Origin of the sequence: Curtobacterium oceanosedimentum, assembly GCF_040545555.1 — a bacterium.
Classification (GTDB): domain Bacteria; phylum Actinomycetota; class Actinomycetes; order Actinomycetales; family Microbacteriaceae; genus Curtobacterium.
In genome coordinates this window covers 227,732-285,402 of the sequence record NZ_JBEPMD010000001.1, presented here as the reverse complement: position 1 = coordinate 285,402, position 57,671 = coordinate 227,732, and the positions used below count along the sequence as shown (strand labels likewise).

Genomic DNA, 57,671 nt, shown 5'->3' with positions numbered 1-57,671 from the left:
TCGACGAGCTTGCGGGTCTCGAAGCGCTCGACGAGGTCGGCCACCTCGGCCTCGAGCGTGATGATCTGCTGGTGCCGCGAGAGGGCGATCTCGATCGCGGGCAGCAGGTCGTTCGGGGTGAAGGGCTTCACGACGTAGGCCAGCGCACCGGCCTCCGTCGCGCGCTCGACGAGGTCCTTCTGGCTGAACGCCGTGAGGAGGACCACCGGAGCGATGTGGTTCTTGGAGAGCTTCTCGGCAGCGGAGATGCCGTCGAGCTGCGGCATCTTGACGTCCATGACGACGAGGTCCGGACGCAGATCGGTCGCGAGCTGGACGGCGGTCTCACCGTCGCCGGCCTCGCCGACCACGTCGAACCCGTTGTCGCGGAGGATCTCGACGATGTCGAGACGGATGAGCGACTCGTCCTCGGCGACGACGACGCGACGCGGTGCTGCTGGGGTTGCTTCTGTGTCACTCACGACGGAGAGCCTACTAGACGGAGTGCGCGGCTTCCGTCAGCTGTGGAGTCCCCGTTCAAGGAGGCCGTTCTGTACGAGTGGCGGGACCCTCGGTGCGCGCAGCCCCGCGCGCCGTGAGCGACCTTGTACGAGTGGCGGGACTCGAACCCGCACGCCGTGAGGCAGAGCATTTTGAGTGCCCCGTGTCTACCGTTCCACCACACTCGCGAGGGCTCCAGGCTAGCAGGGCCCGGGTCCGCCTCCGGTCGTCACACCGGCACGAGCGGCTGCGGCTCCCCCGCCGGCAGCTCGACACGGACGGTGTCACCGGCGCGGACCACGCCGCCCGCGACGACCACCCCCATCACGCCGCCCTTGCGCTCCACCGTCCCGTCCTCGGCCCGACCGAGGACCGCGCGGAGCAGGCCGGGGTCGAAGTCGTTGATCTGCTGGCAGGGGTTCCGGAGCCCCGTCACGCGGACGCACGCGTCGTCGCCGAGGTGGAGCAGCGCACCCGTCGGCAGTCCGAGCAGGTCGACGCCGCGCGTGGTGACGTTCTCCCCCATGTCGCCGGGGACGACCGTGTGCCCGGCCGCCGCGACCTCGTCGAAGACCTCGGCGTGCAGCAGGTGCACCTGGCGCAGGTTCGGCTGCGAGGGGTCGCGGGCGACGCGCGACCGGTGCTGCACGGTCGTGCCGGCGTGGGCGTCGCCCTCGACACCCCACCCGGCGACGAGGCTGATCTCCTCGACGACGGGCTTGCTGAAGCGGTGCTCGGCGTCGCGGCTCACCGCGACGACCCGGCCGGTCTCCTGAAGAGCGCTCACGTGCCCATCGTGGCAGACGCAGGGGCCTGACCGACAGCCCGGGGTGCTCCCGGCGCAGCATCGACGGACCGTCCGGTGCGGGGCAGGCGGAGCACGAACCGGGCGCCGCCGAGCGTGGCGTCGTCCCCGTGGACCAGGGTGCCGCCGTGGGCGACCGCGATGCCTCGGGCGATCGGCAGGCCGAGTCCTGCGCCGCCCGAGCGGACGTCGCGGGAGTCCTCGAGCCGGACGAGCCGGTCGAACACCCGCTCCCGGTCCTCGACGGGGATGCCGGGTCCGTCGTCCTCGACGACGAGCACCACCTCGCCCCCGTCCGTGCCGAGGACCACCCGGACCGTCCCCGTCCCGCCGGTGGACCGTGCGGCGTTGTCGAGGAGGTTGCCGAGCACCTGGGCGAGCCGGTCGGGGTCGACGTCTGCTCGCACGGGCCCAGACGGTACGTCGGGCTGCAGGGCGATGCCCGGCAGCCGGAGTCCGAGCCGGTCGACCTCGGCACGGAGCCACGGCACGAGGTCGGTCGGCCGTCGGTCGAGGGCGATCCCGCGGTCGAGGCGCGCCATCGTGAGCATGTCTTCGACGAGGCGTGCCGCGCGGTCCGCCTGGCGGACGACGTGCACGGCGAGCACCTCGGTCGTCGCGGGGTCGTCACCGCCGCTGCGCACGAGGGTGTCGGCCGCTGCGCGGACACCGGCGACCGGCGTGCGGAGTTCGTGTGCCGCGTCGGACAGGAACCCGCGCACGCGCTCCTCGGCGGCGACGGCCTGGGCCTCGGCGCCCTCGACGGCGTCGAGCATCTCGTCGAACGCGGCGGCCACGCGGCCGATCTCGGTGTCGGTCCTGGCAGGTCGGAGGCGCCGACCGCGATCACCGTCGGCGATCGAGCGCGCCGTCGCGGTGACCTCGTCGAGCGGGCGCAGCGCCCGACGGACGACCACGACGACGCCCGCGACGGCGACACCGAGGAAGGCCGCGGACGCGCCGCCCATGACCCACCCGAGCTGCGCGAGGGTCTCCTGGACGTCACGTGTCCCGGCGGTGAGCGTGATGCGGGTGCCGTCGTCGAGGACGGACCGGAGCGTGAGGACGCCGTCGTCGTCGCGCAGGCTGGACGACACGACGGACGCACCGGACGTCGCCGAGGCGGCTCCGGGCCCGGTCGACCCGGCCGACGACGACCCGGCAGACGTCGACCCGGCAGACGTCGATCCGGGGGCCGACGACCCTGCGGACGACCGGTTGCGCACGGCCGGCCCCGGGAGCCCTCCTGGGTCGGGGGGACCGGAGCGCAGCTGGTCCGGAGTGGGACCGGCTTCGACAGCGGCACCGTCGGGCTGCACGATCCGCACCGAGAGTCCCTGAGCCGAGAGCCGGTCGGCCAGGTCGTCCGCGTCGAGCACCCCGACGAGCGCGGCCGCGGCGGCCGCCCGGTCCCGCAGTCGGTCCTCGACCTGGGCGTGGAGCCGGGCGCCGAGCACCGCCTCGACCGCGACGACGAGTCCGGCGAGCAGCACCGCGAGCAGCACGAGCACCGCCACGACGGTCCGCAACCGCAGCGACGTGGTGCGGAGCCGACCGCCGACCGGCATCACGCTGCGCCCCGGTCCACGGCGAGCCGGTACCCGAGCCCTCGGACGGTGTGCACGAGCCGGGGTCCGTGCGCCTCCATCTTGCGGCGGAGTGCGCTGAGGTGGACCTCGACCAGGTTCGGCGCGATGTCCTCGTAGCCCCACACCTGTGTCGTGATCTGTCCCTTCGACACCGTCCGGCCCCGGCTCTCGGCGAGGAAGCGCAGCAGCCGGAACTCCGTGGCGGTCAGGTCGAGCAGGACACCACCGCGTCGGACGGTCGCGCCCTCGGGGTCGAGCACCAGGTCGCCGACCTCGATCACCGACGGGACCCGACCGCGGCGACGCAGCACCGCGGTCACCCTGGCCACGAGCTCGGCCATCGCGAACGGCTTCACCACGTAGTCGTCGGCCCCCTCGGCGAAGCCGCGGAGTCGGTCGTCGAGCTCGTCCCGCGCGGTCATCATCACGACGGCGGCGTCCGACCGTGTGCGGATCCGGGCCGCGAGCAGGATGCCGCTCGGGCCGGGCAGCATCCAGTCGAGCAGGACGAGGTCGGGGGCGGCCCGGTCGAGGTCCTCGGCGATCGAGCGGCCGTCGGACACGTCGGTCACGACGAAGCCCTCGGCGCGCAGGGTCGCGGCGACGGCGGTGCGGAGGGAGTCGTCGTCCTCGACCACCAGGACACGAGCGGGTGCGTTCACGGCGGACACGGTAGGTGGGCACTGCCTGCAAGGAGCATGGAGGACGCTGGAGGACCGCTGTGCTTCAGTCCTGCTTCAGATTCGAGCTCGACCGTCGTCCTCGTCGCCGGACCACCCCGGTCCGGTCACACCGACACGGAAGGCACACCATGCAGGACGAACGACACGACCAGCCCGTCACCGCTCCGGACCGTCGCCGCCGCACGCTGCGTCGCGTGGGGATCGGATCCGCGGCCGCTGCAGCGCTGCTCCTCGGCGGGCTCGGCGTGACCGCCGCCGTCGCCGACGGATCCGGCACCCCGCGCGCCACGAGTGCACCGACGGATGCGCCCAGCGGCGCACCGACCGGCGCTCCCGCTCCGGGCGCGAAGGATGCCCCCGGCCACGGCGCGGAGAAGGCACCGGGCGCCGAGGGCACCGGTCCGGGCGCTGCTCCGGCTCCCGGCTGCGTGGCCGACCCGCCGGCCGGCGACGCACCGAAGCCGAAGCACGGCGACGCGCCGAAGCCGCCGACCGGGACGGACGCACCGAAGCCGCCGACGGGCACGGACGCACCGGAGCCGCCGGAGGACGGCGACGTCCCCACCCCGCCGACCGGCACGGACGCCCCGAAGCCGCCGCAGCCGGGCCAGGGCGACCGCGTGGACGGATCCGCCACCCCCGCGCCGACGTCCGGGTCCTGAGCGGGTCGCCCCGGTGCGGGAGGGGTCCGTCGTCGGCCGACCGGTCGACGCACGGCGCGCCTCCCGGCCGGACCGGCGCGCCCGCTCCTGACCGCGGACGCCGACGTGTTCCCACGGGTACCGTCGGGGTCCTCGCGGACCGAGCGGAAGGGGCACCCGTGGACTCTCGAGCCGTGCGGTCGTTCCGCGCGTTCGTCGTCGTCACGGCCGTCGTCGCGATCGCGCTCGGCATCGTCGCCGTCGTCTGGCCCGAACCGTCCCTCGTCCTCGTCGCACTCGTCTTCGGCGTCTACCTGGTGGCGGCGGGCGCGATGCGCGTCGTCGCGGCGGTGCGCGGACACGGCACGTCCGCCGTCTGGCGGTGGACGTCGGGAGTCGTCGGCGGACTGGTCGGGCTCGCCGGCCTGGTGACCCTCGTCGACCCGGCGATCCCCCTGTTGGCCTACGCCGTGCTGGCGGGCGTGGCGTTCCTCCTCGAAGGTGTCGCAGCCATCGTCGGCGCGTTCGTGGGGCACCCGGGTTCCTCGAGACTGCCGAGCGTGGTGAGCGGCCTGCTCTCGCTCATCGGCGGTGTGGTCGTGCTCGTCGCGCCGGGGCTCGCGCTGACGGTGTTCACGGTGTTCTCCGGCATCGCGCTGGTCGTCGTCGGTGCCGCGGCGCTCCTGCTGCTGCCGCCGCGCGCGGCCGCCCGCCGCTGAGGCGTCCGGCAGGAGCGTCCGCCGGCTGCTGCGGCATCCAGCGGGAACCGCTCGCGAACCCCGTCACGCGCTCCCGGTCCCGAACAGCAGGCCGAGCCCGTACGTCACGACCGCTGCGCCGAAGCCGATCGCGAGCTGGCGCAGCGCACGCTTCAGCGGTGAGGCCCCGCTGAGCACACCGACGACCGCACCGGTCCCGAGGAGTGCGATGCCGACCAGCACGGCCGCGAGCACGATCGCCGCCCAGCCCTCGAGGCCGAACAGGTAGGGCAGCACCGGGATGATCGCCCCTGACGCGAAGAAGCAGAAGCTCGACACGGCGGCGCTCGTCCCGCTGCCCACCGCCTCGTGCTCGTCCGTCGCGGTGGCTGCCGTGACCGTCCGACCGCCGAGGACCTCGGCCGCGTGCGCCTGCGCCGCAGCCTCGTCCATGCCCCGCGCGCGGTAGACCAGGGCGAGCTCGTTGGCGTCGACGTCCAGGTCGGCGACCGCCTGCCCGGCCTCGGGGTGCGGCGCGGAGGCGTCGAGGAGCTCGCGCTGCGACCGCACCGACACGTACTCCCCCGCCCCCATCGACAGTGCACCGGCGAGCAACCCGGCGATCCCGCTGAGCAGCACGAAGTGCCGGTCGGCGCCCGAGGCACTGATGCCGATGATCAGCGCGAGGTTCGACACGAGTCCGTCGTTGGCCCCGAAGACGGCCGCGCGGAAGGTGCCGGACAACCGCATCCGTCCGCGGTTCGCGAGGCCCCGGACGACCTCGCCGTGGATCCGCTCGTCGGCCGCCATCCTTGCGGTCGCGTCGTCGTCGTCGGCGTAGGGCGACCGGTCCTCGGCGCGCTGCATGAGCGCGAGGACGAACACCGAGCCGAACCGCTTCGCGAGTGCGGCGAGGACCCTGGTGCGCAGGCTGCCGCGGAGCGGTCGGCCGACGTCGTCACCGAGCAGGTCGAGCCAGTGCTGCTCGTGCCGCCCCTCGGCGTCGGCCAGTGCCGCCAGGATCTCGCGCTCCTCGCCGGCGCGGCGCGTCGACAGGTTCCGGTAGACCGCGGCCTCGGCGCGCTCGTCCGCCAGGTACCGACGCCAGCGGCGCACGTCGGCTGCGGTGGGTGCGGTGGGGCGTTCGTCCTGGAGGCTCACGGCACCGATCCTGCCCGCTCGCTCCGACGCGCGGTCGCGCCGCACCGCGGGTGGCCGGTTCCGGCGCATGGGGACGCCTCGGTCACGGCGCGACGAGACGCCTCGGTCACGGCGAGACGCCGTCGTCGCGACGAGACGCCGCCGGATCCGGGGGCGTCTCGCGCGCTCCGGGCCGTCTCGCGGCGACGCCGGCGTGTCGACGCCGTCGCTGACCCGACGCGGCGGGGGCACACACGCGACAGGGCGCGGACCGGAGGCCGTGCGCGGTGTCGCGCCGTGCCTCCAGTCCGCGCCCTGTCGGCGTGGTGACCGGGTGGTGTGACCGGGGTCAGTCCCGCACGTAGGCGGGAGCCGCCTCGGCGTGCGCGTCGCCGACGCGGTGCACGCGCAGGTCGTTCGTCGAGCCCTCGAGTCCGGGAGGCGAGCCGGCCGTCACGATGACCCGGTCGCCGGGGGCGGCGAGACCGTTCGCGAGCAGCACGTCGTCGACCTGCGAGAACAGCTCGTCGGTGTGGGTCTTGCGCTCCACGAGGAACGAGCGGACACCCCAGGTGAGCGCCATGCGGCGACGCGTGGCCTCGTTCGGGGTGAACGCGATGATCGGCAGACCGTGGCGGAGCCGCGACATGCGACGGGCCGAGTCGCCGGACTCGGTGAAGACGCAGAGGTACGACGCCTCGGTGAACTCGGCGATCTCGACCGCGGCGAGCGTGATCGCACCGCCGAGCGTGCGCGGCTTCGTGCCGAGCGGGGCGATGCGCTCCAGGCCGTGGTCCTCGGTCGACTCGACGATGCGGGCCATCGTGCGGACCGTCTGCACCGGGTACTCGCCGACGCTGGTCTCACCGGAGAGCATGACCGCGTCCGCGCCGTCGAGGACGGCGTTCGCGACGTCGGAGGTCTCGGCCCGGGTCGGGATCGGCGACGAGATCATCGACTCGAGCATCTGCGTCGCGACGATGACCGGCTTCGCCATGCGGCGGGACAGCTCGACGGCGCGCTTCTGCACGATCGGGACGGCCTCGAGCGGGAGCTCCACACCGAGGTCACCGCGGGCGACCATGATGCTGTCGAAGGCGTCGATGATCTCCTCGAGGGCGTCGACGGCCTGCGGCTTCTCGACCTTGGCGATGATCGGGAGGCGCTTGCCCTCCTCGTCCATGATCTCGTGGGCGCGGACGACGTCCGAGGCATTGCGGACGAACGAGAGCGCGATGAGGTCGGCGCCCTGACGGATCGCCCAGCGGAGGTCCGCCTCGTCCTTCTCGCTCAGCGCCGGGACGTTGACCGCGACGCCGGGCAGGTTGATGCCCTTGTTGTTCGAGACGGTGCCGGCGACGACGACCTCGGTGCGCACGCGCACGCCGTCGGTGTCGAGCACGCGCAGGCGGACGCGGCCGTCGTCGATGAGCAGCGGGTCGCCGGGCTTGACGTCCTGGGGCAGGCCCTTGAACGTCGTGCCGCAGATCTCCTTCGAGCCGGGGACGTCCTCGGTCGTGATCGTGAAGACGTCACCGACGGCGAGCTCGTGCGGGCCGTCGGCGAACTTCGCGAGACGGATCTTCGGACCCTGCAGGTCGACGAGGATCGCGACCGGCTTGCCGAGGTCCTCGGCGGCGCGACGGACGTTCTCGTAGTTGGCCTCGTGGACGCTGTAGTCACCGTGGCTGAGGTTGAGGCGGGCGACGTCGACGCCCGCTTCGATGATCTCCTTGACGGTCTCGTAGTCCGACGTAGCCGGACCGAGCGTCGAAACGATCTTTGCGCGTCTCAATGGATTCCTTCGTGTGGTGGGTGGTGCCGGTTTCCGCGCTGTGGGGCCGCGCGGAACGAGAGCAGGCCACCAGCACCCTATCGAGTGCCGGTGGCCTGCTGCTCATCGGTGGACCGGTGTTCCGTGCGCGTTCACGACGTCAGACCGTGAGCGCACGGTCGGTCGCCTTGACGGGCGCCGGCAGGATCGTCGAGCCCTCGAGGTACGCGTCGACCTTCGAGGCGGCGGCGCGCCCCTCGGCGATCGCCCAGACGATGAGCGACTGACCGCGGCCGGCGTCGCCGGCCACGAACACGCCGGGCTCGTTCGTCGAGTAGTCGGCCTGACGGGCGACCGCTCCCGACACCGTCGCGGGGAGCCCGAGCTGCGGCTCGATGGTGTCGGTCTCGGGACCGGTGAAGCCCATCGCGATGAGCACCAGGTCGGCCGGGATCTCGCGCTCGGTGCCCGTCTTCGGCACGCGACGACCGTCGAGGTACTCGGTCTCGGCGACCCGGAGCGCGCGGACCTCGCCCGCGGCGTTGCCGAGGAACTCGACCGTCGACGCCAGGAAGTGCCGCTCGCCGCCCTCCTCGTGGGCGCTCGTGACCTCGAACACCGTCGGGAACATCGGCCACGGCTGCTCGGACGGACGCTCGAGCGGCGGCCGCTTGCCGATCGCCAGGTTCGTCACGCTCAGGGCGCCCTGGCGGTGGGCGGTGCCGATGCAGTCCGCACCGGTGTCGCCGCCGCCGATGACGACGACGTGCTTGCCCTCGGCCGTGACCTGGTTGTCGACGGTGGTGCCGGCGTTCGCCTTGTTCTGCTGGACGAGGTACTCCATGGCGTAGTGCACGCCCGCGAGGTCGCGTCCGGGGATCGGCAGGTCGCGCGGCACCGTGGCGCCGGTGGCGACGACGACCGCGTCGTAGCGGGACTTCAGGTCGTCCCACGTGATGTCCACGCCGATCTCGACGCCGGCGCGGAAGCGGGTGCCCTCGGCCTGCATCTGGGCGAGCCGCGCGTCGATCTGGCGCTTCTCCATCTTGAAGTCCGGGATGCCGTAGCGCAGCAGGCCACCGATGCGGTCGTCCCGCTCGTACACGGCGACGGTGTGACCGGCGCGCGTGAGCTGCTGCGCGGCGGCGAGGCCGGCGGGGCCCGAACCCACGACCGCGACGGTCTTGCCGGTCAGGCGCTCCGGCGGGTGCGGGGTGACCCAGCCGTTCTTGTACGCCTCGTCGATGATCGAGACCTCGACCTGCTTGATGGTGACCGGCGGCTGGTTGATGCCGAGCACGCAGGACGCCTCGCACGGGGCGGGGCAGAGCTTGCCGGTGAACTCCGGGAAGTTGTTCGTCGCGTGCAGGCGCTCGATCGCCTGGCGGCCCTCGCCGCGCCAGGTCAGGTCGTTCCACTCCGGGATGAGGTTCCCGAGCGGGCAGCCCTGGTGGCAGAAGGGCACGCCGCAGTCCATGCATCGACCGGCCTGCCGCTTCAGGGCACCGGACTCCTGCTGCTCGTAGACCTCCTTCCAGTCCATGAGCCGCACGGGCACGGGGCGGCGGGGCGGGAGCTCGCGCTCCTGCACCTTGAGGAAGCCCTTCGGGTCAGCCATGGTCCGCCTCCTGCTCGGTCTCGTTCGGGGTGGGGTGGTCGCTGCGGGAGCGTGCCGGGGTCGTGTCAGCCACCGGTCACCTCCAGGATGCGGTTCCAGACGACGGTGCCGTCCGGGTCGAGGCCCTCGTCGACCGCCTGCTGGCGGGTCGCGAGGACGGCGGCGTAGTCCCGCGGGAGCACCTTGACGAAGTCGCCCAGGTCACCGGACTCGAGCAGGTCGCCCGCGACGGTCGACCCGGTCTCGGCGAGGTGCTGCCGGAGCAGGTCGGTGACGATCTCGACGTCGGCGCTGTCGAGCTCCTCGAGCCGCAGCTCACCGGTCGCCAGCGCGTCGGCGTTCACGTGCCCCCGACGGAGCCCGCGGACGTACGCGGTGCCGCCGGACATGCCGGCGCCGAGGTTCCGTCCGGTCTCGCCCAGGATCAGCGCGAGCCCACCGGTCATGTACTCGAGCGCGTGGTCGCCCACGCCCTCGACCACCGCGGTGGCGCCGGAGTTCCGGACGAGGAACCGCTCGCCCACGATGCCGCGGATGAACATGCTGCCCTGGGTCGCGCCGTAGCCGATGACGTTGCCCGCGATGACGTTCTCGGACGGTTCGAACGCCGACTCGGTGTCCGGTCGGACGACGATGGCGCCGCCTGACAGGCCCTTGCCGACGTAGTCGTTGCTGTCGCCGACCAGGCGGAGCGTGATGCCCGCCGGCAGGAACGCCCCGAGCGACTGCCCGGCCGAGCCGCGCAGCGTGATGTCGATCGACCCGGCGGGCAGGCCGTGCTCGCCGTGCCGCAGCGTGACCTCGTGGCCCAGCATGGTGCCGACCGCCCGCTCGGTGTTGCGGATCGGCAGGTCGAGCGCGACGGAGCCGCCGTGCTCGAGGACGTCGGCGGTCTGCCGGACGAGCTGCACGTCGAAGTGCTCGTCGAGCTCGTGGTCCTGCTCGCGCAGGTGACGGCGGGGCTCGTCGCGGCCGAACTCCGGTCCGTGCAGGACCGGTGCGAGGTCGAGGCCCGACGCCTTCCAGTGCTCCACGGCACGGTCGGTGTCGAGCGCGTCGACCTGTCCGATGGCCTCGTCGAGCGACCGGAAGCCGAGCTCGGCGAGGAGCTCACGGACCTCCTGCGCGATGAACTCGAAGAAGTTCACGACGAACTCGGGCTTGCCGGTGAAGCGCTTGCGGAGCTCCGGGTTCTGCGTCGCGACGCCCACCGGGCACGTGTCCAGGTGGCAGACACGCATCAGGATGCAGCCCTCGACGACGAGCGGTGCGGTCGCGAAGCCGTACTCCTCGGCGCCGAGCAGCGCCGCCACGACCACGTCGCGGCCGGTCTTCATCTGACCGTCGACCTGCACGACCACGCGGTCGCGCATGCCGTTCAGCATGAGGGTCTGCTGGGTCTCGGCCAGGCCGATCTCCCACGGGGTGCCCGCGTGCTTGAGCGAGTTGAGCGGGGACGCCCCGGTGCCGCCGTCGTGGCCGGACACGAGCACGACGTCGGCCAGCGCCTTCGTCACACCCGCGGCGACCGCGCCGATGCCGGACTGGCTCACGAGCTTCACGTGGACGCGCGCGGACGGGTTCGCCCGCTTCACGTCGAAGATGAGCTGCTTGAGGTCCTCGATCGAGTAGATGTCGTGGTGCGGCGGCGGCGAGATGAGCCCGACGCCGGCGGTCGCGTGCCGGGTGCGCGCGACCCACGGGTACACCTTGGTCGGGGGCAGCTGCCCGCCCTCGCCCGGCTTCGCGCCCTGCGCCATCTTCAGCTGGATGTCGGTGGCGTGCGTCAGGTACATGCTCGTGACGCCGAAGCGGCCGGAGGCGACCTGCTTGATCGCACTGCGACGCTCGGGGTCGAGCAGACGCTCGACGTCCTCGCCGCCCTCGCCCGTGTTCGAGCGCGCACCGAGGCGGTTCATCGCGATCGCGAGGGTCTCGTGGGCCTCTTGGGAGATGGACCCGTAGGACATCGCGCCGGTGTTGAACCGCTTCACGATCGACTCGATCGGCTCGACCTCGTCCAGCGCGATCGGATCCCGGACGCCGTGACGGAACCGGAACAGACCGCGGAGCGTCATGAGCTCCTCGGACTGGTCGTCGACCGCCTGCGAGTACTCGCGGAAGATGTCGTACCGGCGGGCGCGGGTGGCGTGCTGGAGCCGGAAGACCGTGTCCGGGTTGAACAGGTGCGGCGGACCCTCACGACGCCACTGGTACTCGCCGCCGGTCTGCAGCCGCTCGTGCGACAGCACCGCGCCGTCCTGCGGGTACGCCTGGGCGTGGCGCTCGGCGTTCTCCTTCGCGATGACCTCGATGCCGACCCCGCCGAGGATCGACGACGTGCCCGTGAAGTACTTGTCCACGAGCTCCTGGCTGAGCCCGACGGCCTCGAACGCCTGCGCGCCGGCGTAGCTGGACACCGTCGAGATGCCCATCTTCGACATGATCTTCAGCACGCCCTTGCCGAGCGCCTTGATCACGTTCTTCACGGCCTGCTCCGGCGTGATGCCCGTGATCATGCCCGAGCGCACGAGGTTCTCGCACGTCTCCATCGCCAGGTACGGGTTGATCGCCGAGGCGCCGTAGCCGATCAGGGTCGCGACGTGGTGGACCTCGCGGACGTCGCCGGCCTCGACGATGAGCCCGACCTTCATGCGCTGCTCGGTGCGGATGAGGTGGTGGTGCACGGCCGCGAGCAGCAGGAGGCTCGGGACGGGTGCCTGCTCGGCGTTGCCGTCACGGTCGGACAGCACGATGAACTGCTTGCCCGACTCGATCGCCTGGTCGACCTCGTCGCAGACCGCCGCGATGCGCTTCTGCATCGCCTTCTTGCCCGCGTCGACGCGGTACAGGCCCTTGATCGTGACGGTCAGGTGGCGTCCGGACTCCGTCTCGAAGTGCTGGATCTTCGCGAGCTCGTCGTTGTCGATCACCGGGAAGTCGAGCACGATCTGCTTCGCGTGCTCGGGCCCGGCGCTCAGCAGGTTGCGCTCCGGTCCGAGGCCCATGCCCATGGAGGTGATGACCTGCTCGCGGATCGAGTCGAGCGGCGGGTTCGTCACCTGCGCGAACTGCTGCGTGAAGTAGTCGAACAGCAGGCGCGGACGCTCGGAGAGCACGGCGATCGGCGTGTCCGAGCCCATCGCGCCGAGGGGTTCCGCGCCGGTCTGCGCCATCGGACGGAGCAGGATGCGGACCTCTTCTTCCGTGTACCCGAACGCGCGCTGGCGCCGGGTCACCGACGCCGGGGTGTGCACGATGTGCTCGCGCTCCGGCAGGTCGCTCAGGTTGATGCGGCCCTCGTCGAGCCACTGCGCCCACGGGCCGGAGGTCGCCAGCTCGCGCTTGACCTCGTCGTCCTCGATGATCCGCCCGGCCTCGGTGTCCACGACGAACATCCGGCCCGGACGCAGGCGGCCCTTGCGGACGACCTTGCCCGGCGGGACGTCGATGACGCCCGTCTCGGACCCCATCACGATCAGGCCGTCGTCCGTCACCAGGAAGCGCCCGGGGCGCAGGCCGTTGCGGTCGAGCGTCGCGCCGACGACCGCACCGTCGGTGAACGTGATCGCCGCCGGGCCGTCCCACGGCTCCATGAGCATCGAGTGGTACTCGTAGAACGCCCGGAGGTCCGGGTCCATGCCGACCTGGTTCTCCCAGGCCTCCGGCACCATCATCGACACCGCGTGCGGCAGGCTGCGGCCGGTCAGCGTGAGCAGCTCGAGGGTCTCGTCGAACGACGCCGAGTCGCTCGCGCCCGGGCTGACGATCGGCAGCAGCGGCGCGAGGTCGCCGAGGAGCTCGCTCTCGAGCTGGGACTGGCGCGCGCGCATCCAGTTGCGGTTGCCACGGACGGTGTTGATCTCACCGTTGTGCGCGAGCGTGCGGAACGGCTGCGCCAGCGGCCACGACGGGAAGGTGTTCGTCGAGTAGCGCGAGTGCACGATCGCGAGCTTCGACGCGAAGCGCTCGTCGCTGAGGTCCGGGTAGAACGGCTCGAGCTGGAGCGTCGTGACCATGCCCTTGTAGACCATCGTCCGGCTCGACAGCGACATGAAGTAGACCTCGACGCCGTGCTCCGCGCGCTTGCGCAGCCGGAATGACTGACGGTCGAGGGCGATGCCGCTCCAGGCGGCACCGTGGACGTCGTGCCGGGTCGAGGCGACGAAGAGCTGCTCGAACGCCGGCATGGCGGCACGCGCGAGCGTCCCGAGGACCTCCGGACGCACCGGCACCTCGCGCCAGCCGAGGACCTTCAGGCCCTCTTCACGGGCGATGCGCTCGACGGCGCCCTTCACCGCGTGGCGCTCGTCCTCGTCGACGGGCAGGTAGGCCGTTCCCACCGCGTACTCCCCCGCGGCGGGCAGCTCGAAGGGCACCTCGTCGCGCAGGAACGCATCCGGCACCTGGCACAGGATGCCCGCGCCGTCACCGGTACCGGCGTCGGAGCCGACGGCACCGCGGTGCTCGAGGTTCCGGAGCGCGCCGAGCGCGGCGTCCACGATGTCGTGCCCGGCGGTGCCGCGGAGCGTCGCGACCATGGCGAGCCCGCAGGCGTCCTTCTCGTTCGCCGGGTCGTAGGCACCGACGGCCTCGGGCACGGCCGAGAAACGTCGGTGCGCCGGCCGCAGGGAGCGCGTCGAACGGGGGGCAGGGTCTGGCTGGAGCGCCATGGGGAACCGTCCTCACGAGGAAGTGGAACAGGGACGTCGGTGGCCCGGTGGTGCGTTCCGCCCGAGCGGGCGGGACTGGTGCCCGTGCGCGTCGCCGTGGAGGGTGCGCAGACGACGCGCGAGGTGGCGGGGTCGCTCGTGGTGACCCGACCGTGCGGAGGGTGCTCCGTGGCCGGCGGGTGCCGTCCGTGGAGCGGGTGCTGCCGGTCGCGGAGTTACCGCGCGCGGCCTGCTGCAGGGACCGGATCGGCGTCGACGTCGGTCGCCGGAGCGTCGTCGTCGTGTTCCGACCAGGTGTCGTCCGAGTCTACATCGGAGGTCCGACGCGGCTCGCGACCCGGCAGGTACGGGCTCGGCTCCTGACCGGTGTGCCGACGCGTCTGCACGAGGAAGATCACGATGCCGAGCAGGATCGCGGCGAAGGACATCCAGACGTTCGTGCGGATCCCGAAGAAGGTCTCGCTCGTGTCGACGCGGATGGACTCGAGGACCGATCGGCCGGTGCCGTACCAGATCAGGTAGAGCGCCATGACCTTGCCCCACTGCAGCCGGAAGCGCTTGTCGAGCAGCAGGATGACGACGACGCCGACGACGTTCCAGATGATTTCGTAGAGGAAGGTCGGGTGGAACAGCGTGCCCTCGGGCAGGCCCTTCGGGAACGCGGCGTTCGTCGACTCGATCTCGAGCCCCCACGGCAGGCTCGTCGGCATGCCGAACAGCTCGTGGTTGAAGTAGTTGCCGAGGCGGCCGAAGGCCTGGGCGAGCAGGACACCCGGCGCGATGGCGTCGATCAGGCTCGAGAAGCGCAGACCCACCTGGCGGCAGCCGATGTACGCACCGAGCGATCCGAGGATGAGCGCGCCGAAGATGGCCAGCCCGCCCTCCCAGACGTAGAGGAACGAGAGCGGGTCACGCCCCGGCCCGAAGTAGTCGCTGACGTGGCTGAACACGTGGAACAGGCGACCACCGATGATCCCGGCCGGCACCGCCCAGATCGCGATGTCGATGATGATCCAGCGCTCGACCCCGCGGGCGTTGAGCCGCCGGTTCGCCAGCACGACGGCCGCGACGATGCCCAGCAGGATGCAGATCGCGTACGCGTGGATCCGGAAGTCGAGCGGCAGCGACCAGCCGAACGCGTCACGGAGCCAGGCGGTCAGGTCGAAGTACTGCCACGCGGTGCTCGGGCTCGGGATGCTCAGGAGGGGCATGGAGGTGCTGTCGCCTTTCGGTGCTGGACGGCCGCGGTGCCGCTGGAGGGTCGGCCCCGCTCACTGTAGCGCGGGAACCGCGCCGACCAGGAACCAGGGCGCGGTCCTGTGGGAACTGTGACCGACACGGACGGGAGGCGCGGTGCGGGCGAGCCGATCGGCCCACCTGCACCGCGCCTCCCGTCCGGTCTGCTGGCTGTCTGCTGGCGGAGCGTCCTCGTCAGCCGCGCACGGCGCCGCTGGTCAGGTCGGCCGCGCGGTCCGCGACCCCCTGGACGCCGAGGTCGGCGAGGGCGCGCACGAAGGCGGACCCGATGATCGCGCCGTCCGCGTACTCGAGGACCTCGCGCACCTGGTCGGCGGTCGAGATGCCGAGGCCGACGCACGTGCGCTCCACCCCGGCGTCGCGGAGTCGCGACACGACGGTTCGCGCGGCGGTGTCGACACCGACCCGCGCACCGGTGACGCCCATCGTCGAGACGGCGTAGACGAACCCGCGACTCGATCGGACCGCCTGCTCCATGCGGGCGTCGGTCGAGGACGGCGCCGCGAGGAACACCCGGTCGAGCCCGGTGCGCTCGGACGCGTCGATCCAGGCGCGGCCCTCGTCCGGGATGAGGTCCGGCGTGATCAGCCCGGATGCGCCGGCCGCGACGAGGTCGTCGGCGAAGCGCTCGACGCCGTAGCGGAGCACCGGGTTCCAGTAGGTCATCACGAGCACGGGCACGTCGACCCGGTCGGTGATCTGGTCGACCGCGTCGAACACCTGCGCGACGCGGAACCCGTTCGCCAGGCTCTCCTCGGCGGCGCGCTGGATCACCGGACCGTCCATCACCGGGTCGGAGTACGGCAGGCCGAGTTCGATGACGTCGACCCCGTTCTCGGCGAGGGCGACGGCTGCGTCGACGCTGGTCCGCAGGTCGGGGAAGCCGGCCGGCAGGTACCCGACGACGGCGCCGGCGCGCTCGGCGTTCGCGGTGTCGATCGTCGTCGCGACCGACGTGGAGGTACCGGGGTTCGTCACAGCTGCACCGCGTTCTCGTCGAGGATGCCGAAGTAGCGACTGGCGGACGCGACGTCCTTGTCACCACGTCCGGACAGGGACACCAGCACGACGCCGTCGGGACCGAGCTCCTTGCCCAGCTTGATGGCCCCAGCGAGCGCGTGCGCCGACTCGATGGCCGGCAGGATGCCCTCGGTCCGGCCGAGCAGACGGAAGGCCTCCATCGCCTCGGCGTCGGTGATCGGCGAGTACTGCGCGCGGCCGATCGAGGCGAGGTAGGCGTGCTCGGGACCGACGCTCGGGTAGTCGAGGCCCGCCGAGATGCTGTGGCTCTCGATGGTCTGGCCGTCCTCGTCCTGCATGAGGTACGACATCGTGCCCTGGAGGACACCGGTGCGCCCGAGCGAGATGCTCGCGGCGTGCCGACCGGTCTCGATGCCGTCGCCACCGGCCTCGAAGCCGTGCAACCGGACCGACTCGTCGTCGAGGAAGGCCTCGAAGATGCCCATCGCGTTCGACCCGCCGCCGACGCACGCGGCGACGGCGTCCGGCAGACGACCGATGCGGTCGAGGACCTGCTGCCGGGCCTCCTCGCCGATCACCTTGTGGAACTCGCGGACCATCTCCGGGAACGGGTGCGGACCGGCGACGGTGCCGAGCAGGTAGTGGGTCGAGTCGACGTTCGCCACCCAGTCGCGCAGCGCGTCGTTGATGGCGTCCTTCAGGGTGCGCGAGCCGGTCTCGACGGGGATCACCTCGGCGCCGAGCAGCCGCATGCGCGCGACGTTCAACGCCTGGCGCTCGGTGTCCACCGCACCCATGTACACGACGCAGTCCATGCCGAACAGCGCCGCGGCGGTGGCCGTCGCGACGCCGTGCTGCCCCGCGCCGGTCTCGGCGATCAACCGGGTCTTGCCGAGGCGCTTCGCGACGAGCGCCTGACCGAGCACGTTGTTGATCTTGTGCGAGCCGGTGTGGTTCAGGTCCTCGCGCTTGAGGATGATGCGCGCACCACCGGCGTGCTTCGCGAACCGCGGCGCCTCGGTGATGATCGACGGACGGCCGGTGTACTCGCGCTGGAGCGTGTCGAGCTCCTCGCGGAACGCCGGGTCCGCCCAGGCCTCGCGGAAGGCGGTCTCGAGCTCGTCGAGCGCGAGCACGAGCGACTCGGGGACGAAGCGTCCGCCGAAGTCGCCGAAGTACGGGCCCTGCAGGTCACGGAGTGAGGTCACGGTGGGTCTCCCGGGGTGTTCGGCGGCCCCGGTGTGCGGGGCGACCGGTGGGACGGTGGTCGGATCAGCCGCGCGGACGGCCGGAGCCGTCCGCTGCGGCGATGAACGACGCGAGGGTGGTGGCGGGGTCCGCGCCCGTGACGAGCGCCTCACCCACCAGGACGACGTCGGCACCCGCAGCGCGGTAGTGGGCGACGTCGGCGGGGCCGGCGACGGCGGACTCGGCCACGCGCACGACCCCGTCGGGGATGCGGTCGGCGAGGGAGCCGAACAGGTCGCGGTCCAGCGAGAAGTCGGTCAGGTCGCGCGCGTTCACGCCGAGGATGCGTGCGCCGGCGTCCAGGCCGCGGGAGACCTCGTCACCGGAGTGCGCCTCGACCAGCACGCGCATGCCGACCTGCTCGGCGAGCTCGTGCAGCTCGACGAGCTGTCGCTGCTCCAGTGCTGCCACGATCAGCAGCACCAGGTCGGCCCCGGCCGCACGGGCCTCGAGCACCTGGTACGGGTCGGCGATGAAGTCCTTGCGGAGCACCGGCAGCGACACGCGCGCCTTCACGGCCTCGAGGTCGGCGAGGCTGCCGAGGAACTTCCGCCCCTCGGTGAGGACGCTGATCGTCGACGCTCCGCCACGCTCGTAGTCGGCAGCGAGGGCGGCCGGGTCCTCGATGGGCGCCATGGAACCGCGCGACGGGCTCGCGCGCTTGACCTCGGCGAGGATCTTCACACGGTCGCCGGGCGACAGGAAGTCGAGGGCGTCGAGCGGCGACGCCACCCGGTCCAGGTCGCGCTCGACGTCCGAGAGCGGACGGTCGGCACGACGGGCGGCGGCGTCCTCGAGCGCGCCCGCGACGAGGGTCTCGAGCACGTTCGGCACGGGACTACTCCGCGTGGTGCTTGGCGACGTACTTCGGACCGTTGACGCCGTAGCCGGCCTTCGCCATCACGGCACCGACGACCAGGCCGATCACCACGACGACGGCGGACGCCCAGACGCCCCACGCCAGGTCGAACCAGAAGAACAGCGTGCCTGCCGCGAAGCCGATCAGCATGATCACGACGGCGGTCCAGGCGGCGGGCGAGTGGCCTTCGCCGAGTTCTGCGGGCTCAGTGTTGCTCACGGTGCTCCTCGTTCTGCTCCGGCGCCGTCGTCCGATCGGCGCCGGTCCGATCCTACCGTGTCGCTCGTGGACGGCTCCCCCACCGCGCCCGTGCCGGGGGTCTCGGAGGCGGGGTCGGCGGCCGGGGCGCCGGTCCGCTCGGCGGTCGGGTCGGCGGTCGGGTCGTCACCGGCGCTCAGGTCGTCCCAGTCGGTGATCGCGTCGCGCGGTACCGCGGCCTGGGCACGGGCGTCGGCGGCGGCACCGGCGGTCGCGGCCGCGTACTTCCGGGTCGGGCCGGGCCACTGCCGCTGCACCACGAACACGACGATTCCGAGGACCACGGCGAGGACGCCGCCGGCGATGCCCACGGCGGGCCAGGCGGTGACGTCCACACGGTCGACGACCTGCCGCACGGCCTCGGTGTCGCTGACGCCGGCGACCTCGCCGACCGCGCCCTTCGATGCGGCGACCGGGTCCGCCAGTGCACCGATGCCGGTCGCGACGACCGCGACGCCGAGCAGCACCTCGACTGCCGCGAGCACGACACGGAGCACCCGGCCGGCGATCGTCAGTGCGAGGAACAGCGCCAGGCTCGCGATGGCCAGCGCCGTGTACTGCGGCACGACGGCGGCGCCGTCGGCCACGACCCGCGGCACGACCGCGGTTCCGGCGTGCAGGTGCACCGTGAACCAGGTCTGGGTCCAGGAGAGCATCACGATGCCCGCGACCGCGAGGCCGGCGACGACGACGAGCGGGCGGGAGCGTTTCACGAGCGGACCTCGCGCATGCGGTTCGCGGTCGCGACGGCACGCAGGGGGGCGGCGGCCTTGTTGACGGCCTCGACGTGCTCGGTGTGCGGATCCGAGTCGGCGACGAGTCCGGCGCCGGCCTGCACACGGGCGACGCCGTCCTTGATGAGCGCCGTGCGGATCGCGATCGCCAGGTCGGCGTCGCCGGCGAAGTCGAAGTAGCCGACGACTCCCGCGTACGCCCCGCGCTTCGCCGGCTCGAGCTCGTCGATGATCTCGAGCGCGCGCGGCTTCGGTGCTCCCGACAGCGTGCCGGCGGGGAAGGTCGCTCGGAAGACGTCGATCGCCGAGGCCTCCGGACGCACCGAGCCCTCGACGCTCGACACCAGGTGCATGATGTGGCTGAAGCGCTCGACGGTCATGAACTCGGTCACCGCGACGGTCCCCGGCTCGCACACCTTCTGGAGGTCGTTGCGGGCGAGGTCGACGAGCATCAGGTGCTCGGCGCGCTCCTTCGGGTCGGCGAGCAGCTCGTCGCCCAGGCGGACGTCCTCGACCGGGCTCGCCCCGCGCGGGCGGGACCCGGCGATCGGGTGCGTGATCGCCCGCCCGTCCTGCACCTTCACGAGGGCCTCCGGCGAGGCGCCCACGATCCAGAAGCGCTCGTCCGCGGTGTCCGCCAGGGCGAGGAAGTACATGTATGGGCTCGGGTTGAGCGTCCGCAGCACCCGGTACACGTCGAGCGGATCGGCCGTGACGTCGTGGTCGAACCGCTGCGAGATCACGACCTGGAACACGTCGCCGTCGCGGATGAAGTCCTTCGACCGCTCGACCGCGGCCATGTAGTCCTCGGGCGTCGTCCGGTGGCGCGGGGTCGGCTCGGCGATCTCGAACGCCTCGGCCACCGTCGCCGGGCTCGGCTGCACCAGGTCGGCCTGCATCCGGTCGAGCCGGGCCTGCGCGTCCGACCACATCGTGTCGGCGTCGTCGGTGCCGTCGTTGAGGACGCTCGCGACGAGGAGCACGAGACCCGTGCGGTGGTCGAGCGCCGCGAGCTCGGACACGAACGCCAGGGCCTGCCCCGGCACCTCGAAGTCGGCTGGCGGGACGTCCGGCAGGTGCTCGAGCTGTCGCACGGCCTCCCACCCGATGAACCCGACCGTGCCGCCGACGAGCGGCGGGGTGCCCGGCACGCGCGGGGTCGCCCACCGGTCGTGCAGTCGCGCCAGGACGTCCAGGGGCGCGCCCTCGAGCGAGTCCACGACGCGGGACGCCGGGATGCCGGTGTCGATCCACGAGGCACGGTCGCCGTCCTGGGTCAGGACGCCGAAGCTCCGGACCCCGACGAACGACCAGCGCGACCACAGGCCGCCCTGGCCGGCGGACTCGAGCAGGAACGACCCGGGGCGGCCGTCCGCGAGCTTGCGGTAGACGCCGACGGGCGTCTCGCTGTCGGCGTACAGCGCGCGGACGACCGGGACGACGCGGTGGCCGTCGAGCAGGTCGTCGAAGGCCTGCCGGGAGGTCGTGCGCGGTTCCTCCGCGCCGGTGGCGGTGCTCATCGGGTCTCCTCCACGGCCGTGGTCGCTCCGTGCGCGTCGGTCACGACTCCGGCCGGCGCGGACGCCGTCACCGGGTCGAGCGGGTCGACCTCGAAGCAGCTGTGCGCACCGGTGTGGCACGCCGCCCCGACCTGCTGCACGGTGACGAGCAGGGTGTCGTCGTCGCAGTCGAGTGCCGCGGCCCGGACGTACTGCGCGTGCCCGGACGTGTCGCCCTTGCGCCAGTACTCCTGCCGCGACCGCGACCAGAAGGTCACCCGCCCCTCGGTGAGGGTGCGGCGGAGGGCTTCGCGGTCCATCCAGCCGAGCATGAGGACGTCCTTCGAGGACTCCTCCTGCACGACTGCGGGGAGGAGCCCGTCGTGCCCGAACCGTGCGCGGTCGAGGACCGCCTCCGTGCTGGTGCTGGTGCTGTCGGTCATGGGACTCCTAGCCTACGGCGGGGTGTCGGCGGACGGGTGTCAGCGGACGGGGTGGCCGGCGGCGCGCAGCGCTGCCTTGACGTCCCCGATGGTCATCTCCCCGCGGTGGAAGACGCTGGCGGCGAGCACGGCGTCCGCTCCCGACTCGACGGCCGGGGCGAAGTGCTCGACGCGACCAGCGCCTCCCGAGCCGATGACGGGGACCGACGAGACCGCGCGCACCGCGGCGATGAGCTCGAGGTCGAAGCCGTTCTTCGTGCCGTCGGCGTCGATCGAGTTGACGAGCAGCTCGCCGGCGCCGCGCTCGACGCCCTCGCGTGCCCACGCGATCGCGTCGAGGTCGGACTCCGTGCGGCCGCCGTGCGTGGTGACCACGAAGCCGGACGGCATCCGGTCCGAGCGCTTCACGTCGAGCGACAGCACGACCGCCTGCGCACCGAAGCGGTCCGCGATCTCGCCGACGAGCTCCGGCCGGGCGATCGCCGCGCTGTTCACGCCGATCTTGTCCGCGCCGCACTGCTGCAGACGGGACACGTCGTCGACGCTCCGGACGCCACCACCGACGGTGAGCGGGATGAAGACCTGCTCCGCCGTCCGGGTCACGGTGTCGTACATCGTGGCGCGGTTCTCGACCGTCGCTCCGACGTCGAGGAAGGTGAGCTCGTCGGCGCCCTGCTCGTAGTAGCGGGCGGCGAGCTCGACGGGGTCGCCGGCGTCCTGCAGGTCGAGGAAGTTCACGCCCTTGACGACCCGACCGCCCTGCACGTCGAGGCAGGGGACGACCCGGACCGACACTCCGCCGGCGACACCGGCGACACCACTGTCGGTGGAATCGCGCTCGGGTCCGGTCGCGCCGGGGCGCACCGCGTCGTTCACAGGCGTGCGGCGTGGATCGGGCTGACGAGGATGGCGCGCGCACCGAGGTCGTAGAGCGCGTCCATGATGAGGTTGGCGTCCTCGCGCGGGATCATCACGCGGACGGCCGACCAGTCGCGGTCGTGCAGCGGGGAGACCGTCGGCGACTCGATGCCCGACGCGACCGCGGTGGCCTGCTCCAGCAGGTCGGTCGGGATGTCGTAGTCGAGCATGACGTAGCCGCGGGCGACGAGCACGCCCTGCAGGCGGCGACGCAGGACGTCGATGCCCGGGATGCTCTCGTCGGTCGAGATGAGCAGCGCGGTCGACTCGAGGATGACCGGACCGAAGATCTCGAGCCCGGCGGCACGGAGCGTGCTGCCCGTCGAGACGACGTCGGCCACGGCGTCGGCGACACCGAGGCGCACGGCGCTCTCGACGGCGCCGTCGAGCTTCACGAGGGTCGCGGTCACCCCGTGCCGGGCGAGGAACTCCCCCACGAGACCCGGGTAGCTCGTCGCGACGCGGACGCCGTCGAGGTCCTGCAGCTCGGTGAACCGACCTGGGGTGCCGGCGAACCGGAAGGTCGAGTCGGCGAACCCGAGCGCGTCGACCTCGTGCGCCGCCGACCCGGAGTCGAGCAGCAGGTCACGGCCGGTGATGCCGACGTCGAGCGCGCCGGAGCCGACGTAGGTCGCGATGTCGCGCGGGCGGAGGAAGAAGAACTCGACGCCGTTGCGCTCGTCGAGCAGGTGGAGCGCCTTCGGGTCACGGCGACCGGCGTACCCGGCCTCCTTGAGCATCTCGGAGGCGGTCTCGGACAGCGAGCCCTTGTTGGGCACGGCGATGCGGAGCATCAGGGGGTCTGCTTTCTGCTGGAGGTCGGTGACTTCTGCGGGTCGCGACGGCGCCGGAGCGCTCGTGGCGGGTGCCTACAGATGTCGCCAGACGTCCGCCGGGGTGAGCCCCTTCGCGACCATGAGCACCTGGAGGTGGTAGATCAGCTGCGAGATCTCCTCCGAGGTGCGCTCGTCGCCCTCGTACTCGGCCGCCATCCAGACCTCGGCGGCCTCTTCCACGATCTTCTTGCCGATCTGGTGCACGCCGGCGTCCAGTTCGGCGACGGTGCCGGAGCCCTCGGGGCGCGTGCGCGCCTTCTCGGTCAGCTCCGCGAACAGGTCGTCGAACGTCTTCACGGGGACCAGGCTACCGTCCTGCGCGGACACGGCTGACGCACCGTCCGGACGGGAGGCGCTGGTCGCCTCCGACACGCTGTCCACCTGGTCGGTCACGCGCGTGCCGCCGCTGCCGCCTCGCGCAGGTCGGCGATGCGCTCCGCGGGGTCACCGCCGTAGACGGCGGATCCGGCCACGAGCGTGTCGGCGCCGCTGCGGACGGCCTCGGGCACGGTGTCGACCGCGATGCCGCCGTCGACCTCGAGCCAGACGTCGAGCCCCGAGGCGTCCACCGCGGCGCGCGCATCGGCGAGCTTCGGCATCACGGACGGCATGAACGACTGCCCGCCGAAGCCGGGTTCGACGGTCATGAGCAGGATCATGTCGTAGGCGTCGAGGTGGTGGAGCACCTGCGTGATCGGGGTGCCGGGCTTCACGGCGACGGCGGCACGGGCACCGTTCGACCGGATCGCGGCTGCGGTGGCCACCGGGTCGTCGGCGGCCTCGAAGTGGAACGTGACGCTCGAGGCGCCCGTCTCGGCGTACTTCGGCGCCTGCGTGTCCGCGTCGGTGATCATCAGGTGGACGTCGAGCGGAACCGGGGAGACCTCCTGCAGGCGCTGCACGATCGGCAGGCCCAGCGTGAGGTTCGGCACGAAGTGGTTGTCCATCACGTCGACGTGCACCATGTCGGCGCTCTCGATGCGGTGCAGCTCCCGCTCGAGGTTGGCGAAGTCGGCGGACAGGATGCTCGGCGAGATGCGGATCGTCACCGTGCAACCCTACCGATCCGTGTCCTCCGCAGAACGCAACGTCGGCGGCCCCTCGCAGCGGTACTGCACTGCGAGCAGACGCCGACGTTGCGTCGTGCGGAAGGGGTCAGGCGCGGCGGCGGAGGAGCGCGACGAACATGGCGTCGGTGCCGATCCGGTGCGGCCACAGCTGCACCGTCGGACCGTCGGCGACCTGCGGGTCCCGGGCCGCCACCGACCGGACCACGTCGGCGGTGTCGAGCTGCTCGAGCACGTCACCGTGCCGCTCCAGGAGCGCGTCGACCTGCCCGCGCGTCTCGGCCAGGTGCGGCGAGCACGTCACGTACGCCAGGGTCCCACCGGGTGCGAGCGCTCGGACGGCCGCGTCGAGCAGCTCGGACTGGAGCGCCGCGAGCTCGGGGACGTCCTCGGGCTGCTTGCGCCACCGCGCCTCGGGACGCCGGCGGAGCGCGCCGAGCCCGGTGCACGGAGCATCGAGCAGGATCCGGTCGAACAGCTCGTCGCCCGGCTTGCCGAAGCGCCGCCCGTCGCCCTCGACGACCGTGACGGTGTCGTCGTCGGCCACGGTGGACAGTGCCTTGCGCACCAGTCCGGCGCGAGCGGGGACGAGCTCGTTGGCGACGAGGGTCGCTCCGCCCTGCGCGGCCTCTGCGGCGAGGAGCGCGGCCTTGCCCCCGGGCCCGGCACACATGTCGAGCCACCGCTCCCCCGGGCGGACGGCGGACGACCGCGTGAGGGCGAGGGCCGCGAGTTGCGACCCCTCGTCCTGCACCCGGAGCCGGCCGGCGGCGACACCGGGGACCCGCGCAGGATCGCCGGTCGTCCCGCGGATGCCGAGCGGCGACACCGGGCCCGCGTCCGCCTCGGGGATCCGTACGGGAGGCGCGGTGCCGGTGTCGTCGTCGGTCCAGGCTCCGTCGTCGGCACCGTCATCGTCCTGGGTCACGGTGCCGGGTCCGAGCGGCTCTGCCTCGTCGTCGGCGTCGCCGGCCGTCGCGGTGCGGACGTCCTCGTCGGTGGCGAGCCCCGGGAGCGCGACGAGCTGCACGCGCGGCGCGACGTTGTCGGCTGCGAGCAGGGCGGCGAGCTCGTCGCGCGACCGCTCCGCCGCCAGCGCGTCCCGGAGCGCAGCGACCACCCACGACGGGTGCGACCAGCGGGTGGCCAGCAGCGCGTCGCCGCTCCGCCCCTCGGTGACCAGGGCGTCCCACTCGTCGTCGGTCTTGGCGGCGACCTTCCGCAGAACGGCGTTCACGAAGCCGGTGGCCCGGCGGGCGCCGACCTCGCGGGCGAGCTCCACGGTCGCCGAGACGGCCGCGTGCGTGGGTGTGCGCATGCCGAGCAGCTGGTGCACCCCGAGGCGCATCACGTCGAGCACGTCGGACTCGATGTTGTCGAGCCGGCGACCGGATGCGACCCCGACGATCGCGTCGTAGCGGCCGAGCATCCGGATCGACCCGTAGGTCAGCTCGGTGGCGAATGCGGCGTCGCGGGCGGAGAGGCCGGCGCGACGGATGCGCGTGGGCAGGAGCAGGTTGGCGTAGGCGTCGTCGACCTGCACCGCGCGGAGCACGTCGAACGCGACCCGACGGGCACTGGTCGGCCGGGGTCGGCGGTCTGCTCGCGACTGCCGGGGCGGCTGGTTCGTCGGGCTCATGCGAGCACCACGCCCTCGAGCGAGCCGAGACCGCGTGCCCAGGCGGCACCGTCCATCGCCTTCTTGCCTGCCGGTTGCACCTCGGCGAGCACGAGCGGCACGTCGGCCGTCCCGACGAGCAGCCGACCGTCGACCAGTGCGAGTGCGCCGGGCGCGAGGTGCGGGGCGGAGGAGGTCGTGCCTCCCGGCAGGAGCGCGCTGCGGAGCAGCTTCACCCGCGTCTCGCCGAGGTGGGCGAACGCGCCGGGTTCGGGCGTCACCCCGCGGATGCGGGCGTGGACGGCCGGAGCCGGTTCGTCGAAGGTGACGTGTGCGTCGTCGGCCGTCGGCTTCGGGGCGTGCGTGACCGTGCCGGACTGTTCGGTGGCGACCGCGGTCCCGTCGGCCAGGGCGTCGACGACCCGCAGGACGGTCTCCGCCCCCGACTCGGCCATCGCGGCGAGGACGTCTCCGCTGGTCGCGTCCGGGTCGATGTCGAACGGGTCGGCGGCGTACACGGGACCGGCGTCGAGCGCCTCGACGAGCTGGAAGACCGTCGCAGCCGTCCGGGTGTCGCCCGCCATCACGGCGCGCTGGACGGGCGCGGCACCGCGGTACGCCGGCAGGTCGGAGAAGTGCAGGTTGACCCAGCCGAGGCGGGGAGCGTCCAGAGCGGGACGACGCAGGAGCGCACCGTACGCGACGATGACGCCGAGGTCGGCCTGCAGGTCGACGAGCTGCGCGGTCACGGCCTCGTCCACCCGGGTCGCCTCGATGACGGGCAGTCCGAGCTCCTCGGCGACCTGCGCCACCGGGGTCGGCGTGAGGACACGCTTCCGCCCCTGGGGTGTCGGGGGTCGGGTGAGGACGGCCGCGATCTCGTGGTCGGAGGCGGCGAGACGTCGGAGGGTGGGGACGGCCGCAGCGGGGCTGCCGGCGACGACGAGACGCATGGGGACCATCGTCCCACGCCCGACGGTGTCCGACGCGCGCGGGACGCGGGCGACCGGGAACGGACTGCGAGCCGGCTGGGTAACGTCCGGACCATGAGTGACGTCACCACCTCCACCAACCGCTACGCCGGCTCGTCGATCCAGAAGGTCGCGCTCGTCGTCGGCATCGTGTTCCTGCTCGTCGGGATCGCCGGGTTCGTGCCGGGGCTGACCTCCGGCGACCTCGGCGGTGCCGGTCACCACTCGATGGCGATGCTGCTCGGGATCTTCCAGGTGTCGGTCCTGCACAACATCGTGCACCTGCTGTTCGGTGTCGTCGGGTTGCTCGCGGCGAACCGTGCGACGGGATCGCGGATGTACCTCGTCATCGGCGGCGTCGTCTACTTCGTGCTGTGGGTGTACGGCCTGTTCACGGCGGGCACGATGTCCGGCGCGAACTTCGTCCCGCTGAACTGGGCGGACAACTGGCTGCACCTGGTGCTGGCGATCGGCATGGTGGCGCTCGGCGTCGTCTTCCCGCGGGAGCGCCGCCGCCCGGTCGGCGCCTGAACCAGGGCCGGACCCGCAACACGCCACGTCGGCGGCTCCTCGCAGTGGTACGCCCCTGCGAGCAGCCGCCGACGTTGCGTTCCGGGAGGCGTCAGCCGTCGACGGCGGCGCGGGCCCCGACGAAGGCGTCGACGCACCGGCGCACCTGCTCCTCGGTGTGCGCTGCGGAGAGCTGCACCCGGATCCGGGCTCTCCCCTGCGGCACCACCGGGTAGCTGAAGGCCGTCACGTAGACGCCCCGTGCCTGCATCTCGTCGGCGATGCGCGCGGTGCGCGCGGCGTCGTGGAACATCACGGGCACGATCGGGTGCTCCCCCGGCAGGAGCTCGAAGCCCGCGTCGGACATGAGCGTCCGGAACGTCCTGGCGTTGGCTGCGAGCCGGGCGCGGGCGTCGTCCGAGCGTTCGACCAGGTCCAGTGCCGCGAGGGTGCCCGCCGCGATCACCGGCGCGAGCGAGTTCGAGAACAGGTACGGGCGTGAGCGCTGCCGCAGCAGGTCGACGACCTCCCGGCGAGCGGCCACGTACCCGCCGGACGCCCCGCCGAGCGCCTTGCCGAACGTGCCGGTGTACACGTCGACCCGGTCCGCCACCCCGCACAGTTCGGGGGTCCCCCGGCCGTGCTCACCGACGAACCCGACCGCGTGCGAGTCGTCGACGATGACGAGTGCGTCGTACCGCTCGGCGAGGTCGCAGATCTCGGCGAGCGGCGCGATCGAGCCGTCCATCGAGAAGACGCCGTCGGTGACCACCGCACGGAAGCGTGCCGACGAGGCGGCGGCGAGCTGCGCCTCCAGGTCGGCGGTGTCGCGGTTGCGGTACCGGAACCGCTGCGCCTTCGAGAGACGGATGCCGTCGATGATCGACGCGTGGTTGAGCTCGTCGGAGATGATCGCGTCCTCCGGACCGAGCAGCACCTCGAACAGCCCGCCGTTCGCGTCGAAGCACGACGAGTACAGGATCGCGGCCTCGGTGCCGAGGAAGCCCGCCACCCGACGTTCGAGGTCGAGGTGCAGGTCCTGCGTGCCGCAGATGAACCGCACGCTCGCCATGCCGTAGCCCCAGCGGTCGAGGGCGTCCTTCGCCGCGTCGACGAGGTCCGTCGAGTCCGCGAGCCCGAGGTAGTTGTTCGCGCAGAAGTTGAGCAGGTCGGTGCCGTCCGCCTCGATCGCGGCCCGCTGGGGGCCGGCGATGCCACGCTCGCGCTTCGTCAGCCCCGCTGCCTCGACACCGGCGAGCTCCGTCGCCAGGTGGTCCTTGATCGCGCCGTACATCAGGTCTCCGTCCAGTCGATGACGACCTTGCCGCCGTCCGCGTCCGCCGCCGCGGCGAACGCCGCCTCCCAGTCGCGCGCCGGGTGGCACGCCGACACGATCGAGCCGATGCGCGCTCTCAGGACCGCACTCGTGGCCAGCATCGAGCTCATCGCCTGCCACGTCTCGAACATCTCACGGCCGTAGATGCCCTTCACCGTGAGCATGTGCGTGACGACCTTGCCCCAGTCCACCGCGATCGGGCCGCTCGGCAGCCCGAGCATCGCGATGCGGCCGCCGTGGTTCATGTTCTCGACCATCGCGGGCAGTGCGGTCGGCGCCCCGGACATCTCGAAGCCGACGTCGAAGCCCTCACGCATGCCGAGCCGCTCCTGCACCTCGCGGACGGCGGCGGCACCGTCATGGCGCACGTCCACCCCGAGGTCGGCGCCCATCCCCTCCGCCATGCGCAGCCGCTGGGGGCTGACGTCGGTCCCGACGACGAACCGCGCCCCGGCGTGACGGGCCACGGCGATCGCCATGAGGCCGATCGGCCCGCACCCGGTGACCAGCACGTCCTCGCCGACCAGGGGGAACGCGAGCGCGGTGTGCACGGCGTTGCCGAGCGGGTCGAAGAGGGCGCCCACCTCGGGTTCGACGGGGCCGTGGTGGACCCAGACGTTCGTGCCGGGCAGCGTCAGGTACTCCGCGAACGCGCCGTCACGCTGCACGCCGAGCCCCTTCGTGCGGATGCACATCTGCCGACGTCCGGCGCGACAGTTCCGGCAGGTGCCGCAGACGACGTGGCCCTCGCCGGACACGAGGTCGCCGACCGCGACGTCCCGCACGGCCGTGCCGACCTCGACGACCTCGCCGGAGAACTCGTGGCCGGGAACGAGCGGCGCGGTCACGGCCGACGCGGCCCAGTCGTCCCACCGCTCGATGTGCAGGTCGGTCCCGCAGATCCCGGTCCGCAGCACGCGGACGAGGACCTCGTCCTCGGTCGGGACCGGCACCGGCCGGTCGGTCATGATCAGTCCCGGACCGGCGTCCGGCTTCCAGAGCGCCCGCATCGGCGTCACCTCGTCACTCCGTCGTGCGTGTGGTGTGGTCGTCGGTGGCTCGTGGCCACCACGCTCAGCCTGGCACACCGTCCGGACGGACGGGAGGCCCGGTGTGCGCCCGGCGCGTCGCCCACCGGTGTCGGTGGCCGCGGCGACGTCCGTGGCGGGTCAGACCTCGGTGAACGGCTCGGCGTCGTCGAGCCGCACGCGCAGGGTGGGCGCCGCACGACGGCGGTTGCCGCCCGGCAGCACCCGCCGGGTCGACGAGCGGCGGATCACCTCGGCCTTGAGCGTCGCCGCGACCTCTCCCCCGTGCGCGTACGGGAACCGCACGATCGCACGGACCGTCCCGGGCACCGGGTCCTCCGGCACCGGCACCGGGCCGAGGACCGCCCCGACCACCGCGTCGCCGAGGGCCTCGACCGCCGCGGTCACCGCCTCGTCCGTGCCGGTGAGCGTCGCCACGCGGACCGCCGGCGGGAAGTGCAGGGCGCGTCGATCGACGAGTTCGTCGTGCGCCGGACCGTCGAGCCGCCAGAGCGCCATCGCGGTGGCGAGCTTCCCGCCGATGCCGACGAGGTACACCTCGGCACCAGGCGCGCCCTTGGCGGCGGCGTTCGTCCAGAAGCGGAGCACGTCCTCCTGCACCCGGAGCCCCTCACGCGCGAGGAGCCGTTCGCCGTCGAGCAGCAGGACGCAGGCGTACCCGCCCGGCACGCTGGGCTCCGCGCCACGGGTGGCGACGACCACCGCGGGGCGGGCCGGGACCTCGTCGAGCAGACGGGAGCCGTCGGCCACCACGATCCTCGTACCGGGGAACGCCCGGCCGAGCTCGTCGGCGGTCCGCTGCGCCCCCTGCCCGACGGGCTTGAGCTTCCCCCCGCCGCACGTCGGGCACCGGTACCCGACGGCGAGGGCACCGCAGAACCGGCACTGCGGGGTCGCGTTCCGGTGCGGGCTGCCGAGTGGTCCGCCGCACACTCGGCAGTGCGCGCGCTCCCCGCAGTCGGCGCAGACCAGCCCGGTGCCGAAGCCCGGGTTCGCGACCTGCACGAGGACCGGGCCGTGCTGGCTGGCCTCGCGCGCGGCACGCCACGCCGTGCTCGGGATGCGCGCCTGGGCCGCGAAGCCCTCGGCGCTCGCCTGCTGCGCGGTCGGGATCACCTTCGGCGTCGGCACCCGGTACGGGGCGACCTCCTGGAGCCAGTGCAGCTCGACGAGCCGCTGCACGTCGGTCGACCGGGCGTGCGCGAGGAACAGGAGCGCAGCGCCGGACTGGGCGGTCCGGACGAGGGCGACGTCCCGCGTGTGCACGTACGGGGCGCGGGGCTCGACGAAGGACGCGTCGCCGTCCTCCCACATCGCCACGAGTCCGAGCTCGGTAGCCGGTGCGAACGCCGCCGTCCGGTTGCCGATCGCCACGACCGCGTGGGTCCGCGCCTGCAGCAGTGCCTTCGCCCGCTGCCCGTTCGTCTGCTTGGCGTCGAACCGGACGACGCGCTCGGGCGGGAGGACGGCGAGGAGCGCACGTTCGAGGTCGGTGACGTCGCGGAAGTCCGGCACCGCGAGCACGGCGGACTCCTCGCGTGCGACGACCTGGGATGCGGCCTGCGCGAGCGTCGCGGCCCATCCGGGCACCCACACGGGATCGTCGGCCGTCCCGAGGTCGACGGGGTGGGGGACGGCGTCGACCGCAGCCCGTCCGTGGTCGGCGAGCAGTGCCTCCAGGACGCCCTCGCCGTAGCCGGTGACGGTGGTCGGCTCGACCGCCGGCGGCGACCACGAGGTGTCTCGGGCCAGCCAGGCCTTCTCGGCACGGACCTGCCGCGTCGGCACGGCGAGCCGGAGCACGTCGGACGCGACGCCGGCGGCACGGTCGGCGACGGCGCGCGCGAGCGTCCAGATCTCCGGCGCCAGCACGGGCACCGGTGACACGACCTGCTCGACGGGACTGAGCTCGCCCGGCCAGTCTCCCTCGGAGACGATCTCGACGACGTACGCGTCGGACATCCGGGCGCCGGTGCGCAGCGGCACCTTGACGCGGACCCCCGGCACGCAGTCGTCCTCGAGCTCGGCCGGCACCCGGTAGTCGAACAGACGGTCCAACTGCGGGAGCGGCGAGTCGAGGACGACGCGCGCGACGGAGGTCACACGGTGCCTAGACGGCGGCGGTGACGAGCCCTGCTGCGGCGCGGAGCTCCTCGACGCGGTCGAGCTGCTCCCAGGTGAAGCCGGGCAGCTCGCGGCCGAAGTGGCCGTACGCCGCGGTCTGCGCGTACCGGGGCTTGAGCAGGTCGAGGTCGCGGATGATCGCGGCCGGACGCAGGTCGAACACCTCGGTGATCGCCGCCTCGATCGTGGCGTCGTCGACGTGTCCGGTGCCGAAGGACTCGACGTACAGGCCGACGGGCTTCGCACGGCCGATGGCGTAGGCCACCTGGACCTCGAGCCGGTCCGCGAGCCCCGCGGCCACGGCGTTCTTCGCGACCCAGCGCAGCGCGTACGCGGCCGAGCGGTCGACCTTGGACGGGTCCTTGCCGCTGAACGCGCCACCACCGTGCCGGGAGGCTCCGCCGTACGTGTCGACGATCACCTTGCGCCCGGTGAGCCCGGCGTCGCCCTGCGGGCCGCCGATCTCGAACCGGCCGGTCGGGTTCACGATGACGTCGACGTGCGACGAGTCGAGGTCGACCAGCTCGAGCACCGGACGGATCACGTGCTCGGTGATCTGCGCCGTGAGCTCGTCGAGGGTGACCGCGGGCGAGTGCTGCGTGGAGAGCACGACCGTCTCGACGGTCTTCGGCACGACGCCGTCGTAGCCGACCGTGACCTGCGTCTTGCCGTCCGGACGGAGGAAGTCGAGCACGCCGGTCTTGCGGACCTCGGCCAGACGCTCCGCCAGGCGGTGCGCGAGCCAGATCGCGACGGGCATGTACTCGGGCGTCTCGTTCGTGGCGAAGCCGAACATGATGCCCTGGTCACCCGCACCCTGGCGGTCGAGCTCGTCGATGCCGGCGCCGGACCGGCTGTCGAGCGACTCGTCCACGCCCTGGGCGATGTCCGGTGACTGCGCGCCGATCGACACCTCGACACCGCAGGTGCGGCCGTCGAAGGACACCTCGGACGAGTTGTAGCCGATCCCCGTGATGACGTCGCGGACGAGCTTCGGGATCTCGACGTAGCCGGAGGTCGTGACCTCGCCCGCGACGTGCACGAGCCCGGTGGTGACCATCGTCTCGACCGCGACCCTCGCGTGCGGGTCGACCGCGAGCAGCGCGTCGAGGATCGTGTCCGAGATCTGGTCGCAGATCTTGTCGGGGTGCCCCTCCGTCACCGACTCGGACGTGAAGAGGCGCAGGTTGGTGCCGCTCACCGGGGTCAGTCGGTGGGCTGCTGCTGCTTGGTGACGGTCAGCTTGTCCTCGTTGATCTCGTGCAGAGCGACGGACAGCGGCTTGTCGTCGATCGTCGAGTCGACGAGCGGGCCGACGTTGTCGAAGAGCGACCCCTCGTGCAGGTCGGCGTAGTAGTCGTTGATCTGACGCGCGCGCTTCGAGGCGAAGATGACGAGCGCGTACTTCGACTCCACCTTGGCGAGCAGGTCGTCGATGGGCGGGTCGATGATGCCCTGGGGGTTGGCCATGGTGTCTCCTGTCGGCTGCGGGTGCGTGGGGCGCGGGTCCGACCGGATCGGACCGCCAGACCGTGGTCGGGCTGCGCGGGCGCGACGCCGAGGAGGCGCGCGCGGCTGCGCTGTGTCAGGGCGCAGAGAACAAGTCTACGACCTCGCGTGCCGCGGTGCCGACATCCGAGTTCACGATCCGCACGTCGAACTCGTCCTGCGCGGCCAGCTCGACCTTCGCGGTCTCGAGGCGGCGCGCCTGTTCCTCGGCGGACTCGGTGCCGCGACCGATGAGCCGGCGGACCAGTTCCTCCCACGTCGGCGGCAGCAGGAACACGAGCACGGCCTCGGGCATGGCGTCCCGCACCTGCCGGGCGCCCTGCAGGTCGATCTCGAGCATCACCTTGTCGCCGGCGTCGAGCGCGCGGTCGATCGGCGGACGCGGCGTGCCGTACCGGTAGGAGTTGTGCACGACCGCCCACTCGAGCAGCTCGCGGTCGCGGATCATCCGGTCGAACTCGGCGTCGTCGACGAAGTAGTAGTGCACGCCGTCGACCTCGCCCGGACGGGGCTTCCGGGTCGTCGCCGAGACGCTGAGGTTCACGTCGGGGAAGTGCTCGCGGATGTGCGCGCTCACGGTGCCCTTGCCGACCGCGGTCGGTCCGGCGAGCACGACGAGCTTCGACGCGCCGCGCTTCCGGCCGCGCGCGGCGAGCCAGTCCGCCAGGGCGGTGCGCTGGCGGGTACCGAGACCACCGAGCCGCTTGGACGGCGCGATGCGGAGCTCCCCCATCACGGCCTCGGCACGCGCCGGGCCGATGCCGGACATGCTCGTGAGCAGGTCCCGCACGCGCAGGGACTTCTCGGCGGGCAGGTCCTCGTCGGACCAGGCGGCACGGGCGACCTCGAGGGCGCTGCGCTCCCCCGACGCGACCTGCGCCTTGACCGCTGCACGGGCGCGCCGTGCGGCGACGGCGGCGCGGGCAGCCGCGACCCGGTCGACCTCCGGCGGGTTGCGGTGCGCGGGCAGGTCGCCGCGGTCGGGCGTCTGGTCCGTCACGCGGCCGCCCCCAGTGCAGCGTGGATGCGGTCGACGCGGTCCTGCACGAGGGCCGCGACACCGTCCGGGCCGTCCGCCAGCAGCCCGCGGGACTCGTTCACCAGGACCTGCTCGGCGCGCGCACCGTACCGGGCGCGCAGGTCCTCGATCCGCGCACCCTGGGCGCCGAAGCCCGGGGCGAGCACCGGCGCGTTGCCGATGGTCTCCGCGTCGATGCCGAAGTCGTCGAGGTCGAGGGTGGCGCCGAGCACGAGCCCGACGTCCCCGAGCGGCTGCTCGCCGCCGGTCCGGTTGTCGTCTGCCACATCAAGGACGATACCGGCAGCGACGGATCGTCCGGCACGCGGCCCCTCGGCGAGCACGGCGGTCTGCAGCACGCGCGCCTCCGGGTTGCTCGTCGCGGCGAGCACGAACACGCCCGCGTCGTTCCGCCGCGCCACCTCGACGGTGCCGGCGAGCGAGCCGTACCCGAGGTACGGCGACACCGTCATCGCGTCGGCCCGGAACGGGCCGTCACGGTCGAGCCACGCGAGCGCGTAGTCGTCACCGGTCGACCCGATGTCGCCCCGCTTCACGTCGGCGACGACCAGGAGGCCCGCATCGCGCGCGCGACGGAGGGTCGCGTCGAGCGCGCGGTACCCGGGTACCCCGGCCGCCTCGAAGAAGGCGATCTGCGGCTTCACGATCGCCGCGCGGCCGGCGGCCGCGTCGACCAGGGTCGCGCCGAAGGCGGTGAGGCCCTGCTCGTCGCGGCCGAGCCCCCACGCCGCCAGGGTGGCGGCGTGGGGGTCGATGCCGACGCACAGGGGGGAACGCTGCCCCACGGCGGCGGCGAGCCGGACACCGAAGGGGGTCGAGCCTCCCGTCCGGGGCGTCGACACGGCGGCCGTCACGTCCGCTCCCGTCACCAGGTCGCGCGCTCGAGCGCGTAGTCCTGCAGGCTGCGGGCGCTGAGCGGGGTGCCGATCGTCTCGATCGCCGCGACCGCCGCACCGAGCTGCGCGATCGTCGTGAAGAGCGGCTTGTCCGCGGCGACCGTGGCCGCACGGATCTCGTAGCCGTCCGCACGACCGGCGGCGCCGGAGGGCGTGTTGATGACGATGTCGACCGCGTCGCGAGCCAGCAGGTCGACGACGCTCTCGCCGCCCTCGCTGTACTTGCCGACCAGGGTGACCTCGATGCCGTTGCGGCGCAGGACCTCGGCGGTCCCCTCGGTCGCGGTGATCGTGAACCCGAGCTGCTGCAGGCGGTGCACGGGCAGGACGACCTGGCGCTTGTCCGTGTCCGCGACGCTCACGAAGACCGTGCCGCTCGTCGGCAGACCGCCGTACGCGGCGTCCTGCGACTTGAGGAACGCCCGCGGGAAGTCGCGGTCGATGCCCATGACCTCGCCGGTCGACCGCATCTCGGGGCTGAGCACCGAGTCGACGACCTGGCCGTCGTGGGTGCGGAAGCGACGGAAGGGCAGCACGGCCTCCTTCACGGCGACGGGTGCCTGCGGCGGGACCGAGGAACCGTCGCGCTCCGGCAGCATGCCCTCGGCGACGAGCGCGTCGATCGACGTGCCGGTCATCACCCGGCTGGCCGCCTTGGCGAGCGGGATGCCGAGCGCCTTGGACACGAACGGGACCGTGCGGCTGGCGCGCGGGTTCGCCTCGAGGACGTAGAGCACGCCCGCGCCGATCGCGAACTGCACGTTGAGCAGGCCCTGCACGCCGATGCCGCGGGCGATCTTCTCCGTCGCCTCGACCACGCCGCGGATCTCCGCCTTGCCGAGGCCGACCGGCGGCAGGGTGCAGGCCGAGTCGCCGGAGTGGATGCCGGCCTCCTCGATGTGCTCCATGATGCCGCCGACGTACAGCCGCTCGCCGTCGAAGAGCGCGTCGACGTCGATCTCCACCGCGTCGTCGAGGAACCGGTCGACCAGCAGCGGCAGGTCCGGACCGATGATCGCCTGGTCGGCCATGCGGTCGAAGTAGTCCGCGAGGGCGGCCGGGTCGTAGACGATCTCCATGCCGCGTCCGCCGAGCACGAAGGACGGGCGGACGAGGACCGGGTACCCGATCTCCTCGGCCACCGCGGTCGCGCTGGCGAGGTCGTGGGCGGTGCCGTTCCGCGGTGCGAGCAGGCCGGCCTGCTCGAGGATCGCGGCGAACTGGCCGCGCTCCTCGGCGGAGTCGATCGCGCTCGGGGTCGTGCCGAGGATCGGGATGCCGGCCGCCTCGAGCGGCTTCGCGAGCCCGAGGGCGGTCTGACCACCGAGCTGCACGACGACGCCGACGAGCTCGCCGGACGCCGCCTCGGCCTCGATGACCTCGAGGACGTCCTCGGTGGTGAGCGGCTCGAAGTACAGCCGGTCCGAGGTGTCGTAGTCGGTGGAGACCGTCTCCGGGTTGCAGTTGATCATGATCGTCTCGTAGCCGGCGTCCGACAGCGCGAACGAGGCGTGCACGCACGAGTAGTCGAACTCGACGCCCTGCCCGATGCGGTTCGGGCCGGAGCCGAGGATGACGACCTTCTTGCGGTCGCTCGCGGCGACCTCGGTCTCGGCGTCGTACGACGAGTAGTGGTACGGCGTGAGCGCCGGGAACTCGCCGGCGCAGGTGTCCACCGTCTTGAAGACCGGGCGGATGCCCTGCTCGTGGCGGGCGTCGCGCGCCTCCTGCTCGGAGATCCCTCGCAGCGCGGCGATCTGCGCGTCGCTGAAGCCGTGCTCCTTCGCCCAGCGCAGGGTGTCCGCGTCGAGCGTCTCCGCAGCACGCACCTCGTCGGCGACCTCGTTGATGAGGACGATCTGGTCGATGAACCACGGGTCGATCTTCGTGGCCTCGAAGACCTCGTCCGCGGTGGCGCCGGCGACGAGGGCCTGCTGCACGGTCACGATGCGGCCGTCGGTCGGCACCTGGGCCTTTGACAGCAGGCCGTCCTTGTCGAGCTCGGCCGCCGGGGTGTCCCAGTGGAAGCTCGAACCGCGCTTCTCGAGGCTCCGCAGGGACTTCTGCAGCGCGGTGGCGTAGTTCCGGCCGATGGCCATCGCCTCGCCGACGCTCTTCATGGTGGTGGTGAGCGTGGCGTCGGCCGCCGGGAACTTCTCGAACGCGAACCGCGGGGTCTTCACGACGACGTAGTCGAGCGTCGGCTCGAAGCTCGCCGGCGTGACCCGGGTGATGTCGTTCTCGATCTCGTCGAGGCGGTACCCGATGGCGAGCTTCGCGGCGATCTTCGCGATCGGGAAGCCGGTCGCCTTCGACGCGAGCGCGGACGAGCGGGAGACACGCGGGTTCATCTCGATGACGATCAGGCGCCCGTTCGACGGGTCGACGGCGAACTGGATGTTGCAGCCGCCGGTGTCGACACCGACGCGACGGATGATGTCGATGCCGATGTTCCGCATGTTCTGGTACTCGCGGTCGGTCAGCGTCAGCGCCGGGGCGACGGTGATCGAGTCGCCCGTGTGCACGCCGACGGGGTCGACGTTCTCGATCGAGCAGATCACGACCGTGTTGTCGAAGTTGTCCCGCATGAGCTCGAGCTCGTACTCCTTCCAACCGAGGATCGACTCCTCGAGGAGCACCTCGGTGGTCGGGCTCGACTGCAGGCCGTCGCCCACGAAGCGGACGAGCTCCTCCTCGTTGTACGCGAAGCCGGAGCCGAGACCACCCATCGTGAAGGACGGTCGGACGACGAGCGGGTAGCCGAGGTCCTGCGCGAACGCCTTCGCCTCGTCCAGGGTGTGGGCGATGTGGCTGCGGGCCACGTCGGCACCGGACTCGAGCACGAGCTCCTTGAAGAGCTGGCGGTCCTCGCCGCGCTGGATGGCGTCGACCTTGGCACCGATGAGCTCGACGCCGTACTTGTCGAGGATGCCCTCGGCGTCGAGCTTGATCGCCGCGTTGAGCGCCGTCTGGCCACCGAGGGTCGGGAGCACGGCGTCCGGGCGCTCGATCCTGATGATCTCCTCGAGCGAGGCGCTCGTGATCGGCTCGATGTAGGTCGCGTCGGCGAAGTCGGGGTCGGTCATGATCGTCGCCGGGTTCGGGTTGACGAGGATGACGCGGACGCCCTCGGCGCGGAGGACACGGCACGCCTGGGTGCCGGAGTAGTCGAACTCGGCGGCCTGACCGATGACGATCGGGCCCGAGCCGATGACGAGGACGGAGTTGATGTCTGCGCGCTTCGGCATCAGTTGCTGCTTTCGTTCTGCGCGGCCGACGCGCCGGCGTCGGTCGTCGGGTCGGCTGCGGGGGTCGTGGCGGTGGCGGTCGCCGCGTCGAGCGGCTTCCCCTCGCGCCGCGCACGGACCAGGTCCGCGAACCGGTCGAACAGGTACATGGAGTCGTGCGGACCGGCCGCCGCCTCGGGGTGGTACTGCACGCTGAACGCGGGCACGTCGAGCGCGCGGAGGCCCTCGACGACCTGGTCGTTCAGGGAGTAGTGCGAGACCTCGACCCGGCCGAACCCGGCCGGCGACTCGAGCACCTCGCCCAGGGGCGCGTCGACCGCGAAGCCGTGGTTCTGGCTCGTGATCTCGACCTTCCCCGTGGCGGTGTCGAGCACCGGCTGGTTGATGCCGCGGTGGCCGAAGGGCAGCTTGTACGTGCCGAAGCCGAGCGCGCGGCCGAGGAGCTGGTTGCCGAAGCAGATGCCGAAGAACGGGCGGCCGGTCTTCAGGGACTCCTGGAGCAGTTCGACCTGCGCGTCGCTCGCGGCCGGGTCACCGGGGCCGTTCGAGTAGAAGAGCGCATCGGGGTCGAGCTTCTGCAGCGCGTCCGCCGTGATGTCCTGCGGCACGACGTGCACCTCGAACCCGCGCTCGGCGAGGTACCGGGTGGTGGACGCCTTGACGCCGAGGTCGAGCACGGCGAGCCGGCCGATCTGCTCGCCGACGGCAGGGACCACGTACGTCTCCGGCGTGGACACGATCGACGAGAAGCTCGCGCCGGCCATGGCGGCCTGCTCGCGCACGGCGCGCAGCTGTTCGTCCGCGGACAGGTCCGCGTCCGCCCCGCTGAAGACGCCGCCCTTCATGGCGCCCGCGTCGCGGATCCGGCGGGTGAGCGCGCGCGTGTCGATGCCGGAGATGCCGACGATGCCGTCGCGCACCAGGTGGTCGTCGAGGGTCGCGTTCGCGCGGTGGTTCGACACGACGCGGCTGGGGTCACGGACCACGTAGCCGGCGACCCAGATGCGACGGGACTCGGGGTCCTCGTCGTTGACGCCGGTGTTGCCGATGTGCGGCGCGGTCTGCACCACGATCTGCCCGGCGTAGGACGGGTCGGTCAGCGTCTCCTGGTAGCCGGTCATACCGGTGGCGAAGACGACCTCTCCCAGGGATCGGCCTCGGGCGCCGTAGGCCCGTCCGTCGTAGCGGGTGCCGTCCTCGAGGACCAGTACGGCCCGTTCGCGTGTCATCAGTTCGTCCCTTCGCCCGCGGTGTGCGGGTGTTCGTGCGTCGTCGTCAGTCCCTGCAGGGCGGCGAGTGCTGCTGCGTCGCCCTCCGGGAACCGGAAGTAGGTGTCGAGGTCCGTCGCTCCTGCGGCGCCGGTCGCCGTCCATCGCAGACGGACCAGTCCCCCGGGTTCGACCACCCGGTCGATGGCCGAGGTCGCCCGGTCGGCGCCACGGACGTCGGTCGCGGCGATCCACCGGTCGGCGGTGCCGGCGTGGTGCAGGACCACCCCGGTGTCGTGCACGGTCACCCCTCCGCGGCCCCGGAACCCGAGCCCGCCCGCCGTGATGCGTTCGAGGGGCTGGTCGGCGCGGGTCGTCGCAACGGTGAAGCCGTCCCAGGACCCGGCCGCCGGTCCGAGCCCGGTCGGCACCGGGACGGGAGGCACCGCTGCGGTCTGCGCGCGGGTCCGGGTCCGCCAGGTGCGCGCCATGGCGACGAACAGCGCGGCCACCAGGAGCAGGATCACCGCTCCGGTCAGCCAGCGCAGCGCGTCGCCGCTCACCGTGTCACCGCCGGGCTCACGCGGACGCCGCCTTCGTCGACCGCGCCGACGGCGTCGCGAGTGCGGCCGCGGCGACCGTCTCGGCGTCGACGAGCACGCCGTCGAGCAGCGTCGGGTACCCGTGGTGGAAGGTCGCGACGACCCGGCCGGGCAGCCGCATGCCGAGGTACGGCGAGTTCTGCGACTGGCCGTGCAGGTCGTCGACCGAGAACTCCCGCACCGCCGCGGGGTCGTACAGCGTCAGCTCGGCGGGGGCACCCTCGGCGATGCGCTGACCGTGCCCCTCGACCTGGCCGATGCGGGCGGGTGCCTCGGACAGCACCCGCGCGACGTCCGCCCAGCCGAGCCGGCCGTCCTCGACCACTGCGGCGTGCACGACGCTCAGCGCCGACTCGAGCCCGACCATGCCGTTCGCTGCGGCCGGCCACTCGCAACACTTCGCCTCCGCGGTGTGCGGGGCGTGGTCGGTCGCGACGATGTCGATCGTGCGGTCGGCCAGTGCGGCGCGCAGGGCGTCGACGTCCTCGCGGGAGCGCAGCGGCGGGTTCACCTTGTACCGGGCGTCGTACCCGGGTGCGCCGTCGACCCCGGCGATGAGGTCCTCGGTGAGCACGAGGTGGTGCGGCGTGACCTCGGCGGTGACCTCGATCCCGCGGGATTTCGCCCAGCGGATCACCTCGACGCTGCCGGCGGTCGACACGTGGCAGACGTGCAGGCGTGCGCCCACGTGGTCGGCGAGCAGCACGTCGCGGGCGATGATCGCCTCCTCGGCCACGGCCGGCCAGCCGGCGAGCCCGAGCTCCGACGACAGCCGGCCCTCGTTCATCTGCGCGCCGATGGTCAGCCGCGGCTCCTGCGCGTGCTGCGCGAGGACGCCGCCGAAGCCCTTGATGTACTCGAGCGCCCGACGCATGAGCAGCGGGTCGGCGACGCACGAGCCGTCGTCCGAGAAGACGCGGACCTTCGCCCGGCTCGTCGCCATCGCACCGATCTCGGACAGGTGCGTGCCCTGCAGCCCCTGCGACACGGCGCCGATCGGGCGGACCGTGACGTAGCCGGCGTCGTCCCCGAGCGCCTGGACCTGCTCGACCACGCCCGCGGTGTCCGCGACCGGCGAGGAGTTCGCCATCGCGTTGACGGCGGTGAAGCCGCCGGCCGCCGCGGCACGGGATCCGGTGAGGACGGTCTCGGACTCCTCGGAGCCGGGCTCGCGCAGGTGCGTGTGGAGGTCCACGAGACCGGGCAGGGCGATCAGGCCGTCCGCGTCCACGACCGAGGCACCGGCCGCGTCGAGACCGGACCCGACCGCGGTGATGCGTCGTCCCTCCAGGCGGATGTCGGCACGCGAGCCGTCGACCAGCTGCGCGCCGCGGATCAGGTGGGCGGTCATGCGACGTGCTCCTTCGCTTCGTGCTCGCCGGTGAGGGCGAGGTACAGGACGGCCATGCGGACGGACACGCCGTTGGCGACCTGCTCGACGACCGTCGAGCGCGGGTCGTCGGCGGCCACGCCGGCGATCTCGAGGCCGCGGTTCATCGGCCCCGGGTGCATGATCAGCGTGCGCTCGGACAGGCTGGCCGCCCGGGCGGCGGTGAGGCCGAAGTGGCGGGTGTACTCGCGGGGGTTCGGGAAGAAGGCGTCGTTCATCCGCTCCTGCTGGATCCGGAGCAGCATCACGACGTCCGGGTCCTCGGCGAGGGCGGCGTCGAGGTCGTGGTGCACGGCGGCACCGAACGGCCGGTCGACCGCGGGCAGCAGGGTCGGCGGCGCGGCGAACGTGACCTCCGCGCCGAGCGTGCGGAGCAGCCAGGCGTTGCTCCGGGCGACCCTGCTGTGCAGGACGTCGCCGACGATCGTCACGCGGACGCCGTCGAGCCCCTGCCCGCGGCTCGCGGTGCCGTGGAGACGACGGCGCATCGTGAAGGCGTCGAGCAGGGCCTGCGTCGGGTGCTCGTGCGTCCCGTCGCCGGCGTTGACGACCGGGACGTCGATCCAGTCGGCCTCGGCGAGGACCCGCGGGGCGCCCGACGCCGGGTGCCGCATGACGATGCCGTCGATGCCCATCGCGCCGAGGGTCTGCACGGTGTCCTTCAGCGACTCGCCCTTCGAGACGCTGGAGCCCTTCGCCGCGAAGTTGATGACGTCGGCGGACAGGCGCTTGGCGGCGGCCTCGAAGGAGATGCGCGTGCGGGTGGAGTCCTCGAAGAACAGGTTCACGACGGTCTTGCCGCGGAGGGCCGGGAGCTTCCGGACCTCGCGCGTGTTGACCTCGGCCATCTCCTCGGCGATGTCGAGGATGCGGACGGCCTGCTCGCGGGACAGGTCGGCGGTGGAGAGGAGGTGCTTCACGAGGCGGCCTCCTGCCGCGCGTCCGGCTGTTCGATGACGACCTCGTCGGTGCCGTCGGTCTCGGTCAGCCGCAGCGTGACCCGCTCGTCGGACGCGGTCGGCAGGTTCTTGCCGACGTGGTCCGCGCGGATCGGCAGTTCCCGGTGCCCCCGGTCGACGAGCACCGCGAGGCGGACCGCGCGCGGTCGTCCGATCCCCTGCAGGGCGTCGAGCGCGGCGCGGACCGTGCGGCCGGAGAACAGCACGTCGTCCACGAGCACGACGACCTTGCCGTCGATGCCGCCGGCCGGGATCGTCGTCCGGTGCGGGGCGCGGCCGATGCCGTGACCGAGGTCGTCCCGGTGCATGGTGACGTCGAGCGTGCCGGTGCGGGTGGGACCCGGCGTCCACTCGGGCTCGATGTCGGCCAGGATGCGGTCGAGCCGCTCGGCCAGGACGGCACCCCGTGTCGGGATGCCCAGGAGCACGAGCTCCGAGGCGCCGTGGTTGGCCTCGAGGATCTCGTGCGCGATGCGCGTCAGAGCACGCGTGATGTCGGGGTGTTGCAGGACCGTTCTGGTGCCCACGCCGACCTCCTTCCCCGCCTCACCGGACGGACTTAAAGGACGCTGACGTGGACAACCCTACTCGGACTCCTCGTCCCCCGCGACAGTCCGACCGGACGGTGCGGCGCCCTGCTCGGCAGTCCGACCGGACGGTGCGGAGCCCTGCTCGGCAGTGCGACCGGACGGTGCACGGCCGCCGGCGACGGCGCCGAGCACGCCGTTCACGAAGCCGGCCGAGTCGTCCGTCGAGAGCGACTGCGCGAGCTCGACGGCCTCGGCGATGGCGACCGCGTCCGGGACCTCCGGGTTGTACCGGAGTTCCCAGACACCCATCCGCAGGATGCAGCGGTCGAGCACGGGCATGCGGGCGATGGACCAGCCCTGCGCGTGCTCGACGATCACCTTGTCGATCGCCGAGCGGTCGTCGTCGACGCCGGTGACGATCTGACGGGCGTAGTCCCAGCTCGACGCCCGCTCGGGCTGGTCGAGGTGCCGCACCGTCTCGGTGGCCAGGACGTCCGCGATCGGGAGCTCACGCACCTCGGCGACGTACAGCATGTCGAGGGCGCGCTTGCGGGCCTTCGAACGAGCACTCATGGAGCGAGCGCCTAGTTGTTGACGCGGCCGAGGAAGCTGCCGTCGCGCGTGTCGATCTTCACGGTGGTGCCGTTCTCCAGGTAGAGCGGGACCTGGATGCGGTGGCCGGTCGCGATGATGGTCGCGTCCTTCGTGCCGCCCGAGGAACGGTCGCCCTGCAGGCCCGGCTCGGTCTCGACCTCGGTGACGATCGACGTCGGGAGCTCGATGTAGAGCGGGTTGCCCTCGTTCATCGCGATGGTGACCATGGCGGACTCGAGCAGGTAGTTCTTGGCGTCGCCGACGACGGTCTCCGACACGGGGACCTGGTCGTAGGTGTCGGTGTCCATGAAGACGTACGACTCGCCGTCCTGGTACAGGTACTGGTAGTCGCGGCGGTCCACGGTCGCGGTGTCGATCTTCGCGCCGGCGTTGAACGTGCGGTCGACGACCTTGCCCGAGACGACGTTCTTGAGCTTGGTGCGGACGAAGGCGCCGCCCTTGCCCGGCTTGACGTGCTGGAACTCGACGACCGACCAGAGCTGCCCGTCGATGATGAGAACGGCGCCGTTCTTGATGTCAGTGGTACTCGCCATGGGTCTTCCGTTCGATGGTGTTGTGAAGGTCTCCCGGACGTTCGTCCGGTCCCGGCGACGACGGAGAGTGCCCGCGCCGACGCCCCGACGAGTGTAGCGGACGAGGACCGCCGGGCCGGTGGTCGCCGCCGTGGGCGACCGCCGCTCGGTCGCGGCTCACCGCCTCCGCCGCGCCCGCCACGCGTCGATCGCCGCCCAGACCAGCAGCACCACGGCGGTACCGCCCAGGATCCCCCCGGCCTCCCCGGTGGAGAGCACCGCCGTCGGCCTCGCCGGCGACGCGAGGTACACGATCGCCAGCACGCCGGCACCGGCGCCGAGCAGCACGAGCAGCACGCGCCGCACCAGGCCGGAGACCACCTCACGGTCGCGGCGGTCCGAGAACAGCCGGATGTTCACCGCGAGCTTGCCCGTCTCGAGCGCCTCGGTGATGCGGTCGACCCGTCGGGGCAGCTTCCGTGCGGCCGACACCACCCCGAAGAGCTCGCGGACGGCGAGGTCGCGCACGGCCCGCGGCCGCAGCTGGTCGCGGATCTGCTGCCGCGCGAGATCGCGCGACTCCTCGAGCAGGTCGAACGACGGCGCGAGGCTGCGGAGGGTCCCCTCGAAGATCGCGAGCGCTCGGGCGGCGGCGACGAAGTCCGGTGGTGGCTTGAGCCGGTAGCGCCCGAACACGGCGACGGCGTCGTCGACGGTCTCGACGCCGATCCGGGCACCTGGGCCGAGCTCGTCCGCGACGAACGCCGCGATGTCCCGGCGGAAGTCGGGTTCGTCCTCGGCGTCGCGTACCGGTGCCATCCGCATCACCGCGTCGGCGATCCGCTCCGTGTCGTCCTGGATGTAGCCGGCGAGCAGGTCCTGCACGGTGCTCCGCAGGCCCGGGTCGAGTCGGCCGACGGACCCGAAGTCGATGAGGGCCGGACGCCCGTCCGGCAGCAGCACGACGTTCCCCGGGTGCAGGTCGGCGTGGTAGATCCCGTCGAAGACGATCTGCCGGAGGAAGGCGTCGAGCACGGCGCGCATCGGCGTGTCGAGGTCCTGGCCGCTCCCCGCGGCACGCAACGCGCTGAGCGTCTCGCCGTCGAGGAACTCCATCACCATCACCCGACGGCCGGAGAGGTCCCGGTACGGCTCCGGGTAGGCGACCGCGTCCGGCCGGGCGCTCCTGGCCTGCGCGGCACGCAGCGCGGTCAGGTTCCGCATCTCCGAGGTGAAGTCCACCTGACGCACCAGGTCGTCGGCGTACTGCTGTGCGACGTCGGCGACCCCGACCTGGCGGGCCTCGGTGCTCGTGCGCGCGAGGAACCGGACCACCCGCAGCGCGATGTCGACGTCGCGACGGACCGCGGTGTCGATGCCGGGGCGCTGGACCTTGACGGCGACGACCGTTCCGTCGAGCAGGGTCGCGCGGTGCACCTGCGCGATCGAGGCCGCGGCGACCGGTTCGGCGTCGAAGGACGCGAACACCTCGTCGACGGATGCGCCCAGCTCCTCCTCGAGGAGCGCCGCGACCTCTGCGGCGTCGGCGGGACGGACGCTCCGCTGCAGGTGTGCGAGGCCCTCGGTCCACTCGTCGGGCAGCAGGTCGTCGCGGGTCGACAGCAGCTGTCCCATCTTCACGAACCCACCGCCCGCCTCCTCGAGGGCGCGACGCAGGTGCTCGGCCTGCCGTCGCCGCAGGTCCGACGTCTCCGGCTCACGCGTGAAGTCGAGCCGTCGGAAGGGCAGGAGCTCGTGGCGGCGGGCGATCGACAGCAGCTCGGCGAAGCGTCGGGCACGGGAACGCAGGCTGCCGACGGCGACGTCCTGCTGGCCGAGGTCGCTCAGGCGGGGCGGGGTGGGCACCGGACCAGTCTGCTCCCCGGCCCTGCGGGCCTGCCCCGCTCCTGCACAGCCGGGAGGCGCGACGCACCGTCCACAGGTCGGCGCACCACCCACGTACGGTCGGGTCCACTGCACGACCCTCGTCACATGGACACTGCACGCATGACCGCGGCGATCGCTGCGACGGCGTCGATCGCCGCTGCGGTCGTCAGCTGGTTCGGCGCCTTCCAGGCACGACGCACCGCGGACCGTGACCATGCCTGGTCGCGCTTGGTCTGGGCGCTCGCTCGGCGACGGGACAGCCCGGAGTACGACATCTCGAAACGTGTGCTCGTGGCGCTCGAAGACGTAGCGTGGTGGTCCGAACCGGACCGGCGGCTGGCCACGCAGGCGCTGCGTCGCATCGTCGCGGCCGAAGCTCAGCCCGATGACACCATGACGACCACCGACGGAAGGACCGGATCAGATGCCGCTCCGGAGACCACTCCCTGACGCACCGGATCTCGACGTCGACGGGCGGGAGCAGTACTACGCGTGGGTGAACGGAGCAACGGTCGACGAGTTCCGGGAGTGGAAGCGTACCGATGTCCTCACCGTCTCGCTCCGCGTGAAGTGGTGGTGGCGTCGAACGTGCCGCAAGCTCCGCTGACCGCGGCGTACGGACCGGCTAGACGCCGACCTCCTGGTAGGCGGTGAAGAGCAGGTGGTCCTCCGGGCCCTCGAGGGTGACGGGCTTGCCGACCCCGTCGAGGATGATGAACCGGAGCATGCCCGCACGCGCCTTCTTGTCACGACGCATGGTGGCGAGCAGGCCCTCCCACCGTCCGAGTCCGTAGCTCGTCGGCAGCTCCAGCGACTCGAGGATCGACCGGTGCCGGTCGACGGTCGCGTCGTCCAGGTGTCCCGTCAGCCGCGCGAGTTCGGCGGCGAACACCATGCCGACCGACACCGCCGCGCCGTGCCGCCACTGGTAGCGCTCGGCGTGCTCGATCGCGTGCCCGAGGGTGTGCCCGTAGTTCAGCACCTCCCGGCGCCCCTGCTCGGTGAAGTCCTCGGAGACGACCTCGGCCTTGAGCGCGATCGCGAGCTCGACGACGCGGCGGAACTCCGGCGTCGTCGGGTCGGTGACGCGGTCGACGTCGGCCTCGATCACGTCCAGGATCTCGGGCACCGCGATGAAGCCCGCCTTGACGATCTCGGCGAACCCGGTGAGCACGTCGTTGCGTGGCAGCGTCCGGACGAGGTCGAGATCGGCGACCACCGCGCGCGGGTGGTGGAAGGCCCCGACCAGGTTCTTGCCCTCGTTGGTGTTGATGCCGGTCTTCCCGCCGACGCTCGCGTCGACCAGTCCGAGCACGCTCGTCGGCATCGCCAGGAACGGCACGCCCCGGAGCCAGGTCGCCGCGACGAACCCGGCGAGGTCGGTGACGGCTCCCCCGCCGAGGCCGATGACGGCGTCGGTGCGGGTGAAGTCCGCCTGGCCCATGACCTGCCAGCAGAACGCGGCGACCTCGATGCGCTTGGCAGCCTCGGCATCGGGGACCTCGGCGATCAGGGCGTCGAGCCCGGCGTCGACGAGGACGGTGCGGAGCTCGTTCGCCCGGGCACCGAGGGTCGGCGCGTGCACGATGAGCACCTTCGCCACCCGCTGGCCGAGCAGCGACGGGACCGAGCCGAACAGGTCGTTGCCGACCACGACGAGGGAGCCGCCCTCGCCGCCGACCCGGATCTCGGTGGTGCCCTCGGGCAGGTTCGACGCGGTCACGGTGTCCCTCCGGTGGTGTGCTCCTGGTCGGAGCCGGTGCGCCCCTCGTCGGAGCCGGTGCGCCCCTCGTCGGAGCCGGTGCGCCCCTCGTCGGAGCCGGTCTGCTGCTCGGTCACCCACGCGACGACGTCGCGGACGACGTGCGACATCGGGCGTCGCGAGGTGTCGAACGTCGCGTGCGCGAGCTCGGCGTAGGTCGCTGCCCGCTCGTCGGCGATGGTCTGCCACGCATCGATCCCTCCCTGCGCCAGGAGCGGTCGGTCGCTCCCGGCGATCCGCGCCGCGACGGCCTCGGGTGACACCGTGAGCAGCACGATGCGCGAACCGCGCAGGGCCGCCCGCGTGTCCGGGTGCGTCACGGCGCCTCCGCCGACCGAGACGACGCCGCCGGTCGCGACGGCCGCACGCACCGCCTCGGCCTCGAGCTCGCGGAACGCCGGTTCACCACGGTCGGCGAAGATGCCCGGGATCGGTCCGTGTGCTCGTGCGATGACCCGGTCGGTGTCGGTGAACGGCACACCGAGCGCCTTGGCGACGCGCTTGCCGACGCTCGACTTGCCGGCACCCATCGGTCCGATCACGACGACCGGCACGTCGGTTCCCGGGACTGCCCCGGTGGTCGACGCGTCGGCGCCGGTCACCGGACCGACGTGGACTCGGCCGCGTGCGACCCGGCCGCCTGGGACGCTGCGCCGTCGGTCCGGCGGGAACGCAGGGTCTCCGGCAGTGCCGCGAGGTAGGCGTCGAGGTTGCGCTTCGTCTCGGTCAGGCTGTCGCCGCCGAACTTCTCCAGCACGGCATCGGCCAGCACGAGCGCGACCATCGCCTCGGCCACGACACCGGAGGCCGGCACCGCGCAGACGTCGCTGCGCTGGTGGTGGGCGGCGGCGTCCTCGCCGGTGGCGACGTCGATGGTGTGCAAGGCGTGCGGGACGGTCGCGATCGGCTTCATGCCCGCACGGACGCGGAGGACGGTCCCGGTGGACATGCCGCCCTCGGTCCCGCCGGCGCGGTCGCTCGTCCGGACGATCTCGCCGTCCTCGCGGTACAGCTCGTCGTGCGCCTCGGACCCGCGGCGTGCTGCGGTGGCGAACCCGTCGCCGACCTCGACGCCCTTGATCGCCTGGATGCCCATGATCGCCGCGGCGAGTCGGGCGTCGAGTCGACGGTCCCAGTGCACGTGCGAGCCGAGCCCGGGCGGGACACCGTAGAACAGCACCTCGACGACCCCACCGAGGGTGTCCCCGTCCTTCTTCGCCGCCTCGACCTCGGTGACCATCCGTGCGGAGGTCTCCGGGTCCGCGCAGCGGAGCTGGTCCTCGTCCAGGCGGTCGACGTCGTCGGGCAGGGGCAGCGGCGTGCCGTCGGGCACGCGGACGGTGCCGACCTGCAGGGTGTGGGCGACCGAGCGGATGCCCAGCTCGGCCAGGAAGGACTTGGCGACCGCACCGAGTGCGACCCGCGCCGCGGTCTCGCGGGCGGACGCACGCTCGAGGATCGGTCGTGCCTCGTCGAAGCCGTACTTCTGCATGCCGACCAGGTCGGCGTGGCCGGGGCGCGGCCGGGTCAGGGGGGCGCTGCGGCCGCGGGACATCTCGGTCGACTCGACGGGCTCGGGGTTCATCACCTCGACCCACTTGGGCCACTCGGTGTTGCCGATGCGGATCGCGATGGGGCTGCCGAGCGAGGAGCCGTGGCGCACGCCACCGGAGACGTGGAGCTCGTCCTGCTCGAACTTCATCCGCGACCCGCGTCCGTAGCCGAGCTTCCGTCGCGCGAGGTCGGTGCGGATGGACTCGAACGACACCGGGACGCCCGCGGGCAGGCCCTCGAGCATCGCGATGAGTTCGGGTCCGTGGGACTCACCAGCGGTCAACCAACGAAGCATGTCGACCATCCTCCCACAGGGTCCGGTCGTGCGACGCGACCGGACCCTGCGGGCACTACTGGTACTCGGGGTGCGCCCGGAGCCAGGCCTGGAACTGCTTCACGGCCACCTGGTGCTCCGCGTACGTGTCCGAGAAGACGGTCTCGCCCGTGTCCAGGTCGACCGTCACGAAGTAGAGCCACTTGCCGTCGGCCATGTTCGTGACGGCCTTGATCGCGACGTCGCCCGGGTTCGAGATCGGTGCCGGGGGCAGCCCCTTGTGCACGTAGGTGTTGTACGGGTTCCCGGCGTCGGCGCGTTCGGCGTCGGTCGTGGTCACCTTGTGCGTGTTGCCCGTCCCGTAGGCGACGGTCGCGTCCGACTGCAGCGGCATGTCGATGTCGAGCCGGTTCTGGAACACCCGGGCGACCTTCGGGTAGTCGGCGGCGAGGCCCGCCTCCTTCTGCACGAGCGAGGCGAAGACGACCACCCGCTCCTGGTCGGCCTCGGCGACCCCGGCGGCGGCCAGGTGCTCCTTCATGGTGTCGACCATCGACTGGAAGTACTGCTTCGCGGTCCACCCGGGGTTGATCGGGTACGTCGCCGGGAAGAGCCACCCCTCGAGCGTCGTCGCGCCCGCGGGGAGCCCGTAGGCCTGCACGTCCTTCGCGGCTGCGCTCACCTCGGCCTCGGACAGCCCCGCCTTCGAGACCATTCCCGCCTCGATGTCCTGCAGCGCGGTCCCCTCCGGGATCACGATCGAGGCCTGGACGCGGTTGCCGGAGTCCTTGAGCGCGGCGAGGGCGGCCTTCGAGCTCATCTCCTTCTTCAGCTCGTACGACCCCGGCTGGAACGAGACGTCCGGCGAGGTCAGCAGCAGCTTGTAGAAGACCTTCGAGCTCTTCACGACCCCGCTGCGCTGCAGGGTCTTCGCGACGTCCTCGCCGATGTCGCCCTGCTTGATGGTCACGGTGACCTTGCTCGTCCCGTCGCCCGTGTAGTCGTCGGGCTCGCTGGAACCGCCGACGGCGCTGATCAGCTGCTGCACCTTGGGCGCGGCGAACGCGTACGCACCGACGCCACCGACCAGGACGAGGGCGACGATCACGATGCCGGCGATCAGCGGCCCTCGACGCCGCTTCGGTCGCGGCTCGCGCGGCGGCCGGGAGGCTCCTCCGCCTCCGCCACTCCGCCCGCGTCCGTCTCCGGTACCGCCGGCCCCGTGGTCGCCCCCGGCAGCTCCGCCCCCGGCGGCGGCTGCGGCTGCGGCTGCGTCCGGTCCGTCGGAGTCGCTCGCGGCGCGCGCGCTCCGGCCCGACCGGGATCCGGCACGGGCATCGCGGACGGCCTGGGCGTCTGGCGCCCTGAGTTCTCCGGTCAGCAGCGCCCGGACGTCGGGGTGCAGCTCGTCGTCCGATCTCGCGACCGGTGCGTCCGCCGGAGAGGAGGGTCGCACCGTCGCCGGCTGCGACGCCGGACCACGCGCGTCGGGACCCGCTGCGGCCGCACCGCCGTCGGTGTCCTCCGCCGGTGCGGGGCCCCGGCGTCCGCGTTCGGACCCTGCCGCCTCGGCGGCGCGGGCCTCCCGCCGGGACATCGGTCGGTCGGGCTCGGCGGCGGGTTCGGCGGTGCCACGTCGCCGCCCGGCGTCGTCGCCGGGCGCGATGATGGCGTCCCAGTCCAGGTCGTCTGCCAAGGGATCCTCGGTCTCTCGGGTCGGGGGCTCCACCTGGGCCCCGTCGGTCCGGGAACGACGGTCTCCCGACCCGTCCCGGGGCCGGTCGGTCAGGGAAGCGTTGCGCCGGGAGCGGCGCTGGACGCACGCTCGTGGTCGAGCGCGTGTTGCAGGATGATAACAGCGGCCGCTTGATCGATCACGGCCCGGGACTTCTTCGTGTTCCTCCCGGCCTGGTGCAACCCGCGCTGCGCCGTCACCGTGGACAAGCGCTCGTCGACCAGCCGTACCGGCCGGTGCTCGGCGAGCAGCTCCGCGAACCCCCTGGCGTCCGCGGTCGACGCGGTGTCGTCGCCGGACATCGACAGGGGCAGCCCGACGACGATCTCGAGCACGTCGTACTCGTCGGCGAGCTCGACGATCCGGCGCACGTCGGTCGCCTGCGCCCGGGGCACCGTCTCGACCGGCGTGGCCAGCAGCCCGTCCCGGTCGCACACGGCGACACCGATGCGGGCCTTGCCGACGTCGACCCCGAGACGACGCCCCGGACGGATCGGCACGCTCAGCCCGCCAGTCGCGCGGTCACGGCGCGCAGTGCCGCGGGCAACGCCGCCGCATCGGTGCCGCCACCCTGGGCGAGGTCGGGCTTGCCGCCGCCGCCACCACCGAGCACGCCGGCCGCCTCCTTGGCGAGGGGGCCCGCCTGCACCCCGGCCGCCCGCGCAGCGTCGTTCGTCGCCACGATCACCACGGGCTTGCCGGTGATCACCGCACCGAGGACCACGACCGCGGCGCCGTCACCGAGCTGACCACGGACGCCGGTCGCCAGGGAGCGCAGGTCGTCGCCGGACTGCAGCCCGTCGACCGTCTCGGCGACCACCGTCACGGCGCCGACGGTCTCGGCCTGCCGCGCGATCGACGGCACCCGCTGCTGCAGGTTCGCCGACTCGAACTCGGCGATCCGCTTCTGCGCGGTGCGGAGGTCCTCCATGAGCCCCTGCACGCGGGTCGGCAGGTCCTCGCGGGGCGCCTTGAGCGCGCTCGAGAGCTGCGAGACGATCGTCCGCTCGACGGCGAGGTCGCGGAAGCCCTCGAGGCCGACGAGGGCCTCGACGCGGCGGTTGGTCGACCCGACGCTCGACTCCCCCACCAGGTTGACGAGGCCGACCTGCGCGCTGGACGCCACGTGCGTGCCACCGCAGAGCTCGCGCGACCACGGGCCGCCGATGTCGACCATGCGGACCTCGCTGCCGTACTTCTCGCCGAACAGCGCCTGTGCGCCGAGCGCCTTGGCCTCGTCGAGCGGGAGCACGCGGGTCTGCACCGCGAGGTCGGAGCGGATCGCGGCGTTCACGACCTCCTCGATCTCGGACCGGGTGGCGCCGGAGACCGGCTGCGACCACGAGAAGTCGAGACGCATGTAGCCGGACTTGTTGTACGAGCCGGCCTGCAGGGCCTCCGGGCCGAGCACGTCGCGGAGCGCCGCGTTCACGAGGTGCGTCGCGGAGTGCGCCTGGGTCGCCCCACGGCGGTACTCGGCGTCGACGACCGTCGTCGCGGGGTCGCCGACACCGACCTCGCCGGAACGGACCTGGACCGTGTGGCTCCAGAGGCCGGCGACCGGGCGCTGCACGTCGAGCACCTCGAGGTCGAAGCCGTTGCCGACGATCGAGCCCTGGTCGGCGTCCTGGCCACCGGACTCGGCGTACAGGGACGTCTCACCGAGGATCACCTCGGCGATGTCGCCGGCGACGGCGCGGTCGACACTGACGCCGCCCACGATGATGCCGAGCACGGCGGACTCGGCCTCGAGCGCGTCGTAGCCCAGGAAGACCGTCTCGCCCTTCGCGCGGAAGGCGCTGTAGACGCTGAGGTCGGCGAGGGCGGTCTTCTTGCTCTTCGCGTCGGCCTTGGCACGGGCACGCTGCTCCGACATCAGGGTCTCGAACGCCCCGCGGTCGACCTGGACGCCGGCCTCGTCCGCCATCTCCATCGTCAGGTCGATCGGGAAGCCGAACGTGTCGTGGAGGAGGAACGCGGTGTCGCCGCCGATCGAGGGGGCGCCGTCCTGCTTCGCGCGCTCGACCGCGACGTCGAGGATCGTGGTGCCCTGCGCCAGCGTCCGGAGGAACGTCTCCTCCTCGGCGTAGGCGATCCGGGCGATGCGGTCGAAGTCGCTCGCGACCTCCGGGTAGGCCTCCTGCATGGCGTCGCGCGAGGCCGGGAAGAGCTGCGGGAAGGTCGCGCCCTCGACACCGAGCAGGCGCATGGCCCGCACGGTGCGACGGAGCAGTCGGCGCAGGATGTAGCCGCGACCCTCGTTCGACGGCGTCACACCGTCCGTGACGAGCATGAGCGAGGAACGGACGTGGTCGGCGATGACGCGCATCCGGACGTCGTCCTCGTGCACGGCGCCGTAGCGGCGACCGGAGATCCGGGCGGCCTCGTCGAGGACCGGGCGGACCTGGTCGATCTCGTACATGTTGTCGACACCCTGCTTGATGAAGGCGACGCGCTCGAGCCCCATGCCGGTGTCGATGTTCTTGTTCGGCAGTTCGCCCGTGATCGTGAAGTCGTACTTCGACCGCACGTCGGCGATCTGGTACTGCATGAAGACCAGGTTCCAGATCTCGACGTAGCGGTCGTCGTCGGTGGCGGGTCCGCCGTCGATGCCGTACTCCGGACCACGGTCGAAGAAGATCTCCGAGCAGGGGCCCGCGGGACCGGGCTGGCCGGTCGACCAGTAGTTGGTGTCCTTGCCGAGGCGCTGGATCCGCTCGTCCGGCAGCGACGAGTGCTGCTTCCAGAACGCGATCGCCTCGTCGTCGTCCTCGTACACCGTGACCCACAGGTCGTCGGCGGAGAAGCCGAGGCCACCGTCTGCCTCCGGGGTGGTCAGGAACTCCCAGGCGTACTGGATCGCCTGCTCCTTGAAGTAGTCCCCGAACGAGAAGTTGCCGTTCATCTGGAAGAACGTGCCGTGCCGAGGGGTCTTGCCGACCTCCTCGATGTCGTTCGTGCGGATGCACTTCTGCACGCTCGTCGCACGCGGGTACGGAGCCGGGACGAGCCCGGTCAGGTACGGGATGAACGGGACCATGCCGGCGACCGTGAAGAGCAGCGACGGGTCGTCCGAGACGAGCGACGCGGACGGGACGACGGTGTGTCCGCGGTCGCCGAAGAACTGGAGCCAACGGCGGCGGATCTCTGCGGTCTGCATGGTGCTTCCTGATTCAGGTCGGCGGGGGTGCGTGGGAGCTGGGACTCGGTGACGCTCAGGCGTCGGTGCGGAGTTCGGCCTCACGGGAGCGGTACCCGTCGGCCACGGCGTCGGTGAACGCCTTCGTCCGCGCGTTCACGTCCGCGAAGAGCCGTGCGCCGCCCGGCGTGTTCGCGATCCGGTGCGCGGCGGCGAACCCGATGACGACGCCGACGGCGACGAAGAACAGCTGCTTCACGGTGCCTCTCCCTCTCGCGCACGCGAGCAGTGCGTGCCCGAACGAGTGTAGTGGCGCGGGGCAGCCGGGACGCCGAACGGCGGGCCGTCCTCCTGAGAGGACGACCCGCCGTTCGGGTGTGATCGGTGGATCAGCGAGCTGCGTAGTACTCGACGACGAGCTGCACTTCACAGGTCACGGGGACCTCGGCGCGCTTCGGGCGACGGACCAGGCGGGCCTGGAGCTTGTCGATCTCGACCTCGAGGTAGCCCGGGACCTTCGGCAGGACTTCCTGGTGCCCACCGGCGGCGGCGACCTGGAACGGCTCGAGGGACTCGGAGCGCTGCTTCACGTGGATGAGCTGCCCCTCCTTCACGCGGAAGGACGGACGGTCGACGAGCTTGCCGTCGACCAGGATGTGACGGTGCACGATCAGCTGACGGGCCTGCGCGGTGGTGCGGGCGAAGCCGGCACGCAGCACGAGGGCGTCGAGGCGCTGCTCGAGGAGCTCGACGAGGTTCTCACCCGTCAGGCCCTTCGTCTTGCGGGCCTCTTCGAAGACGATGCGGAGCTGCTTCTCGCGGATGCCGTACTGGGCGCGCAGACGCTGCTTCTCACGGAGACGGACGGCGTAGTCGCTGTCCGCGCGACGGCGGGTGCGGCCGTGCTCACCGGGGCCGTAGGGGCGCTTCTCGAGGTAACGGGCCGCCTTCGGCGTCAGCGGGATGCCGAGCGCGCGCGAGAGGCGGGTCTTGCTGCGGGTGCGTGACTTGGTAGACACAGGGTCCTTTTCTCTGTCTGAACTGAATGACTCGCCGGGCACACGACCGACCGCGGGCATCGAGCGCACGTGGGTGGTCGATCCCGGCGACGGGATCCAGAGGGATGAGCCTGTGGGATCGGACGGCTACAGTCCGAACCTCTGCCCCCGTCCCACCGGGGTGGGACTCTGTCCTCGGCGCAGCCGCACGCGAGGACCAGGACGTAGGCCCGTCAACGATAGCAGCATCGGGACCCTGGGTGAAGCACCGGGCTCACTCGCCGCGTGTGATCTTCCGGAGTCGTTCGAGCCGGGGGCCGACCTCACGCTCGTACCCGTTGCCGGTCGGCGTGTAGTACTCCGTGCCCTCGAGCGCGTCGGGCAGGTACTGCTGGCGGGCGACCCCGTGCTCGGCGTCGTGCGAGTAGACGTACCCCTTGCCGTGCCCGAGCCGCTTCGCCCCCGGGTAGTGCGCGTCGCGGAGGTGCACCGGGACGACGCCCATCCGCCCGGCCTTGACGTCCGCGACCGCCGCGTTGACGCCGTTGTACGACGCGTTCGACTTCGGGGCCGTGGCGAGGTAGACCACGGCCTCGGCCAGGGGGATGCGCCCCTCGGGCATCCCGATGAGCTGCACCGCCTGCGCTGCCGCGACGGCGATCGGCAGGGCCTGGGGATCGGCCATGCCGATGTCCTCGGACGCCGAGATGATGATGCGTCGGGCGATGAACCGCGGGTCCTCGCCCGCCTCGATCATCCGCGCGAGGTAGTGCAGCGCGGCGTCGACGTCGCTCCCCCGCACGGACTTGATGAAGGCGCTGATGACGTCGTAGTGCTCGTCGCCCTGCCGGTCGTACCGCAGCAGCGCCCGGTCGACCGCCGCAGCCACCGTGTCGGCGTCGACCAGCGGCACCGTCTCGACGTCACCGAGGGACAGGTCGTCGAGGGCCGTGTCCTCGTCGGGGTCAGCGTCGTCGGCGTCGGCGTCGCGCGCGTCGTCGGCCCGCGCGGCGATCGCCGAGGACGCGGCGGCCTCGAGTGCGGTGAGCGCTCGACGGGCGTCACCGGAGGACAGTCGGACGATCGCCGCCCGTGCGTCGTCGCCGAGGACGACCGAGCCGCCCAGTCCGCGCGGGTCCTCGACCGCCCGGTCGACGAGCATGCCGAGGTCCTCGTCGGTCAGTGGCTTGAGCGTCAGGAGGAGGGAACGTGAGAGCAGTGGCGAGATCACGGAGAACGACGGGTTCTCGGTCGTCGCGGCGATGAGGATCACCCACCCGTTCTCGACGCCCGGCAGCAGGGCGTCCTGCTGGGCCTTGCTGAACCGGTGGATCTCGTCGAGGAACAGCACGGTGGTCGAGCCGTAGAGGTCACGGTGCGTGAGGGCCTTCTCCATGACCTCGCGCACGTCCTTCACGCCGGCGGTCACGGCCGAGAGCTCGACGAACTCGCGACCGGACTGCCGGGCGATCGCCTGCGCCAGGGTCGTCTTGCCGGTGCCCGGCGGCCCCCAGAGGATCACGGACACCCCGCCCGGGTTCTCGCGTGTGCCGGTGGCGAGCTGCACCAGCGGGCTGCCCCGCCCGAGCAGGTGCTGCTGCCCGGCGACCTCGTCCAGGCTCGTCGGCCGCATCCGCACCGCCAGCGGGACGGACCCCTGAGCCAACCCCGCGCGACCACCCGTCGTGGGCGCGCGCATGCCCGATCGATCCGCTGCCATGCTCCGATCGTAGGCCGGACCGCCGACGTGCTGCGTGCCTCCAGGCCGGCCGTGCCCCTCGGTCCGCTACGCTCGTCGGCACAGTCGACGAGAGGTCCGATCAGCACCGTGGCACCGAAGAACCAGGCGCGCGACAACCGCGAGGCGCGCGAGCGGCTCCGTCTCTACCAGGCCCGACAGGGGGTGCACGACCGGCAGCGACGCCGGCGGGTACGGGACAACGTCGTCGGCACGGGCGTGCTCCTCCTGGTCGCGGCGCTGGCCACCGGGTCGCAGCTCGCCTTC

General features: G+C 72.3%; 52 protein-coding genes and 1 tRNA gene (2 of these 53 running past the window's edge). 5 read left to right on the top strand and 48 right to left on the bottom strand.

Annotation, left to right across the window (positions count from 1 at the left end):
- The 5 genes from ABIC52_RS01320 to ABIC52_RS01300 form a co-directional block, all read right to left on the bottom strand.
- A protein-coding gene (locus ABIC52_RS01320) for an ANTAR domain-containing response regulator (protein WP_022903868.1) crosses the window boundary here: on the bottom strand, positions 1 to 461 show its 5' portion. The gene continues 145 nt to the left of window position 1, outside the view; the window shows 461 of its 606 coding nt (coding positions 1–461); it begins with the start codon at positions 459 to 461; its stop codon lies off the left edge, out of view.
- 126 nt (positions 462 to 587) lie between these two features.
- A tRNA-Leu gene (locus ABIC52_RS01315) sits at positions 588 to 668 on the bottom strand.
- Between the two features lie 41 nt (positions 669 to 709).
- Positions 710 to 1,267 (bottom strand): MOSC domain-containing protein, encoded by a 558-nt coding sequence (locus ABIC52_RS01310; RefSeq protein ID WP_354026417.1) that lies wholly within the window; start codon positions 1,265 to 1,267, stop codon positions 710 to 712.
- Positions 1,264 to 2,853: a HAMP domain-containing sensor histidine kinase gene (locus tag ABIC52_RS01305; RefSeq protein WP_354026473.1), complete on the bottom strand. Its 1,590-nt coding sequence runs from the start codon at positions 2,851 to 2,853 to the stop codon at positions 1,264 to 1,266. Before ABIC52_RS01305 ends, ABIC52_RS01310 begins: the two co-directional genes overlap by 4 nt.
- Positions 2,853 to 3,536, bottom strand: coding sequence for a response regulator transcription factor (locus ABIC52_RS01300; protein ID WP_354026416.1), 684 nt, complete (start codon positions 3,534 to 3,536; stop codon positions 2,853 to 2,855). Before ABIC52_RS01300 ends, ABIC52_RS01305 begins: the two co-directional genes overlap by 1 nt.
- Positions 3,537 to 3,685: 149 nt before the next feature.
- Here ABIC52_RS01300 and ABIC52_RS01295 point away from each other — a divergent pair, with 149 nt between their 5' ends.
- Together ABIC52_RS01295 and ABIC52_RS01290 are read left to right on the top strand one after the other, a co-directional pair.
- Positions 3,686 to 4,219: a hypothetical protein gene (locus ABIC52_RS01295; RefSeq protein WP_354026415.1), complete on the top strand. Its 534-nt coding sequence runs from the start codon at positions 3,686 to 3,688 to the stop codon at positions 4,217 to 4,219.
- Between the two features lie 158 nt (positions 4,220 to 4,377).
- Positions 4,378 to 4,917: an HdeD family acid-resistance protein gene (locus ABIC52_RS01290; RefSeq protein WP_161972603.1), complete on the top strand. Its 540-nt coding sequence runs from the start codon at positions 4,378 to 4,380 to the stop codon at positions 4,915 to 4,917.
- Between the two features lie 63 nt (positions 4,918 to 4,980).
- Here the strand turns inward: ABIC52_RS01290 and ABIC52_RS01285 are convergent, their stop codons facing one another.
- From ABIC52_RS01285 to ABIC52_RS01200, 18 genes are all read right to left on the bottom strand, one after another.
- On the bottom strand, positions 4,981 to 6,057 hold the full coding sequence (locus ABIC52_RS01285) for a VIT1/CCC1 transporter family protein (RefSeq protein WP_354026414.1): 1,077 nt from the start codon (positions 6,055 to 6,057) through the stop codon (positions 4,981 to 4,983).
- 328 nt (positions 6,058 to 6,385) lie between these two features.
- Positions 6,386 to 7,831, bottom strand: coding sequence for a pyruvate kinase (gene pyk, locus ABIC52_RS01280; RefSeq protein ID WP_066654495.1), 1,446 nt, complete (start codon positions 7,829 to 7,831; stop codon positions 6,386 to 6,388).
- 139 nt (positions 7,832 to 7,970) lie between these two features.
- Positions 7,971 to 9,428: a glutamate synthase subunit beta gene (locus tag ABIC52_RS01275; protein WP_354026413.1), complete on the bottom strand. Its 1,458-nt coding sequence runs from the start codon at positions 9,426 to 9,428 to the stop codon at positions 7,971 to 7,973.
- 65 nt (positions 9,429 to 9,493) lie between these two features.
- Positions 9,494 to 14,101 (bottom strand): glutamate synthase large subunit, encoded by a 4,608-nt coding sequence (gltB, locus tag ABIC52_RS01270; protein ID WP_354026412.1) that lies wholly within the window; start codon positions 14,099 to 14,101, stop codon positions 9,494 to 9,496.
- Between the two features lie 215 nt (positions 14,102 to 14,316).
- On the bottom strand, positions 14,317 to 15,312 hold the full coding sequence (lgt, locus tag ABIC52_RS01265) for a prolipoprotein diacylglyceryl transferase (protein WP_354026411.1): 996 nt from the start codon (positions 15,310 to 15,312) through the stop codon (positions 14,317 to 14,319).
- Between the two features lie 220 nt (positions 15,313 to 15,532).
- Positions 15,533 to 16,336, bottom strand: a complete 804-nt coding sequence (trpA, locus tag ABIC52_RS01260; RefSeq protein WP_435526051.1) for a tryptophan synthase subunit alpha — start codon at positions 16,334 to 16,336, stop codon at positions 15,533 to 15,535.
- Positions 16,333 to 17,547: a tryptophan synthase subunit beta gene (trpB, locus tag ABIC52_RS01255; RefSeq protein ID WP_126890805.1), complete on the bottom strand. Its 1,215-nt coding sequence runs from the start codon at positions 17,545 to 17,547 to the stop codon at positions 16,333 to 16,335. The genes trpA and trpB overlap by 4 nt, the downstream gene beginning before the upstream one ends.
- Before the next feature lie 64 nt (positions 17,548 to 17,611).
- Complete coding sequence (gene trpC / locus ABIC52_RS01250; protein ID WP_126890816.1) at positions 17,612 to 18,412, bottom strand: indole-3-glycerol phosphate synthase TrpC; 801 nt, start codon at positions 18,410 to 18,412, stop codon at positions 17,612 to 17,614.
- 13 nt (positions 18,413 to 18,425) lie between these two features.
- Positions 18,426 to 18,665 (bottom strand): DUF6704 family protein, encoded by a 240-nt coding sequence (locus ABIC52_RS01245; RefSeq protein WP_066654504.1) that lies wholly within the window; start codon positions 18,663 to 18,665, stop codon positions 18,426 to 18,428.
- The gene (locus tag ABIC52_RS01240) at positions 18,662 to 19,417 is read right to left on the bottom strand and encodes a Trp biosynthesis-associated membrane protein (RefSeq protein ID WP_126890804.1); all 756 of its coding nucleotides are present in this window, start codon (positions 19,415 to 19,417) and stop codon (positions 18,662 to 18,664) included. The genes ABIC52_RS01245 and ABIC52_RS01240 overlap by 4 nt, the downstream gene beginning before the upstream one ends.
- Positions 19,414 to 20,958 (bottom strand): anthranilate synthase component I, encoded by a 1,545-nt coding sequence (locus ABIC52_RS01235; RefSeq protein ID WP_209823594.1) that lies wholly within the window; start codon positions 20,956 to 20,958, stop codon positions 19,414 to 19,416. The genes ABIC52_RS01240 and ABIC52_RS01235 overlap by 4 nt, the downstream gene beginning before the upstream one ends.
- Positions 20,955 to 21,380: a phosphoribosyl-AMP cyclohydrolase gene (hisI, locus tag ABIC52_RS01230; protein WP_126890802.1), complete on the bottom strand. Its 426-nt coding sequence runs from the start codon at positions 21,378 to 21,380 to the stop codon at positions 20,955 to 20,957. Before hisI ends, ABIC52_RS01235 begins: the two co-directional genes overlap by 4 nt.
- A gap of 39 nt (positions 21,381 to 21,419) precedes the next feature.
- Positions 21,420 to 22,175 carry an imidazole glycerol phosphate synthase subunit HisF gene (gene hisF / locus ABIC52_RS01225; RefSeq protein WP_126890815.1) on the bottom strand — a complete coding sequence of 252 codons (756 nt, stop codon included), beginning with the start codon at positions 22,173 to 22,175 and terminating at the stop codon, positions 21,420 to 21,422.
- 77 nt (positions 22,176 to 22,252) lie between these two features.
- Positions 22,253 to 23,092, bottom strand: coding sequence for an ATP phosphoribosyltransferase (gene hisG / locus ABIC52_RS01220; RefSeq protein WP_126890801.1), 840 nt, complete (start codon positions 23,090 to 23,092; stop codon positions 22,253 to 22,255).
- A gap of 75 nt (positions 23,093 to 23,167) precedes the next feature.
- Entirely contained in the window at positions 23,168 to 23,431 is a 264-nt protein-coding gene (locus tag ABIC52_RS01215) for a phosphoribosyl-ATP diphosphatase (RefSeq protein ID WP_058726551.1), read from the bottom strand.
- A gap of 92 nt (positions 23,432 to 23,523) precedes the next feature.
- Positions 23,524 to 24,183: a ribulose-phosphate 3-epimerase gene (rpe, locus tag ABIC52_RS01210; RefSeq protein WP_209677238.1), complete on the bottom strand. Its 660-nt coding sequence runs from the start codon at positions 24,181 to 24,183 to the stop codon at positions 23,524 to 23,526.
- A 106-nt stretch (positions 24,184 to 24,289) separates the two neighbouring features.
- Entirely contained in the window at positions 24,290 to 25,840 is a 1,551-nt protein-coding gene (locus ABIC52_RS01205; RefSeq protein ID WP_354026410.1) for an RsmB/NOP family class I SAM-dependent RNA methyltransferase, read from the bottom strand.
- Positions 25,837 to 26,772, bottom strand: coding sequence for a methionyl-tRNA formyltransferase (locus ABIC52_RS01200; protein WP_209823585.1), 936 nt, complete (start codon positions 26,770 to 26,772; stop codon positions 25,837 to 25,839). Before ABIC52_RS01200 ends, ABIC52_RS01205 begins: the two co-directional genes overlap by 4 nt.
- Positions 26,773 to 26,865: 93 nt before the next feature.
- On the opposite strand from ABIC52_RS01200, the gene ABIC52_RS01195 reads away from it, so the two are divergent.
- Entirely contained in the window at positions 26,866 to 27,321 is a 456-nt protein-coding gene (locus tag ABIC52_RS01195; RefSeq protein ID WP_174234689.1) for a DUF4383 domain-containing protein, read from the top strand.
- Positions 27,322 to 27,412: 91 nt separating this feature from the next.
- Here ABIC52_RS01195 and ABIC52_RS01190 read toward each other — a convergent pair whose 3' ends face one another.
- From ABIC52_RS01190 to ABIC52_RS01115, 16 genes are all read right to left on the bottom strand, one after another.
- Complete coding sequence (locus tag ABIC52_RS01190) at positions 27,413 to 28,594, bottom strand: glycine C-acetyltransferase (RefSeq protein WP_209823583.1); 1,182 nt, start codon at positions 28,592 to 28,594, stop codon at positions 27,413 to 27,415.
- Entirely contained in the window at positions 28,594 to 29,646 is a 1,053-nt protein-coding gene (gene tdh / locus ABIC52_RS01185; RefSeq protein ID WP_354026409.1) for an L-threonine 3-dehydrogenase, read from the bottom strand. The genes ABIC52_RS01190 and tdh overlap by 1 nt, the downstream gene beginning before the upstream one ends.
- A gap of 159 nt (positions 29,647 to 29,805) precedes the next feature.
- The gene (locus ABIC52_RS01180) at positions 29,806 to 31,788 is read right to left on the bottom strand and encodes a primosomal protein N' family DNA-binding protein (RefSeq protein WP_354026408.1); all 1,983 of its coding nucleotides are present in this window, start codon (positions 31,786 to 31,788) and stop codon (positions 29,806 to 29,808) included.
- A gap of 7 nt (positions 31,789 to 31,795) precedes the next feature.
- Entirely contained in the window at positions 31,796 to 33,010 is a 1,215-nt protein-coding gene (gene metK / locus ABIC52_RS01175; protein WP_354026407.1) for a methionine adenosyltransferase, read from the bottom strand.
- Positions 33,011 to 33,015: 5 nt separating this feature from the next.
- The gene (rpoZ, locus tag ABIC52_RS01170; RefSeq protein WP_022906709.1) at positions 33,016 to 33,279 is read right to left on the bottom strand and encodes a DNA-directed RNA polymerase subunit omega; all 264 of its coding nucleotides are present in this window, start codon (positions 33,277 to 33,279) and stop codon (positions 33,016 to 33,018) included.
- 115 nt (positions 33,280 to 33,394) lie between these two features.
- Positions 33,395 to 34,318 (bottom strand): guanylate kinase, encoded by a 924-nt coding sequence (gene gmk / locus ABIC52_RS01165; protein ID WP_435526050.1) that lies wholly within the window; start codon positions 34,316 to 34,318, stop codon positions 33,395 to 33,397.
- The gene (gene pyrF / locus ABIC52_RS01160; RefSeq protein WP_354026406.1) at positions 34,315 to 35,211 is read right to left on the bottom strand and encodes an orotidine-5'-phosphate decarboxylase; all 897 of its coding nucleotides are present in this window, start codon (positions 35,209 to 35,211) and stop codon (positions 34,315 to 34,317) included. The genes gmk and pyrF overlap by 4 nt, the downstream gene beginning before the upstream one ends.
- 11 nt (positions 35,212 to 35,222) lie before the next feature.
- Positions 35,223 to 38,501, bottom strand: coding sequence for a carbamoyl-phosphate synthase large subunit (gene carB, locus ABIC52_RS01155; protein ID WP_354026405.1), 3,279 nt, complete (start codon positions 38,499 to 38,501; stop codon positions 35,223 to 35,225).
- Positions 38,501 to 39,730 (bottom strand): glutamine-hydrolyzing carbamoyl-phosphate synthase small subunit, encoded by a 1,230-nt coding sequence (gene carA, locus ABIC52_RS01150; RefSeq protein WP_354026404.1) that lies wholly within the window; start codon positions 39,728 to 39,730, stop codon positions 38,501 to 38,503. The genes carB and carA overlap by 1 nt, the downstream gene beginning before the upstream one ends.
- Positions 39,730 to 40,272: a PH-like domain-containing protein gene (locus tag ABIC52_RS01145; RefSeq protein ID WP_126890790.1), complete on the bottom strand. Its 543-nt coding sequence runs from the start codon at positions 40,270 to 40,272 to the stop codon at positions 39,730 to 39,732. Before ABIC52_RS01145 ends, carA begins: the two co-directional genes overlap by 1 nt.
- Positions 40,273 to 40,288: 16 nt before the next feature.
- A complete protein-coding gene (locus ABIC52_RS01140) occupies positions 40,289 to 41,662 on the bottom strand; it encodes a dihydroorotase (RefSeq protein ID WP_126890789.1) in 1,374 nt (457 codons plus the stop codon).
- Positions 41,659 to 42,621 (bottom strand): aspartate carbamoyltransferase catalytic subunit, encoded by a 963-nt coding sequence (locus tag ABIC52_RS01135; RefSeq protein ID WP_209823571.1) that lies wholly within the window; start codon positions 42,619 to 42,621, stop codon positions 41,659 to 41,661. The genes ABIC52_RS01140 and ABIC52_RS01135 overlap by 4 nt, the downstream gene beginning before the upstream one ends.
- Entirely contained in the window at positions 42,618 to 43,187 is a 570-nt protein-coding gene (pyrR, locus tag ABIC52_RS01130) for a bifunctional pyr operon transcriptional regulator/uracil phosphoribosyltransferase PyrR (protein ID WP_126890787.1), read from the bottom strand. The genes ABIC52_RS01135 and pyrR overlap by 4 nt, the downstream gene beginning before the upstream one ends.
- Before the next feature lie 57 nt (positions 43,188 to 43,244).
- A complete protein-coding gene (gene nusB / locus ABIC52_RS01125; RefSeq protein WP_435526049.1) occupies positions 43,245 to 43,763 on the bottom strand; it encodes a transcription antitermination factor NusB in 519 nt (172 codons plus the stop codon).
- Between the two features lie 11 nt (positions 43,764 to 43,774).
- Entirely contained in the window at positions 43,775 to 44,338 is a 564-nt protein-coding gene (gene efp / locus ABIC52_RS01120) for an elongation factor P (protein ID WP_058729119.1), read from the bottom strand.
- A 156-nt stretch (positions 44,339 to 44,494) separates the two neighbouring features.
- A complete protein-coding gene (locus tag ABIC52_RS01115) occupies positions 44,495 to 46,183 on the bottom strand; it encodes an ABC1 kinase family protein (protein WP_209677255.1) in 1,689 nt (562 codons plus the stop codon).
- Between the two features lie 126 nt (positions 46,184 to 46,309).
- Here ABIC52_RS01115 and ABIC52_RS01110 point away from each other — a divergent pair, with 126 nt between their 5' ends.
- Positions 46,310 to 46,654 (top strand): hypothetical protein, encoded by a 345-nt coding sequence (locus tag ABIC52_RS01110; protein ID WP_161972601.1) that lies wholly within the window; start codon positions 46,310 to 46,312, stop codon positions 46,652 to 46,654.
- 175 nt (positions 46,655 to 46,829) lie between these two features.
- Here the strand turns inward: ABIC52_RS01110 and aroB are convergent, their stop codons facing one another.
- The 9 genes from aroB to ABIC52_RS01065 all read right to left on the bottom strand — a co-directional run bounded on the left by aroB (position 46,830) and on the right by ABIC52_RS01065 (position 57,365).
- Positions 46,830 to 47,912: a 3-dehydroquinate synthase gene (gene aroB / locus ABIC52_RS01105; RefSeq protein ID WP_126890813.1), complete on the bottom strand. Its 1,083-nt coding sequence runs from the start codon at positions 47,910 to 47,912 to the stop codon at positions 46,830 to 46,832.
- Positions 47,913 to 47,923: 11 nt separating this feature from the next.
- Complete coding sequence (locus tag ABIC52_RS01100; RefSeq protein ID WP_209677524.1) at positions 47,924 to 48,496, bottom strand: shikimate kinase; 573 nt, start codon at positions 48,494 to 48,496, stop codon at positions 47,924 to 47,926.
- A gap of 68 nt (positions 48,497 to 48,564) precedes the next feature.
- Positions 48,565 to 49,815, bottom strand: coding sequence for a chorismate synthase (aroC, locus tag ABIC52_RS01095; RefSeq protein ID WP_209823565.1), 1,251 nt, complete (start codon positions 49,813 to 49,815; stop codon positions 48,565 to 48,567).
- A gap of 55 nt (positions 49,816 to 49,870) precedes the next feature.
- A complete protein-coding gene (gene mltG, locus ABIC52_RS01090) occupies positions 49,871 to 50,902 on the bottom strand; it encodes an endolytic transglycosylase MltG (protein ID WP_354026403.1) in 1,032 nt (343 codons plus the stop codon).
- A 677-nt stretch (positions 50,903 to 51,579) separates the two neighbouring features.
- Complete coding sequence (gene ruvX / locus ABIC52_RS01085) at positions 51,580 to 52,023, bottom strand: Holliday junction resolvase RuvX (protein ID WP_174234742.1); 444 nt, start codon at positions 52,021 to 52,023, stop codon at positions 51,580 to 51,582.
- A gap of 8 nt (positions 52,024 to 52,031) precedes the next feature.
- Positions 52,032 to 54,689, bottom strand: a complete 2,658-nt coding sequence (gene alaS / locus ABIC52_RS01080) for an alanine--tRNA ligase (protein ID WP_126892044.1) — start codon at positions 54,687 to 54,689, stop codon at positions 52,032 to 52,034.
- A 55-nt stretch (positions 54,690 to 54,744) separates the two neighbouring features.
- Entirely contained in the window at positions 54,745 to 54,927 is a 183-nt protein-coding gene (locus ABIC52_RS01075) for a hypothetical protein (protein WP_066654557.1), read from the bottom strand.
- A 130-nt stretch (positions 54,928 to 55,057) separates the two neighbouring features.
- Positions 55,058 to 55,687, bottom strand: a complete 630-nt coding sequence (gene rpsD / locus ABIC52_RS01070; protein ID WP_058726527.1) for a 30S ribosomal protein S4 — start codon at positions 55,685 to 55,687, stop codon at positions 55,058 to 55,060.
- Positions 55,688 to 55,940: 253 nt separating this feature from the next.
- On the bottom strand, positions 55,941 to 57,365 hold the full coding sequence (locus tag ABIC52_RS01065) for a replication-associated recombination protein A (RefSeq protein ID WP_126892048.1): 1,425 nt from the start codon (positions 57,363 to 57,365) through the stop codon (positions 55,941 to 55,943).
- Positions 57,366 to 57,494: 129 nt separating this feature from the next.
- On the opposite strand from ABIC52_RS01065, the gene ABIC52_RS01060 reads away from it, so the two are divergent.
- A protein-coding gene (locus tag ABIC52_RS01060) for a peptidylprolyl isomerase (protein ID WP_209677268.1) crosses the window boundary here: on the top strand, positions 57,495 to 57,671 show its 5' end (the start). 636 nt of this gene lie beyond the right edge of the window; the window shows 177 of its 813 coding nt (coding positions 1–177); it begins with the start codon at positions 57,495 to 57,497; its stop codon lies off the right edge, out of view.

Bases quoted from the DNA above. Each gene is read 5' to 3' on its own strand.
- nusB (WP_435526049.1), bottom strand. From the start codon at position 43,763: ATGAGTGCTCGTTCGAAGGCCCGCAAGCGCGCCCTCGACATGCTGTAC.
- ABIC52_RS01140 (WP_126890789.1), bottom strand. From the start codon at position 41,662: ATGACCGCCCACCTGATCCGCGGCGCGCAGCTGGTCGACGGCTCGCGT.
- ABIC52_RS01200 (WP_209823585.1), bottom strand. From the start codon at position 26,772: ATGCGTCTCGTCGTCGCCGGCAGCCCCGCTGCGGCCGTCCCCACCCTC.
- ABIC52_RS01065 (WP_126892048.1), bottom strand. From the start codon at position 57,365: ATGCGCGCGCCCACGACGGGTGGTCGCGCGGGGTTGGCTCAGGGGTCC.
- ABIC52_RS01295 (WP_354026415.1), top strand. From the start codon at position 3,686: ATGCAGGACGAACGACACGACCAGCCCGTCACCGCTCCGGACCGTCGC.
- ABIC52_RS01235 (WP_209823594.1), bottom strand. From the start codon at position 20,958: ATGAGCACCGCCACCGGCGCGGAGGAACCGCGCACGACCTCCCGGCAG.
- hisG (WP_126890801.1), bottom strand. From the start codon at position 23,092: ATGCTCCGCATCGCCGTGCCCAACAAGGGCTCGCTGTCCGAGACCGCC.
- ABIC52_RS01190 (WP_209823583.1), bottom strand. From the start codon at position 28,594: ATGTACGGCGCGATCAAGGACCACCTGGCGACGGAGCTCGCCGGTGTC.
- ABIC52_RS01275 (WP_354026413.1), bottom strand. From the start codon at position 9,428: ATGGCTGACCCGAAGGGCTTCCTCAAGGTGCAGGAGCGCGAGCTCCCG.
- ABIC52_RS01205 (WP_354026410.1), bottom strand. From the start codon at position 25,840: ATGAGCCCGACGAACCAGCCGCCCCGGCAGTCGCGAGCAGACCGCCGA.
- gltB (WP_354026412.1), bottom strand. From the start codon at position 14,101: ATGGCGCTCCAGCCAGACCCTGCCCCCCGTTCGACGCGCTCCCTGCGG.
- aroC (WP_209823565.1), bottom strand. From the start codon at position 49,815: ATGCTTCGTTGGTTGACCGCTGGTGAGTCCCACGGACCCGAACTCATC.
- hisI (WP_126890802.1), bottom strand. From the start codon at position 21,380: ATGACCGACAGCACCAGCACCAGCACGGAGGCGGTCCTCGACCGCGCA.
- ABIC52_RS01195 (WP_174234689.1), top strand. From the start codon at position 26,866: ATGAGTGACGTCACCACCTCCACCAACCGCTACGCCGGCTCGTCGATC.
- lgt (WP_354026411.1), bottom strand. From the start codon at position 15,312: ATGCCCCTCCTGAGCATCCCGAGCCCGAGCACCGCGTGGCAGTACTTC.
- efp (WP_058729119.1), bottom strand. From the start codon at position 44,338: ATGGCGAGTACCACTGACATCAAGAACGGCGCCGTTCTCATCATCGAC.
- carB (WP_354026405.1), bottom strand. From the start codon at position 38,501: ATGCCGAAGCGCGCAGACATCAACTCCGTCCTCGTCATCGGCTCGGGC.
- alaS (WP_126892044.1), bottom strand. From the start codon at position 54,689: ATGCAGACCGCAGAGATCCGCCGCCGTTGGCTCCAGTTCTTCGGCGAC.
- rpoZ (WP_022906709.1), bottom strand. From the start codon at position 33,279: ATGGCCAACCCCCAGGGCATCATCGACCCGCCCATCGACGACCTGCTC.
- ABIC52_RS01305 (WP_354026473.1), bottom strand. From the start codon at position 2,853: ATGCCGGTCGGCGGTCGGCTCCGCACCACGTCGCTGCGGTTGCGGACC.
- tdh (WP_354026409.1), bottom strand. From the start codon at position 29,646: ATGCGGGCGCTCTGGAAGCCGGACGCCGGTCCGGGACTGATCATGACC.
- ABIC52_RS01110 (WP_161972601.1), top strand. From the start codon at position 46,310: ATGGACACTGCACGCATGACCGCGGCGATCGCTGCGACGGCGTCGATC.
- ABIC52_RS01100 (WP_209677524.1), bottom strand. From the start codon at position 48,496: ATGGGTGCCGGCAAGTCGAGCGTCGGCAAGCGCGTCGCCAAGGCGCTC.
- carA (WP_354026404.1), bottom strand. From the start codon at position 39,730: ATGACACGCGAACGGGCCGTACTGGTCCTCGAGGACGGCACCCGCTAC.